At 70.9% G+C, this 54,178-nt stretch carries 44 protein-coding genes (1 of these 44 cut by a window edge); 19 read left to right on the forward strand and 25 right to left on the reverse strand.

What is annotated here, in order from left to right:
- The 10 genes from GGD89_RS06310 to GGD89_RS06355 form a co-directional block, all read right to left on the reverse strand.
- A protein-coding gene (locus GGD89_RS06310) for a glycine/sarcosine N-methyltransferase (RefSeq protein ID WP_246422755.1) crosses the window boundary here: on the reverse strand, window positions 1-599 show its 5' portion. 1,150 nt of this gene lie to the left of the window's left edge; 599 of the gene's 1,749 nt are visible here — the first part of the coding sequence; it begins with the start codon at window positions 597-599; its stop codon lies off the left edge, out of view.
- A 624-nt stretch (window positions 600-1,223) separates the two neighbouring features.
- A complete protein-coding gene (locus GGD89_RS06315) occupies window positions 1,224-2,495 on the reverse strand; it encodes a TRAP transporter large permease (protein WP_184043271.1) in 1,272 nt (423 codons plus the stop codon).
- 3 nt (window positions 2,496-2,498) lie between these two features.
- Window positions 2,499-3,203, reverse strand: a complete 705-nt coding sequence (locus GGD89_RS06320; RefSeq protein WP_184043272.1) for a TRAP transporter small permease subunit — start codon at window positions 3,201-3,203, stop codon at window positions 2,499-2,501.
- Window positions 3,204-3,286: 83 nt separating this feature from the next.
- A complete protein-coding gene (locus tag GGD89_RS06325) occupies window positions 3,287-4,702 on the reverse strand; it encodes an amidase (protein ID WP_343058547.1) in 1,416 nt (471 codons plus the stop codon).
- On the reverse strand, window positions 4,699-4,980 hold the full coding sequence (locus GGD89_RS06330) for a hypothetical protein (protein ID WP_184043273.1): 282 nt from the start codon (window positions 4,978-4,980) through the stop codon (window positions 4,699-4,701). Before GGD89_RS06330 ends, GGD89_RS06325 begins: the two co-directional genes overlap by 4 nt.
- Window positions 4,946-5,866, reverse strand: a complete 921-nt coding sequence (locus GGD89_RS06335) for a GntR family transcriptional regulator (RefSeq protein WP_246422756.1) — start codon at window positions 5,864-5,866, stop codon at window positions 4,946-4,948. Before GGD89_RS06335 ends, GGD89_RS06330 begins: the two co-directional genes overlap by 35 nt.
- Window positions 5,863-7,074, reverse strand: a complete 1,212-nt coding sequence (locus GGD89_RS06340) for a CaiB/BaiF CoA transferase family protein (RefSeq protein WP_184043274.1) — start codon at window positions 7,072-7,074, stop codon at window positions 5,863-5,865. The genes GGD89_RS06335 and GGD89_RS06340 overlap by 4 nt, the downstream gene beginning before the upstream one ends.
- 32 nt (window positions 7,075-7,106) lie before the next feature.
- The gene (locus GGD89_RS06345) at window positions 7,107-8,294 is read right to left on the reverse strand and encodes an acyl-CoA dehydrogenase family protein (RefSeq protein WP_184043275.1); all 1,188 of its coding nucleotides are present in this window, start codon (window positions 8,292-8,294) and stop codon (window positions 7,107-7,109) included.
- A 28-nt stretch (window positions 8,295-8,322) separates the two neighbouring features.
- Window positions 8,323-9,795, reverse strand: coding sequence for an MmgE/PrpD family protein (locus GGD89_RS06350; RefSeq protein ID WP_184043276.1), 1,473 nt, complete (start codon window positions 9,793-9,795; stop codon window positions 8,323-8,325).
- A gap of 40 nt (window positions 9,796-9,835) precedes the next feature.
- Window positions 9,836-10,351, reverse strand: a complete 516-nt coding sequence (locus GGD89_RS06355) for a MaoC family dehydratase (protein WP_184043277.1) — start codon at window positions 10,349-10,351, stop codon at window positions 9,836-9,838.
- A gap of 701 nt (window positions 10,352-11,052) precedes the next feature.
- Here GGD89_RS06355 and dctP point away from each other — a divergent pair.
- The gene (dctP, locus tag GGD89_RS06360) at window positions 11,053-12,072 is read left to right on the forward strand and encodes a TRAP transporter substrate-binding protein DctP (RefSeq protein WP_184043278.1); all 1,020 of its coding nucleotides are present in this window, start codon (window positions 11,053-11,055) and stop codon (window positions 12,070-12,072) included.
- Window positions 12,073-12,230: 158 nt separating this feature from the next.
- Here dctP and GGD89_RS06365 read toward each other — a convergent pair whose 3' ends face one another.
- The 8 genes from GGD89_RS06365 to GGD89_RS06400 all read right to left on the reverse strand — a co-directional run bounded on the left by GGD89_RS06365 (window position 12,231) and on the right by GGD89_RS06400 (window position 22,041).
- The gene (locus tag GGD89_RS06365) at window positions 12,231-13,082 is read right to left on the reverse strand and encodes an SDR family oxidoreductase (RefSeq protein ID WP_184043279.1); all 852 of its coding nucleotides are present in this window, start codon (window positions 13,080-13,082) and stop codon (window positions 12,231-12,233) included.
- A gap of 35 nt (window positions 13,083-13,117) precedes the next feature.
- Window positions 13,118-13,645, reverse strand: a complete 528-nt coding sequence (locus tag GGD89_RS20005; RefSeq protein WP_184043280.1) for a thioesterase family protein — start codon at window positions 13,643-13,645, stop codon at window positions 13,118-13,120.
- Between the two features lie 60 nt (window positions 13,646-13,705).
- Window positions 13,706-15,490, reverse strand: a complete 1,785-nt coding sequence (locus tag GGD89_RS06375; protein WP_184043281.1) for an acyl-CoA dehydrogenase C-terminal domain-containing protein — start codon at window positions 15,488-15,490, stop codon at window positions 13,706-13,708.
- 237 nt (window positions 15,491-15,727) lie between these two features.
- Window positions 15,728-18,055 (reverse strand): 3-hydroxyacyl-CoA dehydrogenase/enoyl-CoA hydratase family protein, encoded by a 2,328-nt coding sequence (locus GGD89_RS06380; RefSeq protein WP_184043282.1) that lies wholly within the window; start codon window positions 18,053-18,055, stop codon window positions 15,728-15,730.
- Complete coding sequence (locus tag GGD89_RS06385; protein ID WP_184043283.1) at window positions 18,055-19,191, reverse strand: thiolase family protein; 1,137 nt, start codon at window positions 19,189-19,191, stop codon at window positions 18,055-18,057. Before GGD89_RS06385 ends, GGD89_RS06380 begins: the two co-directional genes overlap by 1 nt.
- 79 nt (window positions 19,192-19,270) lie before the next feature.
- Window positions 19,271-19,666, reverse strand: coding sequence for a MerR family transcriptional regulator (locus GGD89_RS06390; protein WP_184043284.1), 396 nt, complete (start codon window positions 19,664-19,666; stop codon window positions 19,271-19,273).
- Between the two features lie 129 nt (window positions 19,667-19,795).
- Complete coding sequence (locus GGD89_RS06395) at window positions 19,796-21,529, reverse strand: long-chain-fatty-acid--CoA ligase (protein ID WP_184043285.1); 1,734 nt, start codon at window positions 21,527-21,529, stop codon at window positions 19,796-19,798.
- A 215-nt stretch (window positions 21,530-21,744) separates the two neighbouring features.
- On the reverse strand, window positions 21,745-22,041 hold the full coding sequence (locus tag GGD89_RS06400; protein ID WP_184043286.1) for an SCP2 sterol-binding domain-containing protein: 297 nt from the start codon (window positions 22,039-22,041) through the stop codon (window positions 21,745-21,747).
- Window positions 22,042-22,421: 380 nt separating this feature from the next.
- Between GGD89_RS06400 and GGD89_RS20515 the strand changes: the two genes are divergently transcribed.
- Window positions 22,422-25,931 carry an SNF2-related protein gene (locus GGD89_RS20515; protein WP_184043287.1) on the forward strand — a complete coding sequence of 1,170 codons (3,510 nt, stop codon included), beginning with the start codon at window positions 22,422-22,424 and terminating at the stop codon, window positions 25,929-25,931.
- 33 nt (window positions 25,932-25,964) lie between these two features.
- Here the strand turns inward: GGD89_RS20515 and GGD89_RS06410 are convergent, their stop codons facing one another.
- Window positions 25,965-26,825, reverse strand: coding sequence for a branched-chain amino acid aminotransferase (locus GGD89_RS06410; protein ID WP_184043288.1), 861 nt, complete (start codon window positions 26,823-26,825; stop codon window positions 25,965-25,967).
- Between the two features lie 218 nt (window positions 26,826-27,043).
- Between GGD89_RS06410 and GGD89_RS06415 the strand changes: the two genes are divergently transcribed.
- The 3 genes from GGD89_RS06415 (at window position 27,044) to GGD89_RS06425 (ending at window position 33,880) form a co-directional block, all read left to right on the forward strand.
- Window positions 27,044-28,963: a BamA/TamA family outer membrane protein gene (locus tag GGD89_RS06415; protein WP_184043289.1), complete on the forward strand. Its 1,920-nt coding sequence runs from the start codon at window positions 27,044-27,046 to the stop codon at window positions 28,961-28,963.
- Between the two features lie 184 nt (window positions 28,964-29,147).
- On the forward strand, window positions 29,148-33,137 hold the full coding sequence (locus GGD89_RS06420; protein ID WP_184043290.1) for a translocation/assembly module TamB domain-containing protein: 3,990 nt from the start codon (window positions 29,148-29,150) through the stop codon (window positions 33,135-33,137).
- Entirely contained in the window at window positions 33,119-33,880 is a 762-nt protein-coding gene (locus tag GGD89_RS06425; protein WP_184043291.1) for a hypothetical protein, read from the forward strand. The genes GGD89_RS06420 and GGD89_RS06425 overlap by 19 nt, the downstream gene beginning before the upstream one ends.
- A 15-nt stretch (window positions 33,881-33,895) precedes the next feature.
- Here GGD89_RS06425 and GGD89_RS06430 read toward each other — a convergent pair whose 3' ends face one another.
- From GGD89_RS06430 to GGD89_RS06450, 5 genes are all read right to left on the reverse strand, one after another.
- Complete coding sequence (locus tag GGD89_RS06430) at window positions 33,896-34,138, reverse strand: Lrp/AsnC ligand binding domain-containing protein (protein ID WP_184043292.1); 243 nt, start codon at window positions 34,136-34,138, stop codon at window positions 33,896-33,898.
- 97 nt (window positions 34,139-34,235) lie between these two features.
- Complete coding sequence (gene aroC / locus GGD89_RS06435; RefSeq protein ID WP_184043293.1) at window positions 34,236-35,348, reverse strand: chorismate synthase; 1,113 nt, start codon at window positions 35,346-35,348, stop codon at window positions 34,236-34,238.
- Window positions 35,349-35,352: 4 nt separating this feature from the next.
- On the reverse strand, window positions 35,353-36,204 hold the full coding sequence (gene fabI / locus GGD89_RS06440) for an enoyl-ACP reductase FabI (protein WP_184043294.1): 852 nt from the start codon (window positions 36,202-36,204) through the stop codon (window positions 35,353-35,355).
- Window positions 36,205-36,531: 327 nt separating this feature from the next.
- Complete coding sequence (gene metZ, locus GGD89_RS06445) at window positions 36,532-37,773, reverse strand: O-succinylhomoserine sulfhydrylase (protein ID WP_184043295.1); 1,242 nt, start codon at window positions 37,771-37,773, stop codon at window positions 36,532-36,534.
- Between the two features lie 99 nt (window positions 37,774-37,872).
- Window positions 37,873-39,372 (reverse strand): hypothetical protein, encoded by a 1,500-nt coding sequence (locus GGD89_RS06450; RefSeq protein ID WP_184043296.1) that lies wholly within the window; start codon window positions 39,370-39,372, stop codon window positions 37,873-37,875.
- Between the two features lie 380 nt (window positions 39,373-39,752).
- Here GGD89_RS06450 and GGD89_RS06455 point away from each other — a divergent pair, with 380 nt between their 5' ends.
- From GGD89_RS06455 to GGD89_RS06520, 14 genes are all read left to right on the forward strand, one after another.
- Window positions 39,753-40,871, forward strand: coding sequence for an isovaleryl-CoA dehydrogenase (locus tag GGD89_RS06455; protein ID WP_343058548.1), 1,119 nt, complete (start codon window positions 39,753-39,755; stop codon window positions 40,869-40,871).
- 8 nt (window positions 40,872-40,879) lie between these two features.
- Complete coding sequence (locus tag GGD89_RS06460) at window positions 40,880-41,671, forward strand: DNA polymerase beta superfamily protein (RefSeq protein ID WP_184043298.1); 792 nt, start codon at window positions 40,880-40,882, stop codon at window positions 41,669-41,671.
- Window positions 41,668-42,873 (forward strand): acetyl-CoA C-acyltransferase, encoded by a 1,206-nt coding sequence (locus GGD89_RS06465; RefSeq protein ID WP_184043299.1) that lies wholly within the window; start codon window positions 41,668-41,670, stop codon window positions 42,871-42,873. Before GGD89_RS06460 ends, GGD89_RS06465 begins: the two co-directional genes overlap by 4 nt.
- Window positions 42,874-42,885: 12 nt before the next feature.
- Window positions 42,886-43,569: an SDR family oxidoreductase gene (locus tag GGD89_RS06470; RefSeq protein ID WP_184043300.1), complete on the forward strand. Its 684-nt coding sequence runs from the start codon at window positions 42,886-42,888 to the stop codon at window positions 43,567-43,569.
- Between the two features lie 65 nt (window positions 43,570-43,634).
- Complete coding sequence (locus tag GGD89_RS06475) at window positions 43,635-44,318, forward strand: SDR family oxidoreductase (protein WP_184043301.1); 684 nt, start codon at window positions 43,635-43,637, stop codon at window positions 44,316-44,318.
- Window positions 44,319-44,457: 139 nt separating this feature from the next.
- On the forward strand, window positions 44,458-45,597 hold the full coding sequence (locus GGD89_RS06480; protein WP_184043303.1) for an acyl-CoA dehydrogenase family protein: 1,140 nt from the start codon (window positions 44,458-44,460) through the stop codon (window positions 45,595-45,597).
- 13 nt (window positions 45,598-45,610) lie between these two features.
- Window positions 45,611-46,213 carry a 2-hydroxychromene-2-carboxylate isomerase gene (locus GGD89_RS06485; protein WP_184043305.1) on the forward strand — a complete coding sequence of 201 codons (603 nt, stop codon included), beginning with the start codon at window positions 45,611-45,613 and terminating at the stop codon, window positions 46,211-46,213.
- A gap of 64 nt (window positions 46,214-46,277) precedes the next feature.
- Complete coding sequence (locus GGD89_RS06490) at window positions 46,278-47,885, forward strand: carboxyl transferase domain-containing protein (RefSeq protein WP_184043307.1); 1,608 nt, start codon at window positions 46,278-46,280, stop codon at window positions 47,883-47,885.
- Between the two features lie 124 nt (window positions 47,886-48,009).
- A complete protein-coding gene (locus GGD89_RS06495; protein ID WP_184043309.1) occupies window positions 48,010-48,810 on the forward strand; it encodes an enoyl-CoA hydratase/isomerase family protein in 801 nt (266 codons plus the stop codon).
- A gap of 7 nt (window positions 48,811-48,817) precedes the next feature.
- A complete protein-coding gene (locus GGD89_RS06500) occupies window positions 48,818-50,818 on the forward strand; it encodes an acetyl/propionyl/methylcrotonyl-CoA carboxylase subunit alpha (RefSeq protein WP_184043311.1) in 2,001 nt (666 codons plus the stop codon).
- A 3-nt stretch (window positions 50,819-50,821) separates the two neighbouring features.
- Window positions 50,822-51,274 (forward strand): hypothetical protein, encoded by a 453-nt coding sequence (locus GGD89_RS06505; RefSeq protein WP_184043313.1) that lies wholly within the window; start codon window positions 50,822-50,824, stop codon window positions 51,272-51,274.
- A 139-nt stretch (window positions 51,275-51,413) separates the two neighbouring features.
- Window positions 51,414-52,337 carry a hydroxymethylglutaryl-CoA lyase gene (locus GGD89_RS06510; RefSeq protein ID WP_184043315.1) on the forward strand — a complete coding sequence of 308 codons (924 nt, stop codon included), beginning with the start codon at window positions 51,414-51,416 and terminating at the stop codon, window positions 52,335-52,337.
- 7 nt (window positions 52,338-52,344) lie between these two features.
- Complete coding sequence (locus GGD89_RS06515; protein ID WP_184043317.1) at window positions 52,345-52,950, forward strand: uracil-DNA glycosylase family protein; 606 nt, start codon at window positions 52,345-52,347, stop codon at window positions 52,948-52,950.
- 65 nt (window positions 52,951-53,015) lie between these two features.
- Window positions 53,016-53,603 carry a D-sedoheptulose-7-phosphate isomerase gene (locus GGD89_RS06520; RefSeq protein WP_184043319.1) on the forward strand — a complete coding sequence of 196 codons (588 nt, stop codon included), beginning with the start codon at window positions 53,016-53,018 and terminating at the stop codon, window positions 53,601-53,603.
- Window positions 53,604-53,607: 4 nt separating this feature from the next.
- Here GGD89_RS06520 and erpA read toward each other — a convergent pair whose 3' ends face one another.
- Window positions 53,608-53,994, reverse strand: coding sequence for an iron-sulfur cluster insertion protein ErpA (gene erpA, locus GGD89_RS06525; protein WP_184043321.1), 387 nt, complete (start codon window positions 53,992-53,994; stop codon window positions 53,608-53,610).
- Between the last annotated feature and the right edge of the window lie 184 nt (window positions 53,995-54,178).

Here is a 54,178-nt window from a genome sequence, read left to right on the forward strand (position 1 = left end):
TCCAGGATCAGGACGCCGTCATGCTTCAGGGCCGCATAGAACTCGGCCAGGGCACGGCGCCGGTCGCGCTCGTTGAACAGATGGGTGAAGCTGTTGCCCAGGCAGATGATGGCGTCGAACTTGCCTTGCAGGTCGCGATTCAGGAACCGCCAGTCCGCCTGGCAGGTGCGCAGGATCATGCGCTGATCCTTGGCGTTGTCGAACGCCTTGGCCAGCATGGCGGCCGACCCGTCCACCGAGGTGACGTCGAAGCCGGCGCGCATCAACTGCACGGAGTGAAAGCCGGTGCCGCAGGCGACATCGAGGATCTTGGCCTTGCCCCGGGCCTTGAGCACATCGATGAAGAAGCGCCCCTCGCTTTCGGCGCGCGCGCTCCAATCGATCAGGTCGTCCCATTTCTCGACGAAGGTCTGGACGTACTCCGCCCGGTACTGGTCGCTGTCGCGCACGGCGATGGGATCGTCGCCGTATTCCTGTCGGTCAGCGACCAGATCCGTGTTCCGGTCCCGGAAATCGACGGTTTCCATGATGGCGTGGTCCTTCTGTTCGGCGGCGGGTCGTGTGCCCGGATGCACGGCGCCGACGGAGTCGAACGCCAAGGGACACGCGCCGGTCCCCCCATGTCTCGCCCGGGGTTTGCGTTCCCCGAAGGACGGGCGGGCGCGTGCGGCCGTCCGATCCGAAGCCAATGGTGGCGTCGGTCGGGCAGCCCTCGGACACGGGGGTCCGTCGGTCGCGAGCCTGGGAACGCGAGACGCGCGACTCAGGGGCGCGTCATCGGGGGCCTTGGGGCTGTCCGGCGTTCCAAACACACCGTCATGACCACGGCATGTAACCTTGGATAGAAGCCCACGCCGATGCATGGCGGAGCACAGTTGAACGTGCTCCAGCGAGATCGGATGGCAGTGCGGACTTTTGGGGGATTGGTGTTTGTAGTTCTAGCCGTGTCCACAGTCGCCTGGTTACGACTGTAAAGGTACACCATGCCCCTGCCACAATCCAGGCTATTCTCATGTCTTTTTCGGGACACACCATATCCTAGATATACTCATTCCGGGACGGGCCGCGATCGCCCCGGCCCCGTCGGCGACGGGCCCCGGAAACCAGGCCATGGCGTGCCATCATCCGGCGCGAAACCGGCGCCGAGGACGCGAACGGCGGCGGCCTCGGACAGGGGCGCGGGGCTTCGGAACCGGCGGGGGGCCAAGACGCCACGGCGGACGTTAGCGGACCAGAACCAGGGACAGGGCCGGCCAGGCGTTGATGATGATCAATCCAACGATGCGCGTGGCGTAGAACGGCAGCACCCCGCTGACAATGGCGTGAATCGGCAGGGCGGTGATGCGGCTCATGACGAACAGGTTGAGGCCGATGGGCGGAGTCAGCGTGGCCACCTCCACCAACGCCGTCATGATGACCGCGAAGTGGATGGGGTCGATGCCCATGGCCGTGGCCATCGGGAACAGGATCGGTGTCAGCAGCACGATCATCGAGACACCGTCCAGGAACATGCCGACGAACAGCAGCAGGACGTTGACGGCGAGAAGGAACATCCAGGGCGCCACGTCGGCGGCCTTGAGCATGGCGGTGAGTTCACTGCCCAGGCCCAGGCGGGTCAGAAGCGCGGTCAGCAACCCGGCGCCCAGCAGGACGCCATAGATCATCACCGTCTGCATCACCGATTGCTTGCCGACGTCCCACACCGTGCCCACGCCCGCGGTGCGGTAGACCAGCAGGACCAGGACAAGCGCATACAGGGCCGCCAGCGCCGAGACCTCGGTCGGCGTGAAGATGCCCATGTAGATCGAGCCGATGATCAGCACCGGCATGAACAGCGCGCCCGAGGCACGCGGCAGTTCACGGCGGAACGTGACCCAGTCCGGGGCGTCCTGCTTGACGCCGAACCCCCGCAACCGACTGATCCAGACGGTGGTGAAGGACAACAGCATCACCTCCATCAACCCCGGCAGCAACCCGGCGATGAACAGGTCGGTGATCGGCATGCCGGTGATCGACCCGATCAGGATGAAGGTGAGCGACGGCGGGATCATCAGGCCGACGGTGCCGCACACGGCGACCAGCGCGGCCGAGAAGCGGACGTCGTAGTTCTCCTTCGGCAGCAGCTTCACCGCCGCCGGGCCTAGGGCCACCGTGCAGGCGACGCTGGAGCCGTTGACGGCGGCGAAGAACACGCTGGAGGCCGCGAGCGCGAGCGCGACGCCTCCGCGAAACACGCGGATGACCGACCCCACGAGGTTGAGGATGACCAGCGCCAGGTCGCCACGCGACATCAGGTTGCCGGCGAAGATGAAGAAGGGAATCGCCACCAGGGCATAGCTGTCGATGGACCCCCAGGCCATCTGGGCGATCAGCACCGGCGGGATCTGGAAGCTGAACAGCATCAGGGCGACGGCGATGATGCCCAGGGCGATGGCGACATGCACACCCATCGCCACCAGCAGCAGCAGGGCGAGAACGGACAGAGCGGTGGTCATGGCTCAGCGGACCCCCCCGTCGGCGACGGCCGGATCCAGACCCGGGTCCAGACCGGGATCCGGACGAGTCTCGATGACAGGGCGGGGACGGGAGTCGGGGACGGCATCGGCGGCGGTGACCGGCGCGACGGTCGGCGCCCGGGCCGTCGCGGGCTCGGACTCGGGATCGGGATCGGCCCCGTCCCGACGCGCGGCGCGGAACGGGTCCTCGCCCCGGGCCAGACGCGCCCCGCAGCCGATGAAGTACAGCCCGTACAGCACCGCGCCCACCGGCAGCACCAGACGCACCACCCACAGCGGCAGGTCGAGGTTCGACTCCGTGTACATGCCGATGCGGTACAGGTGCCGGACCTCGATCACGGACGCGTAGAGCAGGACGCCGCAGAAGGCCACGCCGACGACCACCGTCACCCAGCCCAGCGCCAGTTGCGCCCGCCGCGGCAGCGCCGTGATCAACAGATCCATGCGAATGAAATGGCCGCGCCGGCTGGCCACGCCAATGGACAGCAACATGCTCCAGACCACCAGATAGCGGACCAGTTCCTCGGCCCACCAGTGGCTGACGCCCCATCCGTAGCGGGACACCGCCTCCACCACCATGACCCCCATGGCGACCGCCATCAGGACCGTGGCCACGGTGAGCAGTCCGTGTGCCTCCACCCGTGTCCAGAGTCGAAGAAGGCGTCCCGATCGGGTGCTGACGGTCATGGTGTCTTCTCCCTCTCGGGGTCGGCGTCAGGTCCGGCGGCCGGGGCGGCCCCCATTTGCATGGCCCCCATTGCGTGGCCCCGTCACATGGCCATCGGCGGTGCCTCGTTCAGCCAACGGGTCCGGGTCTCGAAGGCATGGGACACCCGCAACAGAGCGGCCTCGTCGAACGGGCGCCCGATGATCTGCAAGGCCGTGGGCCCCCCATTGGAGGAGCGCCCCATCGGCGTCACCACCCCCGGCAAGCCCAGGTAGGACAGCGGCCGCGTCTGACGCGTGATGCGAGCCAGGGTTTCGCGCATCGCCGCGCCGGCGCCGACGTCCATCTCGGCCGCCGTCGGCGTGGTGATGGCCAGGGCGGGGGTCACCAGCGCATTGCACGCGCTCAACGGCCCCTCCACCATGGCGCGCAGATAATGCGCGCGAAGCTTGCGCGCCTGCAAGTGGAACACGGCTGGCGTGACCAAACCCTGCAACAATCGCGCGCGCACCTGTCGTCCGTACTGCTCCGGATAGGCCCTCAGGCCGGGCAGATGCTGGGCGGCCGCCTCGGGCGTCCAGGTCAGATCCGCCAGATCCGCCAGGGACTCATGGTCGGGCACGACCACCGCGATGACGCGGGCGCCCAGCCCCTCGAACACCCGGATGGCCTCTGAAAAGCGGGCCGCCACCTCGGGATCGAGATCGGCGAGGTAGTAGCGGTCCGGCAAGCCCAGGGTCAGCCCGCTCAGGCGGGCCTCGCCGTGGTCCAGCGCCGCCCGGAACCCCCCCGGGGGCGGATGGGTGTCCACCACGTCCATCACGCGGGCCACGTCCTCGGCGCCACGGGCCAGGATTCCGGGACAATCCAGGCTGGCGGACAGGCCCATCATGCCGGCGGTGTCCAGACGGCCCTGGGTCGGCTTGAGGCCGGTCACGCCGCAGATCGCGGCCGGCAGGCGCACCGACCCGCCGGTGTCGGAGCCCAGCGCCGCGAACACCAGACGCGCCGCCACGGCGGCGCCCGAGCCGCTGGAACTGCCCCCGGTGATGAGGTCGGGATTCCAGGGGTTGCGGCATCGCCCGTAGTGCTCGTTGTGGCCCGTCGGCCCCATGGCGAACTCGGCGGTATGCAGGCCCCCCAGGGTCACGCTGCCCGCCGCCTCCAGGCGCTCGATCAGCACCGACGACCGCGCCGGCACGAAGGCGTCCCGCGCCCGCGAGCCCAGGGTGGTCCGCCGGCCGGCGCGATGGAAGATGTCCTTGTGGGCCAGTGGCAGGCCGTGCAGGGCGCCGCGCTGGTCCGGGGGCAGGGCGTCGTTCTCGGCGGCGGCGGCGCGCGCGTGCGTCTCGTCCAGCGTCATGACCGCGTTCAGGCGCGCGCCCACGGTGCGCGCGCGGTCCAGCGCGGCCTCCGTCAGCGCCGTCGCCGTGACCCGCCCCTCGGCCAGCGCCCGCAGCGCCGGTCCCATCGGGCCTTTCAGCAGCCGTGCCGCGTCGATTCGGCGACCCTCGCTCACCGAACGAAGGCCTCGCGATAGTGCGCCATCAGCCGTTCGAAGGCGTCGGGGGGCGTCTCGACCAGCCAGTCGCCGTCGGGATCCCGCTCCCGGTCGGGTCCTGGAAGGGTGCGATCGACGATGGCGCGGGACAGGCCCTCGCGGGCGACCGTCACCAGGGCCGCCGCGCGGGCCGCCTCGTCCGCCGTGAGCGAGAGGCCCAGGCCCCGCGCCATCATCCACGCCATCGCCTCCGGACCGGACTCAGTCCGCGCAAGGAGTGTGGCCGTCTCGATCATCGTTGGTCTCCGTGGCGTGATGGACCGGCGATCCGCGCCGGTCGGCGGTCGCGCTGGCCTCGTTGGGACCCGGCCAGTCGCGGATGTCGTTGACCAAGGCACCGCCCACCGGCTTGCGGTCCAGGGTCATCTCGTAGCGGAAGCGGTCGGCGGGGTGGTGGTTCACCGCCAGTTCGATCAGCGTGCCGTCCTCGGCCACGTAGCACCGCTTGATGCGCAGCAGCGGCGCGCCCGACACGATGTCCAGGCGGCTGGCGACGTTGGCGTCGGCGGTGACGGCCTCGATCGACTGATGAATCTTGGCGACACGCACGCCGAAGCGACGTTCCAGCATGGCGTAGAGGGCGCTGACCTCGGCGCCGATCTCGCCCACCAGGGCCTCGAACGCGATCGGCATGAACACCTCGGTGTAGGCGAAGGGGTCGCGCACACCGGCCACCCGGCGCAACGCCGAGAGCCGCAACCACGGCTCTCCGGGCGTGGCCCGGAGCCAGGTGCCCAGGGTCTCGTCGACCACGATCTTATCCACGGCCAGCACATCCAGCCAGGTTGTCTCGGCATACTGCACGAGTTCGTCAAGCGAGGTGATGGAGTTGACGAAGCGCTGTTCGGGGTAGTGGGCGATGATCACCGAGCCGGAGCCTTGCCGGCGGGCGATCAGGCCCATGTCCTTCAGGTGACGCAGGGCCTCGCGCACCGTATGCCGGCTGGCGCCGAAGCGCTGGCACAGGTCGTGCTCGGTCGGCAGCCGCTCCCCCAGGGCATACCGTCCGGCGCCGATTTCCTCCACCAGGATGCGCATGATCGCCGGATAGCGGGGGCCGTCGCCCGCGCCGGCGCCGCCGCCGGCGGACATCGCGCTCAAGGGGCCGGCCGGGCGGCTCATATCGCCCCCACCGCGCGCAGGGCCGCGATGTCCCCGGCCGAATAGCCGTGCGCCCCCAGCACGGCCTCGGTGTCCGCGCCCAGCGACGGTGCCGCGCGACGCGGCGTATCGCGGGCGCCCAGGTGGATGGGCGGGGCCAGCATGCGCACCGGATCGCCGCCCTCGGCGCGCGGAAAATCGTCCAGCCGGCCCCGGTCCACCACGAAGGGATTGTCCAGCGCCTCGCAAACGTCCAGGACCGGCGCGACGGGCACCACGCCGCCCAGGATCTCCATCCACGCCTGCGAGTCGCGCTCCCCCAGCGCCTCGTCCAGCAGGGCGGTGACCAGCGCGCGGTGGTCCAGCCGGGCCTTGAAGCAGTCCAGGCGAGGGTCGGCGATCCACTCGGGATGCCCCAGCTTCTCGGCCAGCAGGGGCCAGAACTTCTCCTTGTTGCACATGATGAACAGCCAGCCGTCGCGGGTGCGGTAGAGCTGGCAGGGCGTCAGCGAGGGATGCGCGGAGCGCGGCTCGCGTCCCTGGCGGTGGCCGGCGTTCAGATACCAGGCCGCCAGATAGGTGAGGTTGTGCAGCGCGGTGTCGAACAGGTTGACGTCCACGTCCATGCCACGCCCGGTACGGCGCGCGCCCGTCAGGGCCGAGACCAGCCCGAGCACCGCCAGTTGCCCGGCCATCATGTCGACGATGGACACGCCGAAGCGGGCCGGCGGGGCGTCGGGCTCGCCGGTGAGGGACAGATAGCCGGCCTCGGCCTGCATCAGGAAGTCGTAGCCGGGCCAGCCCTTGCGCGGACCGTCGCGGCCGTAGGCCGACAGGTGGGCGCAGACGATGGCCGGATTGACGGCCTTCAGGTCGTCGTAGGTCAGGCCGAGCTTTTCCGGCAGGTCGCCGCGCAGGTTGTCGAGCACGGCATCGGCGCCGGCCACCAGGCGCTCGAACACCGCGCGCCCGTCCGGGTGCTTCAGGTTGAGCGTCATGCTGCGCTTGTTGCGGTTGAACGCCTGGAAGAAGTGGCTGTCGCCCTCGCCGAAAAAATAGGGGCCGATCTGGCGCCCCACCTCGCCCCCGCTGTCCGGTGTCTCGATCTTGAGGACCTCGGCACCCATGTCGGCCAGCAACATGGTGCCGAAGGGACCGGCGCCATACTGCTCCACGGCCAGGATGGTGACCCCCTCCAGGGGCAGGGACGGCGCATCGGCGGTGCTCATGACGGACTCTTTCCTTCTCCTGCATGGACGGCTCAGGCGGGGTGGCGCTCGACCAGACGCTTGGCGATGATGACGCGCTGGATCTCGTTGGTGCCCTCGCCGATGGCCAGCAGGGGCGCGTCGCGGTACAGCCGCTCCACATCGAATTCCTTGGAATAGCCGTAGCCGCCGTGGATGCGCATGGCCTCCAGGCTGTTCTCGATGGCCGCCTCGCTGGCGAACAGCTTGGCCATGCCGGCTTCCAGGTCGGTGCGCCGGCCCGACTCGAAGGTCCGCGCGGCCTTGTCCACCAGCAGGCGCGCGGCCTCGACCCGGGTGGCCATGTCGGCCAGCTTGAGCTGGATCGCCTGGTGCTGGCAGATCGGCTTGCCGAACGTCTTGCGCACCTGGCTGTAGGCCAGCGACTGGTCGAGCGCCGCCTGGGCGATGCCGACCCCGCGCGCGGCCACGTTGATGCGGCCCAGTTCCAGCCCGGCGCCGGCGCACTGCATGCCGGTGCCCTCGGTCTCGCCCACCAGCCGGTCGGCCGGCACCCGGTAGTCCTCGAAAATCAACTCGGCGCTGTCGATGCCCTTGTAGCCCAGCTTCTCCAGCTTGCGGCTGGGCCGGAAGCCGTCGCCCTTCTCGGCGATCAGCATGCTCATGCCCGCGTGGCGCGGGTCCGCCGTGGGATCGGTCTTGACCAGCAGGGCGAAGCAACGGCCGTGAATGCCGTTGGAGATCCAGGTCTTGGTGCCGTTGACGACATAGGCGTCGCCGTCGCGCCGCGCCGTGGTGCGGATGGCCTGAAGGTCGGTGCCGCAATCCGGCTCGGTCAGGGCCAGGCCGCCGCGCAACTCGCCGGTGGCGAAGCGCGGCAGGAAGTGGGCGCGCTGGGCCTCGGTGCCCTTGGTGGCGACGATGTGGGCCATGATGAGGTGGCTGTTGATGACACCGGTGATCGACATCCACACCCGCGCCATGCGCTCGATGATCCGGGCATACAGGCTGGGCCGCAGGCCCAGGCCGCCGTAGGCCTCGGGAATGGTGGCGCCGAACAGACCCAGGTCCCGCATGGCCGCGACGATGTCGGCCGGATAGACGTCGTCATGCTCCAGCGCGTGGGCATGGGGGGCGACCTCGCGCTCCAGGAAGCGGTCGATGCTGTCCAGGATCAGGCGGTCCTGCTCGCGCTGCCCGTCGGACGGGGACGCCTGGCGGTCGGTCACGGGATCGGGCATCGCGGGGTCTCCTTGGATCGCGGCGCGGTCAGCCAAGCGCCGGCTGCGCCAGCACGGCCAGCGCCGTCCGCGCGTCGGGGGCCTCGGCGAACGACAGCACGCCCGCGCGGACGCGCTCCGCCCGGGCGTCATGGGTGGCGGTGGCCGCGTTGCCGGCGAACTTCTCGATGATGTCTGTGTTGCTCAACGGGCGCTCCGCGCATCCCCGGTTCAGCGCCTCGCGATGCGACAGGACGCGCCCGTCGGCCAGACGGACGTCGAGCGCGCCGGTGTAGTGCCGGGGGAAGGTGGTCTCGGCATCGACGGCGTGGGACACCCGCCGCGCGAGCGCCTGGATCGCCGGATCGGCGCGCGCCGACTCGTCCAGTTCCGCCAGGGTCAGGCGCCGGCGAACCAGGGCCGCGGCCACCAGGTACGGAACGCTGAACTGGGCGTCGTAGGCGTTGGCCGGCACCTTCTTGTTGGCCTCGGGCTCGCAGACGACGGGGATCACCGCCTCGGGCAACATGGCCGTGACCTGGGCGATGTCGCTGGCCGCCATCCCCTGCTCCGCCAGGCGAGCGGCCAGCACCAGCGCCGCGTCGATGCAGCCGTGGGCGAAGTGGCAGGCCGGGTACGGCTTGATGGCGGTGTTCATCAGTTCCCACGTCCGGCCCAGGCCGGCGGTGACGGACGCCTGGTCGGCGCTGGACCCGTCGGCGCCCAGATAGAGCGTGAACAGTCCGTAGCGGCCGTCGTACGGCCGGGTGGCGCCGGTGAAGCCCTCGCGCGCCAGGGCCGCGGCGGTCAGGCCGGCGGCGGCGACCCAGCCCGGATGCAGGCGCTTGGTCCAGCCGCCGTCCTCCAGGAACTCCAGGCTGCCCGAGGCCATCGACAGGGCGATCCCCTGGGCGCGCACCAGTTGCGTGGCGGTGAGCCCGAACAGACGGCCCGCCGCCAGCGTGGCGCCGAACACCCCGGCCACCCCGGTGGGGTGGAAGCCCTGGCGGTGGAAGGCCCCCGCCCCGGCCATGCCGACCCGCGTCGTCGCCTCGACGCCGATGACATAGGCCAGCATCATGTCCTCGCCGCTGGCCCCCGCATGGACCGCCGCCGCCATCGCCGCCGGCCAGGCGCTGACGGTCGGATGCACGACCCCCCCCAGATGGGTGTCGTCGAAGTCGAGGCCGTGGCACAGAACACCGTTGACCAGGGCGGCGTCGCGGGCCGGCAGCCAGGCGGGCAGGCCGATCACCGGCACAGGACCGTCCCCGCCCAGGCCGCGTGTCGCGGTCAGCGTGGCGCGGGCGAACTCGTATCCCCCCGAGGCGAGCGCGATGCCGACCGCGTCGAGCACATGATGGTGGGCGCGGACGCGGACCTCGGCGGGGATGTCGCCCCAGCGCGTCCGGGCCGCGAACGCCGCCAGCCGCGCCGCCGGTTCGTCGGCGGTCTCATCCAGGGTCAACGGTCCCCGGGGGGGCGTGGAGGGTGGCGCGGAGGGTGGCGCGACAGCGGTCATGGTGTCCTCCCCGGAAAGAAGCCCCGCCCCGGCCCGGCCCTCAGCCGCCCGCCGTCCCGGCGGCGTGGGACCGCCGGGGGATCAGGCTGGCGCGCTCGAAGGTCATGAACGACGTTCCATCCGCCTTGTAGCCCTCGGTGCGGGTGGTCACGATGCCCTGGTGGGGGCGCGACCGGCTGTCGCGCACCTCCAGAACCGTGGACCGGGCGTAGACGGTGTCGCCGGGGAACACGGGGGCCGTCAGGCGAATGTCCGTCCAGCCCAGGTTGGCCACCGCCTTCATGCTGACGTCGTTGACCGTCATGCCCAGCACGATGGCCAGGGTGAGGCCGCTGTTGACCAGCGGCCGGCCGAACTCGCTGGCGGCGGCGAAGGCATGGTCACAGTGCATCGGATGGACGTTCATGGTCATCAGGCTGAACTGAATGTTGTCCGATTCGGTGATCGTGCGGCCGGGGCGGTGCTCGTAGGTGTCCCCGACCGCGAAGTCCTCCAGGTACCGGCCGGACTCGGCCACGATCACGCGCCCCGGCCTGGGCTGTTCCGCTCCCGCCATGGCGTTGCGTCCCTCTGGTTGTTCCTGGTGCCGGTATGGCCCGCGATGGTCCGCCCGGCGTCGCCGCGAGCGCGGACAGGGGGCGGCGTTCTCCGCCAGCGGCGCACATATTATTCGAACAAATTGGACGCCATGGGGCCGGTGGTGTCAACGCAAACTTCGCGGTTCAGAGGCAGAGCAGCCCCACAACACCAAGGCCGCGAAACAGCAATGAAGCGTGGTCTTGCCGTACATCCCCGCATAAGTCGGGACCACCCGCGACCGGATCGTCGCTTTATCGCCCGATACGGTAAGTCAAGGACATCGACACCTCTGAAGCGCTTGTTTATTCGGGACGACACGCTCAATACGGCATAAACACCCAATCCGAGTAACGGTCTATTTGTTCGGATAAATACTTGATTCGATCCCGGAACCCTTCTAACCTGTTTGAACCGATCTGTCGATACCGAAGGTGGTGCGTCGGATCGACCTCCGGCGGCGACCACCGGGTCACGCCGACCGTAAGATCCCCCGCGCCCGGACGACGGATGCTCCCGTCGGCGGGCGACATCCACGCCGTCGATCCTTGCGGCGCAATCGGGGCGGCGCAATCGGGGCGGCGCAATCGGGGCGGCGCGATCGGGGCGGCGCGATCGGGGCGGCCCCGTCTGTCGCCGCCCATCGAACCACGAGAAGCACAAATGGAGAGGGAGACATCCATGACACGCACGGTATTCGACGCATTCGCGCAGGCCACGGCCGTGGCGGCGCTGGTCGCTCTGGTCGCAACCGCCTCACCGTCCGCGCGGGCGGCCGAGGTCGAGATGATCATGACCAACGAGATCGCCACCACCCATTGGACGGCGGAGATCATGGAGGAGTACGCCGACCTGATCGAGACGCGCTCCCTCGGGCGCATCGACGTCCAGATCTACCACGCCGGCTCGCTGTTCAAGGACAAGGAGGCCGTCGCGGCGCTGGGCACCGGGGCCGTCCACATGGTCTGGCCGGTCAGCGTCCAGTTGGAGAGCGTGGCGCCGGCCTACGGCGTGGTGAACCTGCCGTTCTCGATCACCGACGAGGTGATGCTGAAGGAGGGCGCGCCCCAGGAACTGGCCGGCATGCTGTCCGACTTCGTCGCCGACCGGGGCCTGCGGGTGATGGGCCTGATGCGCACCGCCGACCTGATCTTCCTGTTCCCGGACAGCTTCGTGGAGACCACCGCCGACCTGGAGGGGCAGAAGATCCGCCTGACCGGCGGCAAGGTGTTGCAGGCGCTGATGCGCGAGTACGGCGCCAGCCCGATCACCATGCCGGCCACCGAGATGGCCGCCGCCCTGATGCAGGGGGCCATTGACGGCATCTTCACGTCCTACGGCGGCTGGCGGATGGTGGGCGTCTCGGCGTCCAAGAAGGCCACCCTGGTGCCCGGCCTGTCGCTGCTGACCTACACCGTCGTGGCCGACGACGCCTGGCTGAAGGATCTGCCCGACGACCTGCGGGCGGTGATCGAGGACACCACCGCCGAGATGCTCGCCACGCAGTGGATGCGCGGTATCGAGGGCGACAAGCGCGAACGCGAGCGGATGCTCGGCCAGGGGGGCGCGCTGCACGTGGTCGAGGGCGATGCCCACGCGGCGTTCCGCGAGGGCGCGCGCCGGGCCAGCCAGATCTTCATCGACCGGCATCCCGAGGTCTGGGAGGCGTTCCAGGCGTTCATGCGCAAGCACGAGGGCTGATCGCCCCCGCCCCCACACCGCCGGCCCGTCCCCCTCCGCCACCCCGCCACGACCGCGTGATCATGTCGGGGCCGGACGGACGGGGACGCGCCGGACCGTCGCCATTGTCCCCGCGTCGGCCAGGGGACCGGGGGACTTGGGAACCGGGGGACTGGGGATCAGGCGGTCGAGCGCGGCATGGCCAGGGCCTCGGGCAGGAACAGGTCCGGCAACAGCGGCTTCGACGAATCGACGGCGTAGCCGGACAGGTCGGTGACGCCGGCCTCGCGCAGCACCTCGTCGTCGATGAAGAAGCGCCCGGTACAGGTCCGCGCCGGGCGGGTGAGGATGGCGTGCGCCGCGTCGGCCAGGATCGCCGGGGTGCGGCAGTGCTCCGGCTTGACGGCACCGCCCAGCATGGCCAGCGCGGCGGTGTCGATGACCGTGCGCGGCCACAAGGCATTGGCGGCGATGCCCTGGGCACGGAACTCCTCGGCCCAGCCCAGCACGCACAGGCTCATGCCCATCTTGCTGAGGGTGTAGGCCACGTGCGGCCCGTACCAGGCCGGGTCCAGCGACGGCGGCGGCGACAGCGTCAGGATGTGCGGGTTGTCCGCCCGGCGCAGCCACGGCAGGCAGGCCTGGGTCACCGCGAAGGTGCCGCGCATGTTGACGTCCCACATCAGGTCCACGCGCTTCATGGGTGTCTCGGCGGTGCCGGTCAGGCTGATGGCGCTCGCGTTGTTGACGACGATGTCGATGCCGCCGAAGTGTTCGGCGCCCTCGGCCACCGCCCGGGCGACCGACATCTCGTCCCGCACGTCCACGGCCACGGGCAGGGCGCGGCCCCCGGCGGCCTCGACGGCGGCGGCGGAGTCGTGGATGGTGCCCGGCAGCTTGGCGTGGGGCTGCGCCGTCTTGGCGGCGACGATGATGTTGGCGCCGTCGCGCGCCGCCCGCGTCGCGATCGCCTGGCCGATGCCCCGGCTGGCCCCGGTGATGAACAGGGTCTTGTCGCGCAAGTCGACCATGCGGTCCTCCTTCGGGTGAGCGTCTTGAGAGTCGATCACGAGACGAAGCGGCCCAGGCTGTCGTCCATGCCTTTCCAGGTCGCGACCCAGGTCGGCAGCGCCGGCGCAGCGCCGTCGTGCCCCACGGCATCGGCCACGGCCGGGGGCGGCACGGTGCCGTCCGGGCCGACGAAGGCGCTGCGCACCACCGCCTGGCAGGCCAGCCGGCCGCCCGACTCGAGCCGGTGCTCGATGTAGATCCACTTGTCGTCCCAGGTGAGCATGCGGCTGGTCAGGCGGACACGCTGGAACGGATGCAGGGGCCGGCGGTAGCGCACCACCGTGCCGCCGATGACCGGCGCCCACTTGTGCCGAACGATGGTGCGCCATAGCCCGGTGCGCAGGATCAGGTCCATGCGGCCCAGGTCCATGAGGGCCAGGTAGCGGGCGTTGGTCATGTGCAGGTTGAAGTCGAGGTCCGTGGGCCAGACCCGGAACGTCAGCCCGGACCCGTCCACCATGGCCAGGCGGGGGCGGACCAGGCTGGCGAGGATGACACGGGTCAGGCGCAGCCAGAGGTTCATGGTCGTGCCCTCGCATGCACGGGAAGAGCGGCGATGCCCGCCGGGCATCGCCGCGTCCCATCAAAACGCCGCCTCGTCGAAGTCCATCATCGACGCCCCACCGGCCATCACCGCCGAGAACAGCGCGCCGCTCTGCGGCAGCATGCGGTCCATGAAGAAGCGGGCCGTGGCCACCTTGGCGGCATAGAATCCGTCCGGATCGTCGTCGGCCTTGGCCAGCGCGGTTTCCGCCATGCGGGTCCACAGGAACGCCAACGCCGTCAACCCGAACAGGCGCAGATAGTCGCTGGCCGCCGCCCCGGCCTCGTCGGGATTGGCCATGCCGGCCCGCGCCACCTGGGCGGTGGCCTGTTGCAGGCGGGTGAACGCCTTGGCCAGGGGCATGACGAACGGCGCCAAATCGTCGTTATCCATGGAGGCTTCGATATAGGCGCTCACCGGATGGAAGAAGCGGCGCAGCGACCGGCCGGCGTTGGCCGGCAGCTTGCGCCCCACCAGGTCGAGGGCCTGGACCCCGTTGGCGCCCTCGTAGATCTGGGTGATGCGGGCGTCGCGCACGTACTGCTCCATGCCGTGCTCGCGGATGTAGCCATGTCCACCCAACACCTGCACGCCCAGGCTGGCGCCCTCGAACCCCAGGTCGCTCAACAGCGCCTTGACGATGGGCGTCATGAGGGCGACGAAGTCGCCGGCCTCCTGGCGCGCCCGCGGATCGGGGTGGCGCATCTCCAGATCCTGGTGCCAGGCCACCCAGGCGGCCAGCGCCCGGCAACCCTCCACGGACGCCCGCTGGGTGAGCAGCATGCGGCGCACATCGGCATGCACCGTCAGGGGATCGGCCGGCAGGTCGGGGCGCTTGGCGCCGGACAGGGCGCGCCCCTGAAGGCGCTCGCGGGCATAGGCCGCCGCGCCCTGGTAGGCGGCCTCGGCCACCCCCAGCCCCTGCACGCCGACCGCCATGCGCGCGGCGTTCATCATGGTGAACATGGCCCGCATGCCCTTGTGGGGCGTGCCCACCAGCCAGCCGGTGGCGTCCTCGAAGGTGAGCACGCAGGTGGACGATGCCTTGATGCCCATCTTGTGCTCGATGCTGGCGCAGGTGACGCCGTTGCGCGGGCCGAGGCCGCCATCCTCCCTGGGGATGACCTTGGGCACCAGGAACAGGCTGATCCCCTTGATCCCCTTGGGCGCGTCGGGCAGGCGGGCCAGCACCAGATGAACGATGTTCTCGGTCAGGTCGTGATCCCCGGCCGAGATGAAGATCTTGGTGCCCGTCACCCGGTAGCTGCCGTCCTCCTGGGGCACCGCCTTGGTGCGCAGCAGGCCGAGGTCGGTCCCGCAGTGCGGCTCCGTCAGGCACATGGTGCCCGCCCAGGTGCCGTCCACCAGCCTGGGCAGGTACCGGTCCTTCAGGGCCTGGGCGCCGTGGCCGTGCACGGCTTCGTAGGCGCCCTGGGACAGGCCCGGGTACATGCCGAAGGACAGGTTGGCCGAACAGATCATCTCGATGACCAGGATGTTGACCATGGCCGGCAGTCCCTGGCCGCCGTAAGCCGGATCGCAGGCCAGCGCCGTCCAGCCCCCGTCGCGGAACAGGTCGTAGGCCGTCTTGAAGCCGGCCGGCGTGCGCACCACGCCGTTCTCCAGGGTGCACCCCTCCTCGTCGCCGCTGCGGTTGAGGGGGTGCAGTACCTCGGCGCAGATCTTGCCGGCCTCCTCCAGCACCGGGTCGATCACGTCGCGGGTGAAGTCCTCGTACCCGGGAAGGCCGGTCAGGCGGTCGCCCTCCAACAGTTCGTAGAGGACGAAGCGCATGTCGCGCAGGGGCGCGGTGTAGCTGGCCATCGTCTGTATCTTCCTGTGTTGATGGGGACTCATACCAACGGTCATTGAGAATGACCGTTGCAGTCCTTGGCCGGCCCGCTCCCCCACCCGGCCACCCCAAGCATACTGTCGTGGGTGGCCGGGTGGGGGAGCGGGCCGGTGCCGCCCTGGCACCGCTTTGCGGTGCCAAGATCTGGAACATCCGGGCGCCTGCAAGGCGCCCGGGGGCGGATGAGTCACGCTCATCCGCCGCTGGTATCAGTTCCGGAGCGGCTTGCCGGTGAGCAGCATGTGTTCGACCCGCGCGATGGTGCCGGCCTCGCGCACCAGCCGCATGAACTGGGCGCGCTCCAGATCCAGCACGGCGTCCTCGTCCAGGGTGTCCAGGGGATCGGCGTCGCCGCCCGACAACACCTCGGCCAGGGCGCCGGACACCACCGCGTCATGCGGCGTGGCCTTGCCCAGGCGGCGGAAGCCGCGCACCGCCATCTCCATCGCCGCGCGGCCCGAGGGTCCCGGCAGGGCGTAGGCGCGTGGCTCCGGCGGGGTGTAGCCGGCCTCCACCATGGCCAGGGCGCGCGCCTTGGCGTCGGCCAGCAGGCGGCTTCGGTTCATGGTGATGCCGTCGTCCGGACGCAGGTACAGCAGCGTCTTGGCCTCGGCGGCCGACTTGGCCACCGTGGCCGTGCTGATGGTTTCGAACACCTTGGCCGCCGCCGGCATGGGACCCTTGGGGACCCTGCCCAGCGTCTGCCAGCGGTGCAGCATCTCGGCGCAACCACCCCAGGCGGGCACGATGCCCACGCCGCATTCCACCAGGCCGATGTAGGTCTCGGCGTGGGCCTGGACGGCATCGCAATGCAGCAGGATTTCGCACCCCCCGCCGAGCGCCATGCCAGAGGGCGCGCCGACCACCGGGAACGGCGCCGTCCGCAGGGCGCGATAGGTCTCCTGGCCCTGCTCGACCAGGCTTTCGATCTCGGTCCAGGCGGCGATGTTGGCCGCGAACAGGGCCAGGCCCAGGTTGGCGCCCACCGAGAAGTTGGTGCCCTCGTTGTGGATCACCAGGGCCTTGTAGTCTGTCTTCACCCGGCGCATGGCCTTGCCCAGCAAGTCCATGATGTCCGGGTCCATGGCGTTCATCTTGCTGGTGAACTCAAAGCAGGCGACGCCGTCGCCGATGTCCCACAGCGCGGCGGAGGCGTTGCGCAGGATCGGCTTGGAGGCGCGCTTGACGTCCTCCAGCAACAGCACGCCTTCGGGCCGTTGGACGGGATGATAGGCGCCGTCGAGGCCGAGTTGTTGCAGATGACCGTCCTCGACGCGGTAGAAGGCGCGGCCAGCGGCGGTCTTCAGGATCGCCGGCACGGTCATGCCGTCGGCCGCCAGCCGCTCGGCCAGCCAGTCGGCGCCGATCCGGTCGATCAGCTCGAACGGTCCCTGCGTCCAGGCGTAGCCCAGGCGCATGGCCTCGTCGATCTCGGCGATGTGGTCGGCCACCACGCCCGCCAGGGACGCGGCATAGGCCAGCGTCGGCCCCATCACCGCCCAGGCATAGGCGCCGTGCGGGCTGTCGTGGCTCAGCAGCGCGCGCAGGTCCTTGCGGCTGTCCTTGACCGCCGCCACGTCGGCCTTGCGGGACACGCGATAGTCGCCGGTGGTCAGGTCCAGCGCCTCCTTGACGCGGCCGCCGCCGGACCGGTTCAGGCGGTAAAAGCCGCCCTTGCCCTTCCGCCCGGTATAGCCCTCGGCGATCATGCGTTCCACCAGCGGCACCGGCCGGTTGATGGCGTGGAACGGGTCGTCCTTGGGCAGCGACCCGGCCAGGCTGGCCGTGACATGGGGGATCAGGTCCAGCCCCACCAGGTCCAGCAGGCCGAACACCCCGGTCTTGGGGATGCCCATGGGCTTGCCGATGAGGGCGTCCACATCCTCCACGTCCAGGCCACGTTCGACCGCTTCGACCACGGCGGTCTGGATCCAGACCACACCCAGGCGGTTGGCGATGAAGCTGGGGGTGTCCTTGCAGTGCACCACGCTCTTGCCCAGGCGCAGGTCGGCGAAGCGCTCCACCGCCGCCAGCGCCTCCGGCCGGGTCCGGGGACCGCCGACCAGTTCCATCAGCCGCATGTAGCGCGGCGGGTTGAAGAAGTGGGCGATGAGGAAGTCGCGGGCGAAGCGCTCCGGCATCCCCTCCACCAGGGTGGACAGCGGCAGGGTCGAGGTGTTGGAGGAGACAACACTGCCCTCCTTGCGCACCGCCTCGATGCGGGCGTACAGGTCGCGCTTGATGTCCAGGCGCTCGATCACCGCCTCGATGATCCAGTCCGCCTCGGCCAGTTTGTCCAGGTCATCCTCCAGGTTGCCGGGGATGACGTTGCGGGCGGCGGCCTTGCCCATGAAGGGCGCCGGATCGACCTTGAGCATGCGGGCCACCGCGCCCTCGGCCAGGGCGTTGCGGGTCTCCGCCCCGGGCGGCACGATGTCCAGCAGCAGCACCCGCGCCCCGGCGTTGGCCACGTGGGCGGCGATGCCCGCCCCCATGACCCCGGCGCCGAGCACGGCGACGGTCTTGATCTCGGTCATCACACCGCCTCCAGGATGGTCGCGATGCCCTGACCGCCGCCGATGCACTGGGTCGCCAGGGCATAGCGCCCCTTCTCCCGCCGCAACAGGCTGGCGGCCTTGCCGACGATGCGCGCACCCGTGGCCCCCAGCGGGTGACCAAGGGCGATGGCCCCGCCGTCGAGGTTCACCTTGCCCTCGTCCAGGCCCAGGTCGCGCATGCAGGCCAGCGACTGGCTGGCGAAGGCCTCGTTAAGTTCGATGACGTCCAGGTGGTCCACCGTCAGGTTGGCGCGCCGGAGCGCCTTGCGGGTGGCGCCCACCGGGCCGATGCCCATGATCTCGGGATCGCAGCCGTCCACCGCCACCGAGGTCACGGCCGCCAGCACATCCAGGCCGTTGGCCTCGGCGTAGTCGGCGGAGCACACCAGCACGGCGGCGGCGCCGTCGGTCAGCGGCGACGATGTGCCGGCGGTCACCACGCCCTCGGCGTCGAAGGACGGTTTCAGTCCGGCCAGCCCCTCGGCCGTCGCCTCGGGGCGCGGGCAGCCGTCCCGGTCCACCGTGCCCTTGCGGCCGGTGATGGGCACGATCTCGTCGGCCAGGCGGCCGGCCGCCTGGGCCTCGGCCGTGCGCTGTTGGGAGCGCAACGCGAACGCCTCCTGGTCGGCGCGCGGGATCGACCAGCGCGCGGCGACGTTTTCAGCGGTCTCGCCCATGCTGCTGTAGGCGCCGGGGTTCGACGTGGCGAAATCGGGATGCGGCAGCGGGTTGAAGCCCATGATGGGCACCCGGCTCATGCTTTCCACGCCGGCGCAGACGAACGCCTCGCCGGCGCCCATGGCGATCGAGCCGGCCGCCACATGCACCGAACTCATGGAGGACCCGCAGAAGCGGTTCAGGGTGGCGGCGCCCACGGACTGGGGCAGGCCGCTCATCAACCCCACCAGGCGGGCCAGATTGAGGCCCTGCTCGCCCTCGGGGAAGGCGCATCCGAGCAACAGGTCCTCGATGTCCTCGGGGCGGACACCGGTGCGTGCCACCAGCGCGCGGATCACCTGGGCGGCCAGGTCATCCGGCCGCACGGACGCCAGCGCGCCCTTGGTTGCCAGGGTGAACGGCGAGCGCGCATACCCGGCGATAACCACCTTCTTCATCGGCGTGTCTCCAGCGGTCGGGAGGGAGGGGAAAGGACCGTCGAGACGAGCGGCGCCGGGTGATGCGGACGCCCCCGCCCTAGACCGAGGACGCGTCCGCGCCCTTTTGGCGCAGCATGTCGAGGCTGACGCGCTCGATATCGCGCAGCTCCTTCAACGTGGTCTGCACGGTCTGCAACTGATCCTCGAGTTGGGCGATGCGGTCGCCCACCCTGGCGACCAGCACCCGGATCTGTTCGACCTGGGTCGTGTCGACGACGTACAGATCGAGGTACTCCTTGATGTCCTTCAGCGAAAAGCCGAGACGCTTGCCGCGCAGGATCAGGATCATGCGCGCCCGGTCGCGGTGCGAATACACCCGCGTGGTGCCCACCCGCTGCGGCGCCAGCAGTCCCTGGTCCTCGTAGTAGCGAATGGTGCGCGGTGTGATGTTCAGGTCTCGCGCGAGTTCCGTGATCGAGTACAGCTTTTCCATGCCTGCCCGCTTTCCCATAAGACGCTAAGTAACGGGCACGGAAGATATCTTCCCTGTGCGTCATCTTCAAACCACAAAGACCTTTCGCCAACAGAGGCCGTTAGGGGCAAGTCCGGCGCGTGACCGCGGTCAGGAGGCCGACGCGGCGGTCGCGCGGCGGACCGCTTCCTCGTCGACCAGTTCCTTTTTCGAAAGCTTGCCGACCATGGTCTTGGGCAAGGCGTCGCGGATCTCGATCGCCGTCGGCATCTCGATGCGCGAGATGTGCTCGGTCAGGAAGGCCCTCAGGTCGGCCGGATCGACGCGGGCGCCGTCGCGCAGGGTGACGAACGCCTTGGGCGCCTGCCCCCGATAGTCATCGGGGACGCCGATCACCACCACCTCGGACACATCCGGATGCTGGTAGAGCGCTTCCTCGATGACCCGGGGATAGATGTTGTAGCCGCCGCAGAGGATGACGTCCTTGATCCGGTCCACCAGATAGTAGTAGCCGTCGGCGTCCTGGTAGCCGATGTCGCCGGTGCGCAAGGCGCCCTCCACGAAGACGGCGCGCGTCTCCTCCGGCCGGCACCAGTACCCGCTCATCACCTGCGGCCCACGCACGCAGACCTCGCCCTTCTCGTTGACCCCGCGCAGGCGGTGGGGGGGCTCGGGATCGCGGATCTCGATCGTGGTGGCGGGCATCGGAATACCGATGGATCCGGCGCGCGGCGCGGCGTCCAGCGGATTGCAGGTGGCCACCGGCGCCGTTTCGGACAGGCCGTAGCCCTCGACCAGGCGGCAGCCGGTCAGCGATTCGAAGCGGGCCCGCACCTCGCCCGGCAGGGGCGCGCCGCCGGAAATGCACACCTGCAACGACGACAGGTCCGCCCCGCCCCCCGCCAGGGCCTTGTTGATGGCGGTGTAAATGGTCGGCACGCCCGGGAACAGGGTCGCGCGCTTGCGGCCGATGGTGCGGATCACCTGCTTCAGGTGGAAGCGCGGCAACAGGATCAACTCCGCCCCCAGCCGCACACCGAGGTTCATGGCCACCGTCATGCCGAACACATGGAACAGCGGCAGCACGGCCAGCATCCGCTCCTGTCCCAGCGACGGATTGGGGATCCAACGGAAGAGCTGATCGGTGTTGGCGGACAGGTTGGCGTGCGACAGCATGGCCCCCTTGGGGACTCCCGTGGTGCCGCCGGTGTACTGCAAGGCCGCCAGGTCCTCTTCGGGATCGATGTCCACCGGCCGGACCGCGCCATCGTTGGCGATCAGGCGCGCGAACGGGATGTGGTGCAGGTCGTCGGGGATGCTGGCCATCTCGGAGCGCTTGAGCACCGAGAACAGCAGGCCCTTCATGCCCGGCAGCAGGGCGCTCATGGAACACACCACCACCCGTTCCAGACAGGTCTTGTCCAGCAGCGCGGCCACCTTGGGATAGATCTGGCGCAGATCCAGGGTGACCATGAGGGTGGTGCCCGAATCCTCGACCTGTGTCTGCAACTCGCGGGGGGCGTACAGCGGGTTATAGTTCACCACCGTGCCGCCCACCTTCAGCACCGCGTAGTAGCAGATGACGAACACCGGCGTGTTGGGCAGGCACAGGCCCACCCGGACCCCCTTGCGCACCCCAAGCTGCTGGAAGCCGCGCGCGGCCCGGTCGACCAGATCGCCAAGCTCGGCATAGGTGAGGCGCTTGCCCAGGAAGTCGACGGCCGGCCGGTCCGGAAACGCGGCGACCGTGTCATCGAGCAGGCGAGCCAGCCCCGTGGTCCGCGCCGACGGCGACGGCGAGGGTGACGCCCCCTGGGACGCCCCCTGGGGCGCGACCTGGGACGCGACCTGGGACGGAGAGTGTGTGTTTGACGGCGTGACCATCGTGGAAGCGATCCTCCCATGGTGGTTCTCGGGGGTGCATCCGACCCGAAATTAAATCATGGGTATCGGAGCATTACGTTGACGTCAACAGGAATTCTCTAACGTCAACAAAGAAGGCATCGCGCGCATTCCGCGACCCGAACCCCGGTGCCACCCCACCCCGGATATCCCGCCCGGCGGCTGGAGGCGCCCCCGGGGGCCGGCGGCGCGCGCGGTCAGGCGAGGGTGGAGACCAGCTTCAAGGCGACCCCCTTCGACCCCAGCACCTTGATCCTGCCCAGGCTGTAGGCCACCATGGGATCCAGCCGGCCATCCAGCAGCCTCGCCAGATTATCCTTCGATATCTTGATGGTACAGGCGGTGTCCCGGTCGTCGTCCGCGACCATCTCCGCCGTCGCGGAGCGCCCGTCGACGATCCACGCACCCGCGTCGCTCACCGCGAATCGCACCACGTACCCCAGGCGGTTCAGGCGCGGCAACGCCTCGCGCAAGCGGTCTTCCGTGTCTTGCATCGTTTCCGTCTCCCTGGCGGACTCACGTCGGCTTCTGATGATGACGTTCACGTCATCTTTATGCCGTTCTCGTAATCTTGCCACAGCCATGAGGCGATGACAACCAGGGAGGCATGATCCATGAGGGCTCTGACACCGGAGCGACGATCGCTCACGAGGGGCCTGTCGAGAGGAGGAGGAGGCTGGTGACGGAAATTTCCCGTCCCGCCGCGCTCGCTCGGGATGACGACAGGCCATACAATCCGTACAGTCTTCATCCTGCGTCATCCTGAACGCCCCACGGGCGGCAGGGATCTCCACCGTCGGCGCGCGCCGCCGTAGACGTGGCAAACCCCATCCCGACGCACGCCGACCGCCCATGCTCAAGGACTCCCACCGCCGTGTCCGCCCCTCCCCTTGACATGCTCCAGGCCACGTTCACGTCGGTGACCTGGCAACGAGGCGCCGCGTACCACCGCGCTCGCAAGGCCACGGTGCTGTGGACCGCGCCCGACGGCACCCACATCAAGGGCGTGGTCGCCGGCACGCGTCGGCGCCCCTATCAGACCGAGGTCCGCCTGTCGCTGACCCGGAGCGGACGTCCGGCCATGACCAGCGACTGCACATGTCCGATGGAGACGCAGTGCAAGCACGTGGTGGCGTTGCTGCTTCAGGCCCTCGAAAACGGCGTGCTGAGGATGCCGGAGGCCCATTCGAAACCGATGGGCGTCCTCAAGCCGGGCTCGGCGCGGAAACCGGCCGGCACCCCCGCTCCGGCGCGACCGGCCGATCCGCTCTCGCCCGAGGTGGCCTCGTGGTTGCAGGGTCTGGCGGCGGCCAGCAAGTCGGCCAGCGAGGACTATCCGGAGTCGGTGCGGCAGCGGCTGATCTATGCCCTGTCCCTGCACACCCGCCACGACGCGCAAACCGAGGCCCGGGTGCGGTTCCTGTCGGCGCGCCTGAACAACGGCGGCACGTTCGGACGCCACGTCTCGGTGTTCAAGCCCGGCAGCCTTCATCACGACCAGGGTGGGCCGATGTACCTGCGGCCGTCCGACCGGGCGATCCTGAGCCACTTTTCCGCGCCCCTGGACGACCACGGCCTGCGCGGCCGGGAGGGCGCCGCGCGGATCGGATCCATGATCGATACCGGCCGCTGTCGCTGGGAAACCCTGACCGGCCCACGCGTCGAGCGGGGTTCGCCCCGGCCCGGGCGCATCACCTGGACCGTGCACCTGGATGGCCGGCAACGCCCCACCGTGGTCCCCGCCGACACCCCCGACGCTGATGGAGACACCGTCCTGGCCCTGCTGCCGGTGGTGCCCCCCTGGCTGGTGACGCGGGATCCGGACGACGACACGCGCGTGCTGGCCAGCCCGCTGACGGTCGAGATGGCCCCACGCCTGCTCGACGCCCTGTTGCGCGCGCCGGCGTTGCCGGCGGATCAGGTCGCGCCGGTGCGCGCGCGGCTGACCACGCTGTTCGGCGAAGAGGTCGCCACGACCACCCCCGAAAGCCTGCCCCAACCCCTGGCGCCGCCCCGCCGGATCAAGGCGGCGCCGGTTCCTGTGCTGCGCCTGCGGCCGATCCCGGTGTCGCGCCAGTCTTGGCCGCCCCGCAATCGCGCCGATGCGGCGGAGACAGTGTCCCTGCCCACCGCGCGGCTGGCCATCCGGTACGGCGATATCGAGGTGCCGGTCACCCCCCCAAACGACCACACGCCGCGAAAGATCACCCGCGTCACGGACGACGGTCTGGTGGAGATCACCCGCACCCCCTCACACGAAACCAAGAGCTTCCGGCGCCTGGTGGACCTGGGGTTCACGCGCCTGTCCCATCGCTACGACCTCTCCGTATCGGATCAATACAGGGACGATTTCTGCCTGGCGCATGACGACGACCTTCAGGCGGCCTGGCTGGACATCGTCCTGGACCATCTGCCGGCCCTGCGCGACGAGGGCTGGCAGATCGAGATCGCCGACGACTTCCCCATCCGCCCGGTCCTGGTCGATGGCGAGATCGAGGCCCTGCTGGACGACGGCGGCGGGGCGGCCGGCGAAGGGTCGGGCATCGACTGGTTCGACCTGGGCCTGGGGGTGATGGTGGACGGCCGGCGGATCGACATCCTGCCGGCCCTGGTGCGCATCCTGAACCGGATCCCCGCCGAGGACATCCTGGAGGCCCTGGGCAGCGACGACCAGGACGATCGGCCGCTGAACCTCCCCCTGGCCGACGGTACGGTGGTGATCATGCCCTTTGGCCGGGTGCGCCCGATCCTGCTGGCGCTGGCCCACCTGTTGAGCACCGACACGGCGCCCTCGGACCGGGTGCGGCTGTCGGCGCTGGATATGGCGGATCTCGCCGGGTTCGAGGACGCGGCCGGCGCCGTCGGCGTGACCTTCCGCGGAGGCGAGGCGGTGCGCGCGCTCGCCCGGCGCCTTCGCGAGACCCACGGCGCGGCGCCAGCGATCACGCCGCCGGCCGACTTTCGGGGCACCCTGCGGCCCTATCAGGCCTCCGGTGTCGCCTGGATGCAGCTTTTACGCGAGGTCGGGCTGGGTGGCATCCTCGCCGACGACATGGGCCTGGGCAAGACGGTGCAGGCCCTGGCCCACCTCGCCCTCGAAAAAGCCGCCGGCCGCCTGGACCGGCCCTCGCTGGTGGTGGCGCCGACCAGCCTGATGGGGAACTGGCAGGCGGAGGCGGCGCAGTTCACGCCCCACCTGCGCACGCTCATCCTCCAGGGACCGGCGCGCAAGGCGGATTTCGGCCGGCTGGCGGAGCACGACCTGGTGTTCAGCACCTATCCGTTGCTGGGACACGACGGCGAGGTGCTGGCCGGCCAGGACTGGCACCTGCTGATCCTGGACGAGGCGCAGATGGTCAAGAACCCGGCGACCACGGCCGCCAAGACCTTGCGCCGCCTGACCGCGCGCCACCGTCTGGCACTGACGGGCACGCCGGTGGAGAACACCCTGGGTGACCTGTGGGCGCTGTTCGACGTGCTGTCGCCGGGCATGCTGGGAGACCGCAAGACCTTCAACAAGCAGTGGCGCACCCCCATCGAGAAGCACGGCGATGTCGAGCGCCAGGCCCGCCTGTCGCGGCGCCTGCGGCCGTTCCTGCTGCGACGGGTCAAGGGCGATGTGCTGGCCGAGTTGCCGCCGCGCACCGACATCGTCGACCACGTCACGTTGCCCGCCGCCCAGCGCAGCGTCTACGAGGGCATCCGCCTCGCCATGCACTCCAAGGTCCGCGACGCCATCGCCCGCAAGGGTCTGGCGCGCAGCCGCATTGAGCTGCTGGAGGCGCTGTTGCGCCTGCGCCAGGTGTGTTGCGACCCGCGCCTGGTGGCCAATGCCCGTCAGGTGAAACGCGGCACCAGGCTCGCCGAGGCCGGCTCGGCCAAGCTGGAGCGGCTGCTGGAGATGCTGCCCGAGATGATCGACGAGGGCCGCCGGGTGCTGCTGTTCTCGCAGTTCACCAGCATGCTGGACCTGATCGCGGCCGAGGTAACGGCGCGCGCCCTGCCCCATGTGATGCTGACGGGCCAGACCCGGGACCGGACCAGCCTCATCAAGCGCTTCCAGGGGGGCGAGGTGCCCCTGTTCCTGATCAGCCTGAAGGCCGGCGGCACCGGCCTGAACCTGACCGCCGCCGACACCGTGATCCACTATGATCCGTGGTGGAACCCGGCGGTCGAGAACCAGGCCACCGACCGCGCCCATCGCATCGGCCAGGACAAGGCGGTGTTCGTCTACAAGCTGATCGCCGAGGACACCATCGAGGGCAAGATGCAGGTTCTGAAGGACCGCAAGCAGGCGCTGGCCGACGGTCTGTTCGATCCCGACGGCGCCACCCCCTTCGACATCAGCGAGGAGGACGTGGAGTTCCTGCTGGGCGCGGCGTGACGCCGCGCATGCCGCCGAGCGGGCCGGTGGGGGCTACATGCGGACCGTCTCGGGCAGGCGGCCGTGGGCGAAGTCCCAGTACAGGGCACGCGCCCGCCGGGCGAAGGGACCGTAGATCAATTCCCGGTCCCCGTAGCGGCGTACCGGCATGACCTTCAAATGATTGCCGGTGGAGAAGATCTCGTCGGCGTCCTCCAGGTCCTCCGGCTCGATGTCGCGCTCCAGCACCACATGGCCGTCGAGACGCAGCAGCTTCAGCACCCGCTGGCGGGTGACCCCGTTCAAGAAGGTGCCGTTGAGGGCCGGAGTGCTGACCACGCCGTCCTTGGCCATGAACAGGTTGGCGGTGGCGAACTCGGCCACCGAGCCCCAGGGGTCCAGCAGCACCGCGTTGTCGAAGCCGCGCGCGCCGGCCTCGCGTAGCGCCCGCCCGGCGAGCGGGTAGAGGCAGGACGCCTTGCAGTCCACCGGCGCCTGGTCCGGCGCCGGCCGGCGATAGCTGGACAGACAGGCGGTGAAGCCGCCGGGTTCCTGCATGGGTGTCTCGACCAGGGTCAGCATGAAGCGGGTGCTGGTCGGATCGGCGGACACCCATCCGGACTCGCAGTAGAACAGCGGTCGGATGTACAGCGCCGCGTCGGGTGGAAAGCGGGTCAGCCCGTCCCGCGCGAGGGCCTCGATCTCCGCCGCCGTCACGGTCGGATGCATGCCCATGCGAATGGCCGACTCCACGCACCGCTGGCAGTGCAGGTCCAGGTCGGGGGTCACGCCCTCGAAGGCGCGCGCCCCGTCGAAGACGATCGACGACAGCCAGGTGGCATGAGTCAGCGGACCAAGGACCGGGGGGTTGCCATCGCGCCAGTCACCGTCAACATAGGTCCAAGCCTGGGTCATCGCGCCGTTCGCTCCTCTGCGTGCCGTCCGGTCTGGCGGGCGCGCGTCCGCGCCTCTCGGCGGGGGCGGCGGTGCCCCCTGGCGCGCAACCCGGGAATCCGGTGTAGTATGAGCGCGGCGGCGCCCGGAAGTCCATGGCCGGGGCCGCATCGCGGCGTCGCCGACGCGGTCGCCGCCGGAACAATCGTGTCGATCCTGTCCGACCCGAAGGAGTCCCCGTGCCTCGCCCGGTCCGCGCGCGATCAACCCTGGTGACCGTCGGTGTGGTGTTGGCCGTGGCGGCGACGCTGCCGCCCACCCCGGCCCATGGCCAGGAGCCAACGCCGGCGATCAACGACAACACGTCACACGCCGACACTACGGCCGCCGCCCCCCCCGCCGATGATCCGGCATCGGACGCCCCCCCGCCCGACGCCGGGCCAAGCGTGGCCTACAGCGTGGACCTGCGGCTGACCGACACGGCCGACGTCCCCGGGGACCTGGCCACGCGCCTGGAGGCGGCCTCGTCCCTGAAGGCCCTGGCCGGCGACCCGCCGGCCACGCGCCTCGGCCTGCGCCGCCGGCTGGAGGCCGACCAGGCGGCCCTGACCCACCTGTTGCGGCAGGAGGGGTACTTCGATGCCCGCGTCGACGGAACCATCGACGACGCACCCAAGGCCCAGGTCACGGTGACCGTCTCTCCGGGCGCGCGCTATCGCGTGACCGGAACCCGCGTCGTCTACACCGTCACCGGGACCGGCGACCGCACGCTGCCCGGCACCCTGGACCCGGTGGGCCTGACGGTCGGCGACCCGGCCCGCGCCGAGGCCGTGCTGAGCGCCGAGGCCCGCCTGGTGGCCGACCTGCGCACGGCGGGCCGGCCCTTCGCCGAGGTCCGCGACCGCCGGGTGGCGGTCAACCATGCGCGCCGGGCCATGGGCGTGCGGCTGCTGGTCGACGCCGGACCGCCGGCCGTGTTCGGGGCCACCCGCTTCGTGGGCCTGGACCGCATGAAACAGGATGCCCTGGCCGACCGGATCCCGTGGACCGAGGGCGACACCTTCGACCGCGCCCTTCTGGACCGCTACCGGACCACCCTGCTGTCCACCCGGCTGTTCCGCTCGGTCACCGTGAAACCGGGCGAGGCGCCGGACGACGCCGGCCGCCTCGCGGTGATCGTCACCGTGACCGAGGCGCCGCCGCGCTCCATCGGCGCCGGCCTGCGTTACTCGACAGAGGACGGTCCCGGCGCGCGCTTCTCGTGGGAACACCGCACGCTGTTCGGCCGCGCCGAGAGCCTGCGGGTCAACCTGGACGTCGCCCTGTACGAGCAGTCGGCGGAAGTGCTGTTCGAGAAACCCCGCTTCCTGCATCCGGACCAGTCGCTGCGCCTGTCCTCGGCGGTGACGCGCGCCGATCAGGCGGCCTATCAGGGGCTGTCCCTGGAAACCACGGCGGCCCTGGACCGGCGCCTGAACGACCGCTGGCGGGTCTCGGCCGGCACCACCGTGGAACTGGCCAACCTGGACGACCAGGGCGAGAGCCGTCAGAGCGTGCTGGTGGGCCTGCCGCTGGGCGCCACCCGCGACACCACCGACGACCCGCTAGACCCCACCCAGGGAACCCGCCTGGGCTTGACGCTGACCCCCTACACCGGTCAAGTGGAGGATCAGACCGTCACCTTCGGGGTTGCCGACGTCGTGGCCTCGGCCTACTGGGCGCCCCTGGACGGCGATCGCCTGGTGCTGGCCGCCCGGACCCGGCTGGCCAGCCTGTTCGGCGCCGACGCCGGGGATGTCCCGGCCACGCGGCGCCTGTACTCCGGCGGCGGCGGATCGGTGCGCGGCTATGGGCATCAGCGCATCGGCCCGCTGGACGACGATGACGATCCGACGGGCGGCCGCTCGGCCCTCGAAGTGGGCCTGGAGGCGCGCATCAAGGTGACCGAGACCATCGGCCTGGTACCCTTCGTCGAGGCGGGCGCCGTCTCCGAGGCCACCTGGCCGGACTTCGCCGAGCCGATCCAGTACGCGGCCGGCCTGGGCGGGCGCTATTACACCGATTTTGGACCATTGCGCGTGGACATCGGCGTGCCGTTGAACCGGCGCGCCAGCGATGATCTCGTCCAGGTCTACATCAGCCTCGGGCAGGCGTTCTGACCGACGACCGCGCTCCCCAGAACCTCTGAACCCCTGACCGTCCCACACCCCGACAGGGCAGACCCGAAGACCCATGGCCGACCCCGCCGAAAGACCCGGACCCGGACCCCCTCCCCGTCCCAGCCATCGCCGCCCCCGGCGCTGGCGGCGATGGCTGGCGCGCGTGGGCCTCGGACTCGGGCTCGTGGTCCTGCTGGTGGTGGGGGTCGCGACGGCCGGCCTTTGGTGGATGCTGCGCACCGACGACGGCCGGGACTGGCTGCGCGCCACCGTGGAAGACCTGGTCAACGGCGGCGATGTCGGCCTGACGCTGCGTGTGGGGTCCTTGGACGGCGACCTTCCGACAGCCCTCGTGCTGCGCGACGTGACCCTGGCCGACGCGGGCGGACCCTGGCTGGGCGCGGAACGCCTGACGCTGGCCTGGGACCCCTGGGCGCTGCTGGATGGCCGCCTGCACGTCACCGATCTGGGCGCCCGGGCGCTGTGGGTGGAGCGCGCCCCCGTGCTGCCGCCCACCCCGGACGAGGAGAACCCTGGAGATCCCCTGGACCCCGCGCTGCTGGGGCTGCTGCGGCTGGACCGGCTGGCGGTGGAGGGTGCCTATCTGGGCGCCGGCCTGACCGGCGGCGAGGCGATCCTCCTGGATGCCGAGGGCCGCGTGGGTCCGCCGGAGACCGGGGACGGACTCGCCGCCACCCTGGCCCTGCGCCGTATCGACGGCCCCCCGACCGAAGCCGCCCTGACCGCCCGCCTGCATGGGGACGCCCTGGACCGGCTCGCCCTGGACCTCACGGCGCGGGACGGCGGCCCGGACGGGACCCTCGCCGTCCTCGCCGACCTGCCCGGGGACAATCCCTGGGCGCTGACGCTGACCGGGGACGGGACGCTCGCCGACTGGACGGCCTCCCTGACGGCCGGCGCGTCGGACTGGGGCGACGTGGCCGGATCGGTGTCCCTGGGGCTGGCCGATCCCGCGACCACGAGCGCCGCGCTGGACCTGACGGTCACCCCGGGAAAGGCGACGCCCCCGGACGTGCGGACGCTGCTTGCCGGGCCGCTGACCGTGGTGGCGCGCGGCGCCCTGGACGTCGAGACACTGGCGCTCACCCTGGAGACGCTGCGCCTCGCCAATGACACCGGGGCGAGCCTTGAGGCCACCGCCGCCCTGGACCTGGCGCCGGCACCCGCCGGCACCGCCTCGGCACACCTGCGCCTGGACGACCTGGCCCGGCTGAAACCCTTTCTGGGGGATCTCTCGCCGGCCGGCTCGGCGGACCTGCGGCTGACCGACATCGTCCTGAGCGCGGACGGTCCCCTGACCGGCGACCTGCGCCTGGCCCTGTCCGGCGCCGCCCTGGGGATCGCGCCCGCCGACGCGGTGCTGGGATCGGCGCCCACCCTGGCCGGACACGTGGCCTTCGATCCGGCGTCCGGCCTCGCGGCGCGCGACCTCGACCTGCGCGGCGCCGGGCTGACGCTGACCGGCCGCGCCGCCCTGCCGGCGACCTTCGACAGCGTCGACGCCCACGTCGACGCCACCCTTGAGGATCTCGCGCTGGTCGCCGGGGACGCGGCGCAGGGCGCCCTGCGGCTGGCCGCCGACCTGTCCGGTCCGCTGGCCGACCCGGGCGCGACGATCTCGGCGCGGATGTCCGAGGCCACCGTCGCCGGCCAGCTCTGGACCGACGTGGCCCTGGACGCCGACCTGTCCGCCCTGGCGACGGGCGCCACGGGCCGGCTGTCCCTCACCGGCACCGGGCCGGGCGGCGCGGTCGCGGTGGCGCTGTCGCCCTCCCTGCCCGGGTATGCCCGCGCCGAGGTGCCGGACCTGGAGGTCACCGCCCCCGGCCTCACCCTGACCGGACGCCTGGCCACCGACCTGGCCACCACCTTGACGGACGGCGACCTGTCCCTGCGGGTGGATGACGCCGCGACGCTGGCCGCCTGGGGGGCACCCGCGCTGAACGGATCGCTGGCGGCCACCGTGACCCTGGCCCGGACGGACGAGGGGCGCCAGCAGGTGGCCCTGCGCGCGACCGCGCCGCGCCTGACGCTGCCCGACGCCGACCTGCGGCTGGGCGCCCTGGACCTGAGCGCGCGCGTCGACGATGCGCTGGGCAGCCCGCGCCTCGACGCATCCGCGACCGCGACGGACGGGGACACGGCCGGCGTGACGTGGGAGCGCCTGGCGCTGACCGCCACCGGCGCGCCCGACGACCTGGGTGTGACCGTCGACCTCACCGGATCCGGCCCCACGGGTCCCCTGACCCTGGCGACCCGGGCGCGGATCGCGCCGCCCGGCCTGTCGGCGGGTCCGGGGCGGGTCACGCTCACCACGCTGGACCTGGACAGCGGCGGCCATCGCCTGCGGCTGACCGCGCCGGCCACGGTGTCGCTGGAGACGGCCGGCGGCGCCCGCGTGGACCGGCTGGCCCTGCGGGTGGACGACGGCACGCTGTCCCTGGCCGGCGGCCTGTCCGGGACCGGGGCGCTGGACCTGACGATCGAGGGCCGCGCCCTGCCCCTGACCCTGGCCGATCTGGCGGGGCCGGACGCCGGCGGCCTGTCCGGCCGCCTGGACCTGACGGCCACACTGTCCGGCGCGCTGCCCACTCCCACGGGATCGCTGGACCTCGCCGCCCGCGACGTGGCGCTGGCCGACGCCCCCGACGTACCGCCCCTGGACGCCACCGTGACCGGACGCCTGGACGGCGGGCGCCTGCGCGCCGAGGCCCGCCTCGCCGGCTTCGCCGCCACCCCGGCGCGGGCCAGCGCCGATGTGCCGCTGCGCCTGGGCGGCCCGGCGGTCATTCCCCCGGACGAGCCGCTGTCCGCCCGCCTGGACTGGGCCGGCCCCCTGGGCCCCGTCTGGGAGATGCTGCCGCTCATCGACCATCGGCTGTCGGGCGACCTGACCGCGCGGGCGGCCCTGGCCGGCACGCTGGCGGCGGCGCGCGTGGACGCCGACGTGCGCCTGACCGACGGCCGCTACGAACACCTGACGGCCGGGACCCTGCTGGACGACCTGACGGTGACCGCCGCCGCCACCGGCAGCGAGCGGATCCAGGTTGCCCTGTCGGGCACCGACGGAGGCACCGGACGGCTGTCGGGCGAGGGCGACGTGCGCGTCACCGAGGACGGCCTGGTGGGCACCGTCGCCATGCGTCTCAACGACGCCCGGGTGGTGCGCCGCGACGACGTGAAGGCCACCGCCGACGCCGACCTGACCCTGTCCCTGGAGGGCGATCGGGCGGCGCTGACCGGCACCATCGTCAGCCGGGACGTGCGCGTGAACCTGGCGAACCTGAGCGGCGGCGCGGGCGGGTCGTCGGCCGACCTCGGCCCGGTGGTGGAGGTCGACGACCCGAGCCTGGATCCGCTGGCGGCGCTGGACCAGGCGGCGATCGAACGGGCGAAGGCGGAGACCGAGGCCCCGGCGGAAGACGCCGGCGCGTTCCCGGTGGCCCTGGACATCACCGTCCGTCTGCCCAACAAGGTCTATGTCGCGGGCCGCGGACTGGACTCCGAATGGTCCGGCACCCTCGCGGTGGGCGGCACCGCCGCCGCGCCCCGCCTCAACGGCACCATCTCGACGCGGCGCGGCACCATCGAGACGATCGGCAAGACCTTCGCCATCGAGACGGGCGACATCCGGTTCACCGGCGGCGTGCCCATCGACCCGCTGATCGACCTGGTGGCGCTGTACCAGACGTCCGACCTGGAGGCCCGCGTGGGCTTGACCGGACCGGCCAGCGACCCGGACCTGGTGTTGAGTTCGGTACCGGCCCTGCCCCAGGACGAAGTGCTGGCGCGCATCCTGTTCGACAAGACCAGCGGCCAGTTGACCACCCTGGAGACGGTGCAACTGGCCTCCGCCCTGAGCCAGTTGACCGGCCTCAGCGGGGCCGGCGCCAGCGACATCACCGGCGTTCTGCGCCGGGCGACCAACCTGGACGTGTTGCGCGTGGGGGGCGACCTGGAGGGCGGCGCCGCCGCGCTGGAAGCCGGGACCTATGTCAGCGAGGATGTCTATGTGGGCGTGGAGCAGGGCCTAGACCCCGGCGGCGGATCGGTTTCCGTCGAGGTGGATCTGGGCGCCGGCTTCGCCCTGGAAAGCCGGGCGGCGCGGTCCGGCGAGGCCGAGGTGGGCGTACAATGGCAACTGGACTACTGATCCCGGGCGGCGACGCGGGCGACTCGCCACGGACGGAAGGGCACGCGACACGGCAGGGCGGACGGTCGCGGCGGGCGCTGCTGCGCGCGGCGATGCTCGGACTGCTCGCGCTGCCCGCCCCGGACGCGAGGGCGGCGGTGCCGCCGCCACCGACACGGCGCCCCCCGGCGCCAGCGCGCCTGGGCGGCCCGCCGGGTGGAGCCCCGGTTGGAGCCCCGGCCGCCGATCCCTTCGGCGACGGGCCGGTGAAGCTGTTCGAGCCCGAGACCTGGGGCTACCACCTGTCATTCCCCGGCACCTGGATCGCCCGAACACCCAAGCCCTACACGGTGGTGCTGTCGGGACCGGAGGGTAGCGACGCCTTTTTCGCGACCGTCACCCTTCAGAACCGCCGCGCCCCCGACGACCTGACGCCGGAGCAGGCCGCCGAACGCGTGCTGGCCGCCCATCGCGAGGACCTGCGCGCCCGCTACCCCAGCCTGCGGGTGATCCGCGAGACCATCTTCCGTCCGCCGCCGGGCGCCGCCGACGGCGGACGCGACGACCTGCCCCGGGGCCGGCAACTGGTGGTGGACTGGGTCTCCGGCGAGGGCGCCTCGATGCGGCACTGGGCGGTGGCCCGCCCGCGCCCGCGCGCCGCCGTGGTGCACCTGTGGGCCTTCACGGCCGAGCGCGGCCTGTTCGACGCCCATCTGCCGACCGCGCGGGCCATCCTGGACCAGTGGTCCCTGCGGCGCGGGTAGGGATGGGGCCGGACGTCAGGTGAAGGCGTTGAAGGCGACCAGGGTGAAGGAGTCCTTGACCCCCTTGACGGTCTGCACCTGCTCGGTGACGAAGCGGCCGACGTCGATCTCGCGCGGCAGGTAGAACTTGGCCAACAGGTCGTACTGGCCGGAGATGCTGTCCACCTCCGAGACCTCCTCCAGGCCGTCCACCAGGGCGGCGGCCACGTCATACGCCTGGCCCAGATCGCACTTCAGGAACACGAAGATCTTCTGCATCGCCGGGGGCCTCGTCAGTAAGGGAAACGCGGGACCGGCGAACCTTGGGCGGGCACCGGCGCCCCGTCAAGCCCCCAGCACCCCGCCCGGACCGGGCTCAGCCGTCCGTGTCCCGGCGCGCCGCCGCGACCGCGCCGCACTGGGCGCGATGGCGCAACAGGTGATCGGCCAGGACACAGGCCAGCATGGCCTCGCCCACCGGCACGGCGCGGATGCCCACGCAGGGATCGTGACGGCCCCTGGTGACGATCTCGGTGGCCGTGCCCTGGCGGGTCACGGTCCGTCGCGGCGTCAGGATGGAACTGGTCGGCTTGACGGCGAAGCGGGCCACGATGGTCTGACCGCTCGACAGGCCGCCCAGGATGCCGCCCGCGTGGTTGGACAGGAAGGCCGGGCGGCCGTCCGGCCCCGGGACCATCTCGTCGGCGTTGTCCTCGCCGGACAGCGCGGCGGCGCCGAACCCGGCGCCGATCTCCACCCCCTTGACGGCGTTGATGCTCATCAGGGCCGAGGCGATGTCCTGGTCCAGCTTGCCGTAGAGCGGCGCGCCCAGCCCGGGGGGCACGCCCTCGGCCTCCACCTGGACCACCGCGCCGATGGACGAGCCGGCCTTGCGCACCCGGTCCATCAGCGCCCCCCAGCGCTCGGCCGTGGCGGCGTCGGGGCAGAACAGCGGGTTGGCGTCCACCTGGTCCCAGTCCCAGGCATCGCGCGGCAGGTCCAGCGCATCCTCGCCAATCCGCACCAGCGCGCCCCGCACGGTAATCCCCGCGCCCAGCACCCGGCGGGCGATGGCCCCGGCGGCCACCCGCGTGGCGGTCTCGCGCGCCGACGAGCGACCGCCCCCGCGATAGTCGCGCAGGCCATACTTGGCGTCGTAGGTGTAGTCGGCGTGGCCGGGGCGGTAGGTCTCGGCGATGTCGCCGTAATCCTTGCTGCGCTGGTCGGTGTTCTCGATCAGCACGGCGATGGGCGTGCCGGTGGTGCGGCCCTCGAACACCCCCGACAGCAGGCGCGCCCGGTCGGGCTCCCGGCGCTGGGTGGTGTGGCGCGACTGGCCGGGACGGCGCCGGTCCAGGTCGCGCTGCAGGTCGGCCTCGGTCAGGGTCAGGCCGGGCGGCGTGCCGTCCACCACGCAGCCGATGGCCGGTCCGTGGCTTTCGCCAAAGGTCGTGACCCGGAACAGGTGACCGAATGTATTGTGAGACATGGCGTCAGCTGTTCACGGCGGCCCGGTTCTTGAAGCCGCCCAGGAGATCGATGATCTCCGGCGCGGAGTCCGGCGCCACCATGCCCACGGTGTGGTAGCCGCTGTCGACGTGGTGGACCTCGCCGGTCACGCCCGCCCCCAGATCCGACAGCAGATAGACCGCCGACCCGCCCACCTGATCGATGGTGATGTTGCGGCGCATCGGCGCGTTGTACTCGTTCCACTTGAGGATGAAGCGAAAATCGCCGATGCCCGAGGCCGCCAGGGTGCGGATCGGCCCGGCGGAAATGGCGTTGACCCGAATGCCGCGCGGTCCCAGGTCGTTGGCGATGTAGCGGACGCTGGCCTCCAGCGCCGCCTTGGCCACGCCCATCACGTTGTAGTGCGGCATGACCTGTTCGGCGCCGTAGTAGGTCAGGGTCAACAGGCTGCCGCCCTCGCTCATCAGCCGGTCGGCCCGGCGGCAGACGTCGGTGAACGAGTAGCACGAGATGCGCATGGTCTGGTCGAAGTTCTCGGCGGAGGTATCGACGTAGCGCCCCTTGAGTTCCTCCTTGTCGGAATAGGCGATGGCATGGACGACGAAGTCCAGCCCGCCCCATCGGTCGGCCAGGGTCTCGAAGGCCCGGTCCAAGGAGGCGGGGTCGGTGACATCGCAATCCAGCAGGCAGGTGGCCCCCAGTTTGTCGGCCAGCGGCCGCACCCGCTTCAGCAGGGGCTCGCCTTGATAGGTGAGGGCCAGTTCGGCGCCATGGTCGGCGCAAGCCCGGGCAATACCCCAGGCGATCGAACGGTCGTTGGCAACGCCCATGACCAGGCCGCGCTTGCCGGCCAAGATGGGAGTGGAAGCCGTCATGCTGTTCCTCTTCGTTCTTGTGCTGATCCGGCGGAGCCGCCGGGGGGCGGGGACGGATGGGCGGCGCGCCGGACCCCACGCCGAGACCCGCGCCGACTCCGGGCCTCGGGACGCCATCCTCCGGCCTCGCGACGGACGGTCACGGGGCCCGAAACCGAAGGAACGGCACGAAATTTGCGCCAGCGTGCCGGGCCGACACAGTATCACCAATGCCGGGGGCGTCAAAGTTCCATGCGGCGCGCCGCAACCCACAATGGACACGCCCCCACGCGCCCGGGTCGGATACGATGGCCGGTTGCGCCGTGACGCGCCGCCCGGGACCGACGGTCAGCGCGCCCGGTCCAGCGCGCCCATGACGTCGGCCACCAGGTCACGCGGATCCTCCAGCCCCACCGAAATCCGCACCAGGCCGGGCGTGATCCCCTGGGCGCGGCGATCCTCCTCGCTCAGGCGCTGGTGGGTGGTGGTGGCCGGATGGCACGCCAGCGACTTGGCATCGCCGAGGTTGTTGGAGATGTCGATCAACCGCAGGCTGTCCAGGAGCCGGAAGGCGGCCGTCTGCCCCCCCGCCAGATCCAGCGCCAGCATGGCGCCGCCGCAGCCGTCCATCTGGGCCATGGCCAGCGCGTGGCCGGGATGCTCCGGCAGCCCCGGGTAGCGCACCGCCGCGACCGCCGCGTGCCCGGCCGCCGCCTCGGCCAGGGCCAGCGCCGAGGCGCCCTGTGCCCGGACGCGCAGGTCGAGCGTTTCCAGCCCCTTCACCATCACCCAGGCGTTGAAGGGGCTCAGCGCCGGGCCGGTGTGGCGCAGGAACGGCTGCAGGATGTCGGTGTCGAACGCCTCGTCGTTGCACAGCACCAGCCCGCCCAGGCAGCGGCCCTGCCCGTCCAGGTACTTGGTCGCCGAGTGGACGACGACGTCGGCGCCCAGGGCCAGCGGCCGTTGCAGGACCGGGGTGGCGAAGGCGTTGTCCACCACCACCCGGGCGCCGGCGGCGTGGGCCAGGTCGGCCACGGCGGCGATGTCGATGATCTCCAGCCCGGGGTTGGAGGGGGTTTCCAGGAACACGCAGGTGGCCGGGGTCGCCAGCGCCGTCCGCCAGGCCGCCAGGTCGGCCCCGGGCACGAACGCCACGGTCACGCCGAAGCGCGGCAACAGCTCGCTCAGGACGTAGTGGCAGGACACGAAAAGGTCGCGCGAGGCGACCACCCGGTCGCCGGTCGACACCTGGCTTAAGAGCGCGGCGGTCACCGCCGCCATGCCGCTGGCGGTGGCGCGGGCGAAACGGGCGCCCTCCAGCAGCGCCAGCCGCCGCTCGAACTGGGCGTTGGTCGGATTCCGGAAGCGGGAATACACATAGCGGTCGTCGGTCCCGTCGAAGGCCCGCCGCGCCGCGTCGGCGTCCGGATAGACGAACCCCGATGTCAGGTAGAGGGCCTCGCTGGTTTCCATGTGCGGCCCCCGCTCCAGCCCGCCGCGCACCATGCGGGTGCGCGGGTGCCAGTCGGCGGGGGCACACTCCGGCGGGGCGCCGTCCGGTCGGCCGGCGGGTGGAACGGACGGGGGCATGCGGGCACTCCGGGGGCGACGACTGATGAAGACAAGTGATGAAGACAGCGGGAGGAGAACAGCGGGAGGGGACGGAGACGAGGGGTACGCGGCGGCGGATCAACTGGCCTTGGTGTTCATGAACTTCTTGATGTGATTGTCAAGAAGATCGGAATTGGCGACGATCTGCGCCAGCTCTTCCTCGCCCTTAATCGATCCGCGTTCCTTCAGGGAAATGTGGTCCAGCATCATCATGCGCAGGGCCTTCGCGCAGTCCTGGGTGGGCACGATGTTCTCGAAGAACTTGCGCCCGAACCCGGGCTTGCCCCACAGCCCTTCCAGAATGAAGAACACCTCGGCGATCGTCGGGCGCAGGTTTTTCGGAATGCGCGCCTGATCCTCCGGCGCCATCAGGAACAGCGCGGCGACCGACTCGCGGTTGAGGTAATCCATATAGCGTTGACAGAACATCATCATCTGGTCGATGCGGGCCTGCCGGGGCGCGACATCGAGTTCACGGGTCTCGCGGATGGCACGGCCGAAGACTTCAAGCAACGCGGCCGGGAACTCCATCAAGTGGTCGAACTCGTTGCCCAGGATGGCCCTGAGCGCGCGAATGTCGGTGGTATACACCGGCTCGGTCAGCGGCTGCAGGCCGCGCCGTTCGCGATCCTCGTTGACCTTCTCGGTGATGTCGTGGCGATCCCAGCCGGCCAGGGCGTGCAGGGCGTCCGGGGACTGCACCAGCAGCAAGGACTTGCCGAGATCGTGGACCTGCTCGGGGATGGTGAAGGCCGTGGCGATGGCTTCCAGAAAGGACGGGTCCATCTCCAGCAGACTCGGGAAGTCCTTGGCCAGCGACTCCCGAAGGGCGCGCAGCACGCGCGGCCGCATGCGCACCAGCGGGTCCAGGACGCTGTCGTCCACCTCGATCAGCGCGCGCCGCACGTTGCCGTCGAATCCGCGCACCACCTCGTTGACCACGGCGGGCTTCATGCCCCCGATCCGCCGCAGGCGCGGCAGAATGGTCAGGTCGGTGAGCTCCGGGGCGACGCGTTCATAGACCTTGGGAACCTGGCGCAGGATGATGCGCGCGGCCCGGTCGACGAAGTAGCTCTTGACCTGATCGATGGACTGCCCGCAGGCGGGCACGATGACCTTGCCACGGCCGGGCGGAATCAGCTTGCCGTTGCTGGCGCGCAAGGCGATGGCGCCCGAACGCCAGGCGACATCGAACATCTCCAGGCCCCGTTCGATGGCCCGGTCGTCGTTGACCGCGCCGCGGAACGGCAAGGCGTTCAGCAGGGGTGTGCGGGGTTCTGCTCGCGGGGCCGCGCCGTCGGCACCGTCGTCCGCCCCGTTCGCCTCGGTGCCCTCATCGGCACCCGCGCTGGCCCCCTCGCCCTTCAGGATCTCCATCTCGACCCGGCACAGGGCCGGATAAAGGGACTCCACCGCCCGCACCATGCGCTGGCCGCGATTGCGTTCCGAGCGCGAATCCCAGCGCCGCGCCATCCCGCGCAGCAGACCGGGCATCGACGAGACCCAGCCGGCGTCGCCGTGGCCCTGTTCGATGGTGATTCGGTCGGCATCCTCGCCCATCATGGAACCTCGTGCCATGCTGGTCGTACTCCGAGTCGTCGCGGGAGAGTCATGTTACTCCGTCTATTCTCCACTAACAATATGTATTTCAATAGGTTCAGTGATCCTCTTGAGGGGCTGCTTTGACTGCCCCACGCACACACGGCCCCGGGTCCGTGTTTCCAGGGAGATCCGTGGCACCTGTAAGGATCTCCAGCGTCCTCGCTGACCTGAGTTCGCCGCCGTGCACACGCACACCGACCCCATTGACGTTTACGTTAACGTCATGTACGGTGCCGAATAGAAAAACAAATCGGGCATCGATGGGGCCCGCCAACGAACACGCGACGACAGGGACGAGGAGACAGTCCGTGAGCACCTTCCCCTTCCTGAACTTCGACCTGGGCGAGACCGCCGACATGATGCGCGAGTCGGTGGCCGCCTTCGCCGCCGACGAGATCGCCCCCCGGGCCGCCGACATCGACCGCGACAATCTGTTCCCCGACGACCTGTGGTGCAAGCTGGGCGACCTGGGCGTCCTCGGCCTGACCGTCGAGGAGGAGTACGGCGGCGCCGGCATGGGCTACCTGGAGCACATCGTCGCCATGGAGGAGATCAGCCGCGCGTCGGCCTCCGTCGGTCTGTCCTACGGGGCCCACTCCAATCTGTGTGTGAATCAGATCCGCCGCAATGGCAATGAGGACCAGAAGCGTCGCTACCTGCCCAAGCTGATCTCCGGCACGCACGTGGGCGCCCTGGCCATGAGCGAGCCGGGCGCGGGCTCCGACGTGGTGAGCATGCGCACGCGCGCGGAGAAGAAGGGCGATCGCTACATCCTCAACGGCAACAAGATGTGGATCACCAACGGCCCCAGCGCCGACGTGCTGGTGGTCTACGCCAAGACGACGCCGGACGCCGGGCCGCGCGGCATCACCGCCTTCCTGATCGAGAAGGGCTTCAAGGGCTTTTCCACGGCCCAGAAGCTGGACAAGCTGGGTATGCGCGGCTCCGACACCTGCGAATTGGTGTTCGAGGACTGCGAGGTCCCCGAGGAGAACGTGCTCGGTACCGTCGACGGCGGCGTGCGCGTGCTCATGAGCGGCCTGGACTACGAGCGCGCGGTGCTGGCCGGCGGCTCGCTGGGCATCATGGACGCCTGCCTGGACGTGGTCCTGCCCTATGTGCACGAACGCAAGCAGTTCGGCCAGGCCATCGGCGAGTTCCAGCTCATGCAGGCCAAGGTCGCCGACATGTACACCACCATGAACGCCGCCAAGGGCTATGTGTACGCCGTCGGCAAGGCCTGTGATCGGGGCGAGAGCAACCGCAAGGAGGCCGCCGGGGCCATCCTGTTCGCCTCCGAGAAAGCCACCTGGATGGCCCTGGAGGCGATCCAGGCCCTGGGCGCCAACGGCTACATCAACGAGTACCCCACCGGCCGCCTGCTGCGCGACGCCAAGCTCTACGAGATCGGCGCCGGCACCAACGAGGTTCGGCGCATGCTGATCGGCCGCGAACTGTTCGCCGAAACGGCATGAGGACCGGCATGATCGGGGCGTTGACCGGCCACCTGGAGACCCAAGGCGCCCGCCTGCTGTTCGCCTGTCAGGTCGGCGAGGCGGTGGAGGGCACCGTGCCCGCCCACCTGGCGGCCGCTCCACCCGGTGTGCGGTTCCTCTATGTCCGTCCGGCCGACTGGTACCTGACCATCGCCGAGCGGCCCGATGCGTTGGACGGGCCGGGCGCGGACTCCTGGGGCTGGGATCTGCGCAAGGCGTGCCGGCTGCTGCTGCGGTCCAACCCGCTGCTGTGGTCCTGGCTGGCCAGCCCGTCGGTGCTGGCCGACCCGGAGGGTCTGGGGGCGGCGCTTCGGACGCTGGCCGGGGAGGGCACCTCCCGCCGCACCCTGGGGCATGCCCTGTGGGACGAGGCGCGCAAGGCGCTCACCGCCTACCTGGAGCGGGGCGAATCCCCCACCGCCGTGAAGTCGGTGAAGGCCGCCCGCGCCCTGCTGGCGCTGCGCTGGCTGGACACCGGCACCTTGCCCCCGGTGGCGCTGGAGGACCTGATGGATGGCCTGGGAGACGCCCTGGACCCGGCCGTGCGCGCCGATGTCGATGCTATCCTGAGCGGCACGGCCAGAACGCACCCGGCCCTGTACCGCTGGATCAACGCCGAACTGGACAGCGCCGCCGAGCGGTGCGCCGCCCTGCCCGAGGGCGCGCCCGATCCGGCGGCGGCGGATGCCCTTTACCGGCGCGTCGTGCTGCGAAACAATAATGGTGCCGTGCCCGCGCCCGCCCCAATGGCCCTGACCGAAGGAGAGCCGACGCCATGACGTCCGAGTCCCCCCTCTCCGATCCCGTCGTCATCGTCGGCGCCGCGCGCACGCCCATGGGGGGCTTCCAGGGCGAGTTGGCCGGCCTGGCCGCGCCGGCCCTGGGCGCCCACGCGATCCAGGCGGCCATGGCCCGGGCGAGCGTCGATCCCGACGCCGTGGACGGCGTGCACATGGGCTGCGTGCTGCCGGCCGGGCTGGGTCAGGCGCCGGCCCGTCAGGCGGCGCACGGCGCCGGCCTGCCGTGGGGCGCCGGCTGCACCACCGTCAACAAGATGTGCGGTTCGGCCATGAAGGCGGCCATGATCGCCCACGACGAACTGGCCACCGGCTCCGCCGACGTGCTGGTCGCCGGCGGCATGGAGAGCATGACCAACGCCCCCTACCTGCTGGACAAGGCGCGCGGCGGCTATCGCATGGGCCACGGCGCGGTGCGCGACCACATGTTCCTGGACGGGCTGGAGGATGCCTACGACCCCGGCCGCCTGATGGGCACCTTCGCCGAGGACTGCGCCGAGCACTACCAGTTCTCTCGCGAGGCCCAGGACGCCTTCGCCATCGCCTCGCTGGAGCGCGCCCAGGCGGCCACCGCGTCGGGCACGCTGGCCCGGGAAATCGCGCCTCTCTCCGTCCCCGCCGGCCGCAAGGGCGCGGTGGTCATCGACACCGACCAGAACCCCCGCCTGGCGCGCCTGGACAAGATCCCCCAACTCAGGCCCGCCTTTCGCGACGGCGGCACGGTCACGGCGGCCAACAGCTCCAGCATCTCCGACGGCGCCGCCGCCCTGGTGCTGACCCGTGCCTCGATCGCCGAGGCCCGGGGCTGGACCCCGCTCGCCCGGGTGGTGGGGCACGCGACCCATGCCCGCGAGCCCAACTGGTTCACCACCGCCCCCATCGGCGCCATCGAGACCCTGCTGGAGCGGATCGGCTGGTCCAAGGACGACGTGGACCTGTGGGAGGTCAACGAGGCCTTCGCCGTGGTCACCATGGCCGCCATGCGCGACCTGTCCATTCCCCACGACGTCATGAACGTGCACGGCGGCGCCTGCGCGCTGGGGCACCCCATCGGCGCCTCTGGTGCGCGCATCGTCGTCACGCTGCTGAACGCGCTGCGCCGGCACGGCCAGCGCCGGGGCGTGGCCTGCCTGTGCATCGGTGGCGGCGAGGCGACCGCCATGGCCGTGGAATTGACGAGCTAGGAGGACCCCGCCATGCCCACCGTTCTGATCACCGGCGCCAGTCGCGGCCTGGGCCTGGAATTCGCCCGCCAGTACCGCGCCGACGGCTGGGAGGTCATCGCCACCTGCCGCAATCCGTCCACGGCCCCCGCGTTGGCCGCCACCGGCGCCGAGGTGCACGCCCTCGACGTGACCGACGACGCCGCCCTCAAGGCCCTGGGCCGGACCCTGTCGGGCCGCGCGCTGGATGTGCTGATCAACAACGCCGGCGTCTATCCCCTGAAGAGCCCCCAGGGGTCGTTCGGCGACGTTCCCGTGGACGCCTGGATGGAGGCGCTGCGCACCAACGTGGTGGCCCCCTGGAAGGTGGCCGAGACCTTTATCGACAATCTCACGAAGGCCGAGCGGCCGGTGCTGGCGACCATCTCGTCGAAGATGGGCAGCATCGCCGACGCCGCCGCGCCGGGCTCGGTGGTCTACCGCTCGTCCAAGACGGCGGTGAACATGGTGGTCAAGGCCCTGGCCCTCGACCTGGGGCCGCGCGGTGTCATCTGCCTGTCCTTCCATCCGGGGTGGGTGCTCACCGACATGGGCGGGCCGAACGCCCTGATCACGCCCGAGCAGAGCATCACCGGCCTGCGCCGCCTGATCGCCCGGGCCACGCCCGCCGACAACGGCCGTTTCCTGGCCTACGACGGCCAGGAGGTCCCGTGGTAAAGCATGCGGATCGGCGTGGCTGACCGCCACCCGATGCCCGCCGTTCACAACCAGGACAACATCGCATGCCAACCGTTCTCATCACCGGCGCCAATCGCGGCCTGGGCCTGGAATTCGCCCGCCAGTACCGCGCCGACGGCTGGACCGTCATCGCCACCTGCCGCGATCCGTCCACAGCCCCCGACCTGACGGCCACCGGCGCCGAGGTCCACGCCGTGGACATCACCGACGACGCCGCCTTGAAGGCCCTGGGCCGCGCGCTGGCCGGCCGGCCCATCGACGTGCTGATCAACAATGCCGGCATCTTCCCGTTGCAGGGGCCGGGCGGCGCGTTCGGGGACATTCCCGTGGATCCCTGGATGGACACGCTGCGCACCAATCTGGTCGCGCCCTGGAAGGTGGCCGAGACCTTCATCACGAACCTCCAGGCCGCCGAGCGGCCGGTGCTGGCGACCATCTCGTCCCTGTTCGGCAGCATCGGCGCGAGTTCCATGTCGGGTATCGTGATCTACGCTTCGTCCAAGGCCGGCGCCAACATGGTGGTCAAGGCCCTGTCGCTGGAACTGGGGCCGCGCGGCATCACCTGCCTGGCCCTGAACCCCGGCTGGGTGAAGACCGACATGGGCGGCCCCCAGGCGCAGATGACCCCGGATCAGAGCATCACCGGCCTGCGCCGGGTGATCGCCGGCGCCACCCCCGCCGACAACGGCCGCTTCTTCAGCCACGACGGCCAGGAGGTGCCCTGGTAGCGCATGACGCCCACGGCGGATGAGTGTGCCTCATCCGCCGAACGGCACCGGCCCCCGCACGAACCATCACCCCCCAATTTCGGACGACGGCCGGACAACGGCCGCGGACCCCGGGGGGACTCAGGGAGAGACGTCACCCATGGACCTGACCGAGGAGCAGATCCTCATCCGCGACACCGCGCGGGCGTTCGCGCGCGACCATCTGGCCCCCCACGCCGCCCTCTGGGACCGCGACCACGCGGTGCCGCGCGACGCCCTGGCGGCCATGGGCGAGTTGGGCTTCCTGGGCATGCTGGTCCCCGAGGACTGGGGCGGCGCGGACGCGGATCACGTGGCCTATGCCCTGGCGCTGGAGGAGATCGCCGCCGGCGACGGCGCCACCAGCACCATCATGGCCGTGCACAACTCGGTGGGGTGCATGCCCATTCTCAGGTTCGGCACCGAGGCCCAGAAGCACCGCTTCCTGCCCCCCATGGCGCGGGGCGAAGCCATCGGCGCCTTCTGCCTGACCGAGCCGCAGGCGGGCTCCGACGCCGCCAACCTGAAGACCCGGGCGACGCGCGACGGCGACGGCCACTATATTCTGTCCGGCACCAAGATGTTCGTCACCTCCGGGGCCACCGCTCGCGTGGCCATCGTCTTCGCCGTGACCGACCCGACCGCCGGCCGCAAGGGCATCAGCGCCTTCATCGTGCCCACCGACACCCCGGGCTGGGAGGTCGTGCGCGTCGAGCCCAAGTTGGGTCAGCACGCCTCCGACACCTGCCAGATCGCGCTCAACGACCTGCGCCTGCCGGCCGACCTGCGGCTGGGGGCCGAGGGCGCGGGCTACCGCATCGCGCTCGCCAACCTGGAGGGTGGGCGCATCGGCATCGCCGCCCAGGCCGTGGGCATGGCCCGCGCGGCTTTCGAACACGCCCGCGATCATGCCCGCGAGCGCACCGCCTTCGGCACGGCCATCGCCAATCACCAGGCCGTCGCCTTCCGGCTGGCCGACATGGCCACCCGGATCGAGGCCGCCCGCCACCTGGTTCTGGAGGCCGCGCGGCGGCGCGACGCCGGCATCCCCTGTCTCAAGGAAGCCTGCATGGCCAAGCTGTTCGCCAGCGAGATGGCCGAGCGGGTGTGCTCGGAGGCCCTCCAGACCCTGGGCGGCTATGGCTACATGGCCGACCACCCGGTGGAGCGGATCTATCGCGACGTGCGCGTCTGTCAGATCTATGAGGGCACATCGGACGTGCAGCGCATGGTCATCGGCCGCGCGCTGATGGGGGAATAGGAGACATCAAATCATGCCCGAACCCATCGACTTCTATTTCGACTTCTCCTCGCCCTACAGCTACGTGGCGGCGCACCGGATCGAGGCCCTGGCCCAGCGCCACATCCGCGCCGTCTCCTGGCGGCCCATCCTGCTGGGGCCGGCGATGCAGATCTCCGGCAACCGGCCGCTGGTGGACCAGGCCATGAAGGGCGAGTACGCGACCCGCGACGTGCCCCGCCTGTGCCGGCTCTACGGCATCCCGTTCGCCTGGCCCACGCCCTTCCCCGTCGCCACCCTGGCCGCCATGCGGGGCTTCACCTGGCTGAACGAACAAAACCCGGACCAGGCGATCGCCTTCGCCAAGGCCGTCTTCCACGCCTACTTCGCCGACGGCCGGGCCATCGCCGACGCCGCCGTGACGACCGCCGTGGCCGGCGAGACCGGTATCGACCCCGACGCCTTCGCCGCCGCCATCACCGATCCGACCATCAAGGCCCGCACCAAGGACGCCGTGGACGCATCGATCAAGCGCGGCGTGTTCGGCGTGCCCTTCGTGTTCGTGGACGAGGAGCCGTTCTGGGGCGTGGACCGCCTGCCCCTGGTCGATGAATGGCTCGCGCGCGGGGGATGGTAGCCACGCCGCGCCCGCCTCCGCCCCTCCCTCCGATCGAAGCAACCGCCCGTCAGGACCGCCGCCCATGACCGTGCTCAAGAGTGCCCTGTCCACCCGCTCGGCCGAGTTCCGCGACAACCAGGCGCACATGCGGGCGCTGGTCGATGATCTGCGCGAGAAGGTCGCGGTCATCAAGCAGGGCGGCGGCGAGCGTGCCCGTGCCCGCCATCTGGAGCGCGGCAAGCTGTTGCCCCGCGACCGCGTGCGCACGCTTCTGGACGTGGGCGCGCCGTTCCTGGAGATCTCGCAGTTCGCGGGTTTCGGGGTCTACGAGGACGACGTGCCGGCGGCGGGTGTGATCGCCGGCATCGGCCAGGTGGAGGGGGTCGAGTGCATGGTGGTGGCCAACGACGCCACCGTGAAGGGCGGCACCTACTACCCGCTGACCGTCAAGAAGCACCTGCGCGCCCAGGAGATCGCCCGCGAAAATCACCTGCCCTGCGTCTATCTGGTGGACTCCGGCGGCGCCTTCCTGCCGCGCCAGGACGAGGTGTTCCCGGACAAGGAGCACTTCGGCCGCATCTTCTTCAACCAGGCCAACATGTCGGCCCAGGGCATCCCGCAGATCGCCGTGGTCATGGGCAGTTGCACGGCGGGCGGCGCCTACGTGCCGGCCATGTGCGACGAAAGCATCATCGTCCGCGAGCAGGGCACCATCTTCCTGGGCGGGCCGCCGCTGGTGAAGGCCGCCACCGGCGAGGAGGTCACCGCCGAGGACCTGGGCGGCGCCGACGTGCATTGCCGCACCTCGGGCGTGACCGACCACTACGCCCAGGACGACACCCATGCCCTGCATCTGGCGCGCCGGGTGGTGGCCAACCTGAACCGGCGCAAGACCATCCCCCTGGACATCCGCGCGCCCGAGGATCCGCTGTACGACCCGGCCGAAATCTACGGCGTCATCCCGCGCGACACCCGCAAGCCCTACGACGTGCGCGAGGTCATCGCCCGGCTGGTGGACGGCTCGCGCTTCGACGAGTTCAAGGCCCTCTACGGCCCCACCCTGGTGACCGGCTTCGCCCGCATCCTGGGCTACCCGGTGGGCATCGTCGCCAACAACGGCATCCTGTTCTCGGAAAGCGCGCTCAAGGGCGCCCATTTCGTGGAACTGTGCAACCAGCGTGGCATTCCGTTGGTGTTCCTGCAGAACATCACCGGCTTCATGGTCGGACGGAAGTACGAAAGCGGCGGCATCGCCCGCGACGGCGCCAAGATGGTCACCGCCGTGTCCTGCGCCGCCGTGCCCAAGTTCACGGTGATCATCGGCGGCAGCTTCGGCGCCGGCAACTACGGCATGTGCGGCCGCGCCTACGCGCCGCGCCTGATGTGGATGTGGCCCAACGGACGCATCTCCGTCATGGGCGGCGATCAGGCGGCGGCCGTGCTGGCCCAGGTCAAGCGCGACGGCCTGGAGGCCCGGGGCCAGGACTGGGCGGCCGAGGACGAGGCGGCGTTCAAGGCCCCCATCCGCGACCAGTACGAGACCCAGGGGCACCCGTTCTACGCCTCCGCCCGGCTGTGGGACGACGGCATCATCGATCCCGCCGAAACCCGCATGACGCTCGCGCTGGGCATCTCCGCCTCGCTGAACGCCCCGATCGAGCCGACGCGCTACGGCGTGTTCCGGATGTGAGTCTTTCGTCTTTGCGCGCCCCGGTGATCCCGACGGGTCGCGCGGCGCCGCTCCTTCGGGGCGCCGGCGCGGTCGCGCCGGTGACGGCTCCCCCCTTCCAGGCTCTTCCAGGTTCGAGGATCCGATGACCGACTCCCAGGACACCCTCTCCGTGGCCATCGATGCCCGGGGTGTGGCCACCGTCACCCTGACCCGCCCGGCCGTGCACAACGCCTTCGACGACGCGCTGATCGCCCGCCTGACCGAGACCTTCCGGGCGTTGGGCGCGGACGATGCCGTGCGGGTGGTGGTGCTGGCCGCCGAGGGCAAGAGCTTCTCGGCCGGCGCCGACCTGACCTGGATGAAGCGCATGGCCGGCTATTCGCGCGCCGAGAATCTGGCCGATGCCGGGGCGCTGGCCGACATGCTGGAGACTCTCGACCGCTGCCCCAAGCCCACCCTGGCGGTGGTCCAGGGCGCGGCCATGGGCGGCGGCGTCGGCCTGGTGGCCGCCTGCGACATGGCCGTGGCCAGCACCCGGGCCAGCTTCGCCCTGTCCGAGGTCAAGCTGGGCCTGATCCCGGCGGTCATCAGCCCCTATGTGGCGGCGGCCATCGGCCCACGCGCCTGCCGGCGATACTTTCTGACGGGCGAGCGCTTCGATGCCGAGACCGCGCTCCGCCTGGGCCTGGTCTCCGAACTGGCGGCGCCGGAGGACCTGGAGGCCGCCGCCCAGCGCCTCATCGACGCCCTGCTGGCGGCCGGGCCGATGGCCCAGCGGGCGGCCAAGGACCTGATCCGCGCGGTGGCCTTCCGGGTGCCCGACCAGACGCTCAAGGACGACACCGCCGCGCGCATCGCCGACATCCGCGCCGGCGCCGAGGGGCGGGAGGGCGTCATCGCCTTCCTGGAGAAGCGCCCGCCGGCCTGGACCATCAAGGAGTAGACCACGGATGTTCAGCAAGATCCTGATCGCCAACCGGGGCGAGATAGCCTGCCGCGTCGCCCGCACCTGCCGGCGCCTGGGCATCGCCACCGTGGCCGTCTACTCCGACGCGGACGCCGACGCCCTGCACGTGGACCTGTGCGACGAGGCCTGGCGCCTGGGACCACCGCCGGCCCGCGAGTCCTACCTGCTGGGCGACGCCATCCTGGAGGCCGCGCGGCGCACCGGCGCCCAGGCCATCCACCCCGGCTACGGGTTCCTGTCGGAGAACGCGGCCTTCGCCCGCGCCTGCGCCGAGGCGGGGGTGGTGTTCATCGGCCCGACACCCGAAGCCATCGAGGCCATGGGGTCCAAGTCCGAGTCCAAGCGGCTGATGGAAAAGGCCGGCGTGCCGCTGGTGCCCGGCTACCACGGCGCCGACCAGTCGGACGCGGCCCTGACGGCCGCCGCCGGCGACATCGGCTACCCGGTGCTCGTCAAGGCGTCGGCGGGCGGCGGCGGCAAGGGCATGCGGGAGGTCCGCGCCCCCGCCGACCTGCCCGCCGCCCTTGAGGGCGCCCGCCGCGAGGCCGGCAATGCCTTCGGCGACGACACCTTGCTGGTCGAGAAGTTCCTGGATGCGCCCCGGCATGTGGAGCTTCAGGTGTTCGGCGACACCCACGGTGCCGTCGTCCACCTGTTCGAGCGCGACTGCTCCATCCAGCGCCGCCACCAGAAGGTGATCGAGGAAGCGCCCGCCCCCGACCTGCCCGCCGCCGCGCGCGCCGCCCTGGCCGAGGCCGGGGTGGCGGCCGCCCGGGCCATCGGCTACGTGGGCGCGGGCACCGTGGAGTTCCTCTATCAGGACGGCCGCTTCTACTTCATCGAGATGAACACCCGCCTGCAGGTGGAACACCCGGTCACCGAGATGATCAGCGGCCAGGACCTGGTGGAATGGCAGCTTCGGGTGGCGGCGGGCGAGCCCCTGCCGCTGACCCAGGCGGACCTCGCGGTCTCCGGCCACGCCATCGAGGCCCGGGTCTACGCCGAGGACCCGGCGGGCGGCTTCCTGCCGTCCATCGGCACGCTCCGCCACCTGCGCCCGCCCGCCGAGGGACCGCACGTGCGCGTCGACACGGGCGTTCGGCCCAAGGACTCGGTGTCCATGCACTATGACCCGATGATCGCCAAGCTGGTGGTCTGGGATGCCGACCGCGCCTCGGCCCTGCGGCGGCTGCGCGCGGCGCTGGAGAGCTACCAGGTGGTCGGCGTGGCCACCAATCTCGCCTTCCTGGGGGGCATCGCCGCCCATCCGGCCTTCGCCCGGGGCGAGGTGGGCACCCGCTTCATCGAGACCCACGAGGCCGACCTGTTTCCCGAGACCGCGCCCGCCGGCGACGGCGTGCTGGCGCTGGCGGCGCTGGACGTGCTGTTGCGGCGACGGCGGGAGGCGGCGCGCGCGGCGGCGGGCTCGGGCGATCCCCATTCCCCCTGGCACGTGCCCAACGGCTGGCGGCTCAACGACGAGAACGTCCAGCGCATGGTGATCCGCGACGGCGACAGCCTGCACACCGTCACGGTCCACTACCGCCCCGAGGGATACCGCCTGGACCTGCCCGGCGGATCGCGGCTGGCGCGCGGCGAGATCGACGCCAACGGCGACCTGGTGTGTGACATCGACGGCTTCCGGCGCCGGGTGACGGTGGTCCGCCAGGGGCTGGATCTGGTAATCCTGGATCGGGGCCGGCAGCACCGGCTGACCCTGGACGACCCCGCCGCCCGCGCGTCCGAGCGCGACCAGGGGGCGGGCGGGCTGGTCGCCCCCATGCCCGGCAAGGTCACCCGGGTGCTGGTGGAACCCGGCCAGACCGTGGACAAGGGCGACCCGCTGATGGTGCTGGAGGCCATGAAGATGGAGCACACCATCACCGCGCCGGCCGAAGGGTGCGTCAGCGCCCTGCACTTCGCGACCGGGGATCAGGTGGAGGACGGCGCGCCATTGCTGGACTTCGAGGCCAAGGGAGACTGAGTCATGGGGAGCATCGACGGACGCAGATTGGAGATCCACGCGATTCTCGTGACGTTTGCCCGGGCCGCTTGCAATGCCCAGGGGGTCGCCCGGCGACTCGGGTACCTGGCGGCCGGCGTCGATGAGAGCCTCGACGGCATCCCCGACTTTCACGCCGCCGTGGAAACCCTGGTCAGCGCCGCGCCGGTCACCGAGGCGGCGCGCGCCATGCGGGATCGCCTGAGCGACGAGGACCGGCAGGTGCTGCGCGAGACCCGGGCCGCCCGCGACGAACTGGTCTACGACTTCTTCATCGACCACCCGCTGCTCCCCCCGACCGGCACGCCCGATGCGGCGCTGGTGGAGCGGGCGCGGACCCGCCTGGGCCATCTGGTGGCCATCCTGGACCGGGCCCGGTCCCTGACCGACCGACTGGAATCGGACCTGGCCGAGCCGGACGGATCCGCCGCCCGCTAAAGCAAATCCCGAGCGATCCGAACCGGATCGCGACGACGATTTGCTTAAATATCAGAGTCATAGAGCATGGTCCGTGAGGCCAGAATCACGCACCATGCTCTAACGTCGGACAGGCAACACCAGGGAGGAGACGGACGCCGTGCTGCCGCAATCGGTGAAACTGGTCGAGGTCGGGCCGCGCGACGGCCTGCAGAACGAGCCCGGCGCCGTACCCACGGCCGCCAAGGTGACCCTGATCGAGGCCTTGGCCGCCGCCGGCCTGCCGGTGATCGAGGCCGGCAGCTTCGTATCCCCAAAGTGGGTACCGCAGATGGCCGACACGGCGGACGTCCTGGCCGCCCTCCGGCGGCGGCCGGGCGTGTCCTATCCGGTGCTGGTGCCCAACACCAAGGGGCTGGAGGCCGCCCTGGCGGCGACCGGGGTGGAGGAGATCGCGGTGTTCGGCGCCGCCTCCGAATCCTTCTCCCGGCGCAACACCAACTGTTCCATCGCCGAGGGCCTGGCGCGGTTCGCGGGCGTCATCGCCGGCGCGCGCGACGCGGGGCTGCGGGTGCGCGGCTATGTCTCCTGCGTGCTCGGCTGTCCCTACGAGGGCGCGGTGGAGCCGTCGGCGGTGGCGCGCGTGGCCGGAGAGCTGTTTGACATGGGCTGCTATGAAGTTTCGCTGGGCGACACCATCGGCACGGGAACCCCCCTGGCCGCCCAGCGCATGGTGGACGCGGTGGCCGGGCGGGTGCCGCGTGACCGCCTGGCCGCGCACTTCCACGACACCTACGGCCAGGCGCTGGCCAACCTGCTGGCGGTCATGGAACGCGGCATCGCGACGATCGACAGTTCGGTCTCGGGCCTCGGCGGCTGTCCCTATGCCCGGGGCGCCAGCGGCAACGTGGCCACCGAGGACGTGCTGTACATGCTGAACGGCATGGGGATCGAGACCGGCGTGGACATGGCCGCGCTGCTGCGGGCCGGGGCGGGCATCGGCGCGGCCCTGGGGCGACCGCCGGCCTCGCGGGTCGGGCGGGCGCTGGCGGAGCGCGCCCCCCCCGACGCCGGCGCGGCCTGACGCGATTATGGGCGACCTGGCCGAGGGGGTCGCGGCCGCGCGGGCCTGTACGCTCTGCGCCGATCACCTGCCGCTCGGCCCGCGCCCGGTGCTGCGGGCGCGTCCCTCGGCGCGGCTGCTGATCATTGGCCAGGCCCCGGGGACCAAGGTGCACGCTTCCGGCATTCCCTGGACCGACCCGTCGGGCGACCGCCTGCGGGCATGGCTGGCGATGGACCGCGACACGTTCTATGACGAGGATCGGGTCGCCATCATCCCCATGGGCTTCTGCTACCCCGGCCGCCTGCCGCGCGGCGGCGACGCGCCCCCGCGCCCCGAATGCGCGCCGCGATGGCATCCGCCGCTGCTGGCCGCGCTGCCCAACATCCGGCTCACCCTGCTGGTGGGACAGTATGCCCAGGCGCGCTATCTGGCCCGCCGGCGGGCCGCCACGCTCGGCGAGACCGTGCGCGCCTTCGCCGCCCATCTGGACGACGGGTTGCTGCCCCTGCCCCACCCCAGCTGGCGCAACACCGCCTGGCTCAAGAAGAACCCCTGGTTCGAGGCCGACCTGCTGCCGGTGCTGCGGGCGCGGGTCGCGGCGGTGATGGCGCGCGAGCCGCGCCCCTCTTGATGTCCGCCCCGGGGCGGGCCAATATCCAGTCGCTTGATCCCTTCCTCTCGCCTTGGACCGCGTCTATGGATTCCCGCGACGCCGCGCACGCCAGCCTGGCCGACTACCTGACCGAGAGCCAGGCGGTCCTGTCCCTCACCCGGGACGCCGACCTGTCCGGCGCCCTGGAGCAGGCCGTGGACGCCATCGTCGCCTCGTTACGGGCGCGCCGGCCCCTGCTGGTGTGCGGCAACGGCGGGTCCATGGCCGACGCCCTGCACATCGCCGGGGAACTGACGGCGCGCTTCCTGCTGGACCGGAGCGGCCTGCCGGCCGTGGCACTGGGCTCCAATCCGTCGACTCTGACCGCCTGGAGCAACGACGTCGACTACGCCAGCCAGTTCGCCCGCGAGGTGGAGGCCCTGGGATCGCGGGGCGGCGCGCTGCTGGCGCTCAGCACCAGCGGCAACTCCGCCAACGTGATCGCCGCGCTGGACGCGGCACGAAGCGTCGGCCTGACCACGATCGGCCTCACCGGCGAGGGCGGCGGCCGCATGGCGCCCCTGTGCGACATTCTGTTGGCGGTCCCGTGCCGCTTCACGCCGTTGATCCAGCAGGTGCACCAGGCATTATACCACTACCTTTGCCTGCGCGTCGAAGCCAGGATGGCGTAAGGCCCTATACCGAAAACGACGTCCCGCAGCCGCAGGTCGCGGTCGCGTTGGGATTGCGGATGGTGAAGCCGGCGGCCATCAGATCCTCGGTGTAGTCGATGATGGCGCCCGCCAGCAGCTCCAGGGACGTCTCGTCGATGACCACGCGAATGCCGTGGTCCGCGAACACCCGATCCTCGTCGGCGACCACCCGATCCAGGTCGAAGCGGTACTGGAACCCGGAACAGCCGCCGCCGTCCACCATCACCCGCAGCAAGGGCGGCGGATCGGCCTCGCCCTCGATCAGCGTCCTCACCCGCGCCGCGCAGGCCGGGGTGATGGTGACGGCGGGCGCTTCGCCAGGGGATTGGTCGCCGCTCGCCGATACCGCCAGGGTGTCCACGTCGTCCATCGAAATCCGTCCTCGTCACAGGGAAGGCGTGACGGCGGGCGTCACGGTTTCGAGGCATGTAGGAACCGGGGCGGCCGCTGTCGAGGGGCCAGCAGTTCTCATTTTGAGCTGAAAGGCTTGGACACGGGACACGGGATGTGATTCACCCTCTGGGTGAGGTGGCTTGAAGAGCAAATCGCGGCGC

Source organism: Roseospira visakhapatnamensis, from assembly GCF_014197915.1.
Lineage (GTDB): Bacteria > Pseudomonadota > Alphaproteobacteria > Rhodospirillales > Rhodospirillaceae > Rhodospira > Rhodospira visakhapatnamensis.

Excerpts from the sequence above, each read along its gene's own strand:
- GGD89_RS06465 (WP_184043299.1), top strand. The coding sequence starts at position 41,668 with ATGACGTCCGAGTCCCCCCTCTCCGATCCCGTCGTCATCGTCGGCGCC.
- GGD89_RS06500 (WP_184043311.1), top strand. The coding sequence starts at position 48,818 with ATGTTCAGCAAGATCCTGATCGCCAACCGGGGCGAGATAGCCTGCCGC.
- erpA (WP_184043321.1), bottom strand. The coding sequence starts at position 53,994 with ATGGACGACGTGGACACCCTGGCGGTATCGGCGAGCGGCGACCAATCC.
- GGD89_RS06395 (WP_184043285.1), bottom strand. The coding sequence starts at position 21,529 with ATGGTCACGCCGTCAAACACACACTCTCCGTCCCAGGTCGCGTCCCAG.
- GGD89_RS06470 (WP_184043300.1), top strand. The coding sequence starts at position 42,886 with ATGCCCACCGTTCTGATCACCGGCGCCAGTCGCGGCCTGGGCCTGGAA.
- GGD89_RS06455 (WP_343058548.1), top strand. The coding sequence starts at position 39,753 with ATGATGCGCGAGTCGGTGGCCGCCTTCGCCGCCGACGAGATCGCCCCC.
- metZ (WP_184043295.1), bottom strand. The coding sequence starts at position 37,773 with ATGCCCCCGTCCGTTCCACCCGCCGGCCGACCGGACGGCGCCCCGCCG.
- GGD89_RS06320 (WP_184043272.1), bottom strand. The coding sequence starts at position 3,203 with ATGACCGTCAGCACCCGATCGGGACGCCTTCTTCGACTCTGGACACGG.
- GGD89_RS06345 (WP_184043275.1), bottom strand. The coding sequence starts at position 8,294 with ATGCCCGATCCCGTGACCGACCGCCAGGCGTCCCCGTCCGACGGGCAG.
- dctP (WP_184043278.1), top strand. The coding sequence starts at position 11,053 with ATGACACGCACGGTATTCGACGCATTCGCGCAGGCCACGGCCGTGGCG.
- aroC (WP_184043293.1), bottom strand. The coding sequence starts at position 35,348 with ATGTCTCACAATACATTCGGTCACCTGTTCCGGGTCACGACCTTTGGC.
- GGD89_RS06505 (WP_184043313.1), top strand. The coding sequence starts at position 50,822 with ATGGGGAGCATCGACGGACGCAGATTGGAGATCCACGCGATTCTCGTG.
- GGD89_RS06425 (WP_184043291.1), top strand. The coding sequence starts at position 33,119 with ATGGCAACTGGACTACTGATCCCGGGCGGCGACGCGGGCGACTCGCCA.
- GGD89_RS06355 (WP_184043277.1), bottom strand. The coding sequence starts at position 10,351 with ATGGCGGGAGCGGAACAGCCCAGGCCGGGGCGCGTGATCGTGGCCGAG.
- GGD89_RS06385 (WP_184043283.1), bottom strand. The coding sequence starts at position 19,191 with ATGAAGAAGGTGGTTATCGCCGGGTATGCGCGCTCGCCGTTCACCCTG.
- GGD89_RS06350 (WP_184043276.1), bottom strand. The coding sequence starts at position 9,795 with ATGACCGCTGTCGCGCCACCCTCCGCGCCACCCTCCACGCCCCCCCGG.
- GGD89_RS06495 (WP_184043309.1), top strand. The coding sequence starts at position 48,010 with ATGACCGACTCCCAGGACACCCTCTCCGTGGCCATCGATGCCCGGGGT.
- GGD89_RS06480 (WP_184043303.1), top strand. The coding sequence starts at position 44,458 with ATGGACCTGACCGAGGAGCAGATCCTCATCCGCGACACCGCGCGGGCG.
- GGD89_RS06375 (WP_184043281.1), bottom strand. The coding sequence starts at position 15,490 with ATGGCCAGCTACACCGCGCCCCTGCGCGACATGCGCTTCGTCCTCTAC.
- GGD89_RS06380 (WP_184043282.1), bottom strand. The coding sequence starts at position 18,055 with ATGACCGAGATCAAGACCGTCGCCGTGCTCGGCGCCGGGGTCATGGGG.
- GGD89_RS06485 (WP_184043305.1), top strand. The coding sequence starts at position 45,611 with ATGCCCGAACCCATCGACTTCTATTTCGACTTCTCCTCGCCCTACAGC.
- GGD89_RS06340 (WP_184043274.1), bottom strand. The coding sequence starts at position 7,074 with ATGAGCACCGCCGATGCGCCGTCCCTGCCCCTGGAGGGGGTCACCATC.
- GGD89_RS06410 (WP_184043288.1), bottom strand. The coding sequence starts at position 26,825 with ATGACCCAGGCTTGGACCTATGTTGACGGTGACTGGCGCGATGGCAAC.
- GGD89_RS06330 (WP_184043273.1), bottom strand. The coding sequence starts at position 4,980 with ATGATCGAGACGGCCACACTCCTTGCGCGGACTGAGTCCGGTCCGGAG.
- GGD89_RS06400 (WP_184043286.1), bottom strand. The coding sequence starts at position 22,041 with ATGCAAGACACGGAAGACCGCTTGCGCGAGGCGTTGCCGCGCCTGAAC.
- GGD89_RS06430 (WP_184043292.1), bottom strand. The coding sequence starts at position 34,138 with ATGCAGAAGATCTTCGTGTTCCTGAAGTGCGATCTGGGCCAGGCGTAT.
- GGD89_RS06515 (WP_184043317.1), top strand. The coding sequence starts at position 52,345 with ATGGGCGACCTGGCCGAGGGGGTCGCGGCCGCGCGGGCCTGTACGCTC.
- GGD89_RS06490 (WP_184043307.1), top strand. The coding sequence starts at position 46,278 with ATGACCGTGCTCAAGAGTGCCCTGTCCACCCGCTCGGCCGAGTTCCGC.
- GGD89_RS06335 (WP_246422756.1), bottom strand. The coding sequence starts at position 5,866 with ATGAGCCGCCCGGCCGGCCCCTTGAGCGCGATGTCCGCCGGCGGCGGC.
- GGD89_RS20005 (WP_184043280.1), bottom strand. The coding sequence starts at position 13,645 with ATGAACCTCTGGCTGCGCCTGACCCGTGTCATCCTCGCCAGCCTGGTC.
- GGD89_RS06365 (WP_184043279.1), bottom strand. The coding sequence starts at position 13,082 with ATGGTCGACTTGCGCGACAAGACCCTGTTCATCACCGGGGCCAGCCGG.
- GGD89_RS06460 (WP_184043298.1), top strand. The coding sequence starts at position 40,880 with ATGATCGGGGCGTTGACCGGCCACCTGGAGACCCAAGGCGCCCGCCTG.
- GGD89_RS06450 (WP_184043296.1), bottom strand. The coding sequence starts at position 39,372 with ATGGCACGAGGTTCCATGATGGGCGAGGATGCCGACCGAATCACCATC.
- GGD89_RS06390 (WP_184043284.1), bottom strand. The coding sequence starts at position 19,666 with ATGGAAAAGCTGTACTCGATCACGGAACTCGCGCGAGACCTGAACATC.
- GGD89_RS06315 (WP_184043271.1), bottom strand. The coding sequence starts at position 2,495 with ATGACCACCGCTCTGTCCGTTCTCGCCCTGCTGCTGCTGGTGGCGATG.
- GGD89_RS06475 (WP_184043301.1), top strand. The coding sequence starts at position 43,635 with ATGCCAACCGTTCTCATCACCGGCGCCAATCGCGGCCTGGGCCTGGAA.
- GGD89_RS06520 (WP_184043319.1), top strand. The coding sequence starts at position 53,016 with ATGGATTCCCGCGACGCCGCGCACGCCAGCCTGGCCGACTACCTGACC.
- fabI (WP_184043294.1), bottom strand. The coding sequence starts at position 36,204 with ATGACGGCTTCCACTCCCATCTTGGCCGGCAAGCGCGGCCTGGTCATG.